The 56,643-nt window shown below is 60.8% G+C and carries 55 protein-coding genes (1 of these 55 only partly in view); 19 read left to right on the top strand and 36 right to left on the bottom strand.

Annotated elements, in window-relative coordinates; genetic code table 11:
* Positions 1-265: the 5' portion of a hypothetical protein gene (locus BMZ91_RS10115; protein WP_092838019.1), read on the bottom strand. The gene continues 1,232 nt to the left of window position 1, outside the view; only the first 265 of its 1,497 coding nucleotides appear in the window; the start codon lies at positions 263-265; its stop codon lies beyond the left edge, outside the window.
* An 81-nt stretch (positions 266-346) separates the two neighbouring features.
* Positions 347-1,444, bottom strand: coding sequence for a redox-regulated ATPase YchF (gene ychF / locus BMZ91_RS10110; protein ID WP_092838016.1), 1,098 nt, complete (start codon positions 1,442-1,444; stop codon positions 347-349).
* 650 nt (positions 1,445-2,094) lie between these two features.
* Between ychF and trpA the strand changes: the two genes are divergently transcribed.
* The 3 genes from trpA (at position 2,095) to BMZ91_RS10095 (ending at position 4,939) form a co-directional block, all read left to right on the top strand.
* On the top strand, positions 2,095-2,886 hold the full coding sequence (gene trpA / locus BMZ91_RS10105) for a tryptophan synthase subunit alpha (protein WP_092838013.1): 792 nt from the start codon (positions 2,095-2,097) through the stop codon (positions 2,884-2,886).
* A 107-nt stretch (positions 2,887-2,993) separates the two neighbouring features.
* Positions 2,994-4,157 (top strand): alpha-hydroxy acid oxidase, encoded by a 1,164-nt coding sequence (locus tag BMZ91_RS10100; protein WP_092838011.1) that lies wholly within the window; start codon positions 2,994-2,996, stop codon positions 4,155-4,157.
* Between the two features lie 128 nt (positions 4,158-4,285).
* Complete coding sequence (locus tag BMZ91_RS10095; RefSeq protein WP_092838008.1) at positions 4,286-4,939, top strand: 50S ribosomal protein L25/general stress protein Ctc; 654 nt, start codon at positions 4,286-4,288, stop codon at positions 4,937-4,939.
* Between the two features lie 72 nt (positions 4,940-5,011).
* Here BMZ91_RS10095 and BMZ91_RS10090 read toward each other — a convergent pair whose 3' ends face one another.
* Positions 5,012-5,692 (bottom strand): FkbM family methyltransferase, encoded by a 681-nt coding sequence (locus BMZ91_RS10090; RefSeq protein WP_092838005.1) that lies wholly within the window; start codon positions 5,690-5,692, stop codon positions 5,012-5,014.
* Between the two features lie 75 nt (positions 5,693-5,767).
* Here BMZ91_RS10090 and pth point away from each other — a divergent pair, with 75 nt between their 5' ends.
* The 3 genes from pth (at position 5,768) to BMZ91_RS10075 (ending at position 8,135) form a co-directional block, all read left to right on the top strand.
* Entirely contained in the window at positions 5,768-6,457 is a 690-nt protein-coding gene (gene pth / locus BMZ91_RS10085; RefSeq protein ID WP_092838002.1) for an aminoacyl-tRNA hydrolase, read from the top strand.
* Positions 6,458-6,533: 76 nt separating this feature from the next.
* Positions 6,534-7,697, top strand: a complete 1,164-nt coding sequence (locus BMZ91_RS10080; RefSeq protein ID WP_092837999.1) for a serine hydrolase domain-containing protein — start codon at positions 6,534-6,536, stop codon at positions 7,695-7,697.
* 60 nt (positions 7,698-7,757) lie between these two features.
* A complete protein-coding gene (locus tag BMZ91_RS10075) occupies positions 7,758-8,135 on the top strand; it encodes a DUF2237 family protein (RefSeq protein WP_092837997.1) in 378 nt (125 codons plus the stop codon).
* Positions 8,136-8,186: 51 nt separating this feature from the next.
* Here the strand turns inward: BMZ91_RS10075 and trpB are convergent, their stop codons facing one another.
* The 6 genes from trpB to ihfB all read right to left on the bottom strand — a co-directional run bounded on the left by trpB (position 8,187) and on the right by ihfB (position 11,960).
* Positions 8,187-9,413, bottom strand: coding sequence for a tryptophan synthase subunit beta (gene trpB, locus BMZ91_RS10070; protein WP_092837993.1), 1,227 nt, complete (start codon positions 9,411-9,413; stop codon positions 8,187-8,189).
* Between the two features lie 118 nt (positions 9,414-9,531).
* On the bottom strand, positions 9,532-10,161 hold the full coding sequence (locus BMZ91_RS10065; protein ID WP_092837990.1) for a class I SAM-dependent DNA methyltransferase: 630 nt from the start codon (positions 10,159-10,161) through the stop codon (positions 9,532-9,534).
* Positions 10,162-10,225: 64 nt separating this feature from the next.
* Positions 10,226-10,678, bottom strand: coding sequence for a GNAT family N-acetyltransferase (locus BMZ91_RS10060; RefSeq protein ID WP_092837987.1), 453 nt, complete (start codon positions 10,676-10,678; stop codon positions 10,226-10,228).
* The gene (locus tag BMZ91_RS10055) at positions 10,669-11,316 is read right to left on the bottom strand and encodes a phosphoribosylanthranilate isomerase (RefSeq protein WP_092837984.1); all 648 of its coding nucleotides are present in this window, start codon (positions 11,314-11,316) and stop codon (positions 10,669-10,671) included. Before BMZ91_RS10055 ends, BMZ91_RS10060 begins: the two co-directional genes overlap by 10 nt.
* A gap of 8 nt (positions 11,317-11,324) precedes the next feature.
* Positions 11,325-11,675, bottom strand: coding sequence for a LapA family protein (locus BMZ91_RS10050; RefSeq protein ID WP_092837981.1), 351 nt, complete (start codon positions 11,673-11,675; stop codon positions 11,325-11,327).
* A 3-nt stretch (positions 11,676-11,678) separates the two neighbouring features.
* Entirely contained in the window at positions 11,679-11,960 is a 282-nt protein-coding gene (gene ihfB, locus BMZ91_RS10045; protein WP_092837978.1) for an integration host factor subunit beta, read from the bottom strand.
* 319 nt (positions 11,961-12,279) lie between these two features.
* On the opposite strand from ihfB, the gene BMZ91_RS10040 reads away from it, so the two are divergent.
* Genes BMZ91_RS10040 through BMZ91_RS10030 form a run of 3 tightly spaced genes read left to right on the top strand, consistent with a single transcriptional unit; the run spans position 12,280 to position 15,117 of the window.
* The gene (locus BMZ91_RS10040; RefSeq protein WP_092837975.1) at positions 12,280-13,221 is read left to right on the top strand and encodes a nucleoside hydrolase; all 942 of its coding nucleotides are present in this window, start codon (positions 12,280-12,282) and stop codon (positions 13,219-13,221) included.
* A complete protein-coding gene (locus tag BMZ91_RS10035) occupies positions 13,218-13,664 on the top strand; it encodes a GNAT family N-acetyltransferase (protein WP_092837971.1) in 447 nt (148 codons plus the stop codon). Before BMZ91_RS10040 ends, BMZ91_RS10035 begins: the two co-directional genes overlap by 4 nt.
* A 31-nt stretch (positions 13,665-13,695) precedes the next feature.
* Positions 13,696-15,117, top strand: a complete 1,422-nt coding sequence (locus BMZ91_RS10030) for a protein adenylyltransferase SelO (RefSeq protein WP_092837968.1) — start codon at positions 13,696-13,698, stop codon at positions 15,115-15,117.
* 51 nt (positions 15,118-15,168) lie between these two features.
* Here BMZ91_RS10030 and BMZ91_RS10025 read toward each other — a convergent pair whose 3' ends face one another.
* The 5 genes from BMZ91_RS10025 to BMZ91_RS10005 form a co-directional block, all read right to left on the bottom strand.
* The gene (locus BMZ91_RS10025) at positions 15,169-16,446 is read right to left on the bottom strand and encodes a DEAD/DEAH box helicase (RefSeq protein ID WP_092838251.1); all 1,278 of its coding nucleotides are present in this window, start codon (positions 16,444-16,446) and stop codon (positions 15,169-15,171) included.
* Between the two features lie 303 nt (positions 16,447-16,749).
* On the bottom strand, positions 16,750-17,715 hold the full coding sequence (locus tag BMZ91_RS10020; protein WP_092838248.1) for a DUF3179 domain-containing protein: 966 nt from the start codon (positions 17,713-17,715) through the stop codon (positions 16,750-16,752).
* Positions 17,716-17,806: 91 nt separating this feature from the next.
* Positions 17,807-18,613, bottom strand: a complete 807-nt coding sequence (locus BMZ91_RS10015) for a DUF4336 domain-containing protein (RefSeq protein ID WP_092837965.1) — start codon at positions 18,611-18,613, stop codon at positions 17,807-17,809.
* A gap of 4 nt (positions 18,614-18,617) precedes the next feature.
* A complete protein-coding gene (locus tag BMZ91_RS10010; protein WP_092837961.1) occupies positions 18,618-19,163 on the bottom strand; it encodes a peptidylprolyl isomerase in 546 nt (181 codons plus the stop codon).
* Positions 19,156-19,662 (bottom strand): peptidylprolyl isomerase, encoded by a 507-nt coding sequence (locus BMZ91_RS10005; RefSeq protein ID WP_092837958.1) that lies wholly within the window; start codon positions 19,660-19,662, stop codon positions 19,156-19,158. Before BMZ91_RS10005 ends, BMZ91_RS10010 begins: the two co-directional genes overlap by 8 nt.
* A 128-nt stretch (positions 19,663-19,790) precedes the next feature.
* Between BMZ91_RS10005 and BMZ91_RS10000 the strand changes: the two genes are divergently transcribed.
* Positions 19,791-20,975: a phosphoglycerate kinase gene (locus tag BMZ91_RS10000; RefSeq protein WP_092837955.1), complete on the top strand. Its 1,185-nt coding sequence runs from the start codon at positions 19,791-19,793 to the stop codon at positions 20,973-20,975.
* 95 nt (positions 20,976-21,070) lie between these two features.
* A complete protein-coding gene (locus BMZ91_RS09995; protein WP_092837952.1) occupies positions 21,071-21,964 on the top strand; it encodes a fructose bisphosphate aldolase in 894 nt (297 codons plus the stop codon).
* 186 nt (positions 21,965-22,150) lie between these two features.
* Here the strand turns inward: BMZ91_RS09995 and BMZ91_RS09990 are convergent, their stop codons facing one another.
* The 13 genes from BMZ91_RS09990 to pyrH form a co-directional block, all read right to left on the bottom strand.
* Positions 22,151-22,990, bottom strand: a complete 840-nt coding sequence (locus tag BMZ91_RS09990; protein ID WP_092837949.1) for an ATP-binding protein — start codon at positions 22,988-22,990, stop codon at positions 22,151-22,153.
* Entirely contained in the window at positions 22,991-23,908 is a 918-nt protein-coding gene (gene tatC / locus BMZ91_RS09985; protein ID WP_092837946.1) for a twin-arginine translocase subunit TatC, read from the bottom strand.
* Complete coding sequence (tatB, locus tag BMZ91_RS21955; protein ID WP_092837943.1) at positions 23,905-24,435, bottom strand: Sec-independent protein translocase protein TatB; 531 nt, start codon at positions 24,433-24,435, stop codon at positions 23,905-23,907. Before tatB ends, tatC begins: the two co-directional genes overlap by 4 nt.
* A 7-nt stretch (positions 24,436-24,442) precedes the next feature.
* On the bottom strand, positions 24,443-24,667 hold the full coding sequence (locus BMZ91_RS09975) for a twin-arginine translocase TatA/TatE family subunit (protein WP_092837940.1): 225 nt from the start codon (positions 24,665-24,667) through the stop codon (positions 24,443-24,445).
* Between the two features lie 243 nt (positions 24,668-24,910).
* The gene (prfB, locus tag BMZ91_RS09970) at positions 24,911-26,038 is read right to left on the bottom strand and encodes a peptide chain release factor 2 (RefSeq protein ID WP_092837937.1); all 1,128 of its coding nucleotides are present in this window, start codon (positions 26,036-26,038) and stop codon (positions 24,911-24,913) included.
* Positions 26,039-26,135: 97 nt separating this feature from the next.
* Entirely contained in the window at positions 26,136-28,658 is a 2,523-nt protein-coding gene (locus BMZ91_RS09965; RefSeq protein WP_092838245.1) for a penicillin-binding protein 1A, read from the bottom strand.
* A 97-nt stretch (positions 28,659-28,755) separates the two neighbouring features.
* Positions 28,756-29,982, bottom strand: a complete 1,227-nt coding sequence (locus tag BMZ91_RS09960; RefSeq protein WP_092837934.1) for an N-acetylmuramoyl-L-alanine amidase — start codon at positions 29,980-29,982, stop codon at positions 28,756-28,758.
* A gap of 129 nt (positions 29,983-30,111) precedes the next feature.
* Entirely contained in the window at positions 30,112-31,455 is a 1,344-nt protein-coding gene (gene rseP, locus BMZ91_RS09955) for an RIP metalloprotease RseP (protein WP_092837931.1), read from the bottom strand.
* Between the two features lie 9 nt (positions 31,456-31,464).
* Complete coding sequence (gene dxr / locus BMZ91_RS09950) at positions 31,465-32,637, bottom strand: 1-deoxy-D-xylulose-5-phosphate reductoisomerase (RefSeq protein ID WP_092837928.1); 1,173 nt, start codon at positions 32,635-32,637, stop codon at positions 31,465-31,467.
* Positions 32,634-33,413 (bottom strand): phosphatidate cytidylyltransferase, encoded by a 780-nt coding sequence (locus tag BMZ91_RS09945; protein ID WP_092837926.1) that lies wholly within the window; start codon positions 33,411-33,413, stop codon positions 32,634-32,636. The genes dxr and BMZ91_RS09945 overlap by 4 nt, the downstream gene beginning before the upstream one ends.
* On the bottom strand, positions 33,410-34,153 hold the full coding sequence (locus tag BMZ91_RS09940) for an undecaprenyl pyrophosphate synthase (RefSeq protein WP_425441562.1): 744 nt from the start codon (positions 34,151-34,153) through the stop codon (positions 33,410-33,412). Before BMZ91_RS09940 ends, BMZ91_RS09945 begins: the two co-directional genes overlap by 4 nt.
* Positions 34,154-34,717, bottom strand: a complete 564-nt coding sequence (gene frr / locus BMZ91_RS09935) for a ribosome recycling factor (RefSeq protein WP_092837924.1) — start codon at positions 34,715-34,717, stop codon at positions 34,154-34,156.
* Positions 34,718-34,768: 51 nt separating this feature from the next.
* The gene (gene pyrH, locus BMZ91_RS09930; RefSeq protein WP_092837921.1) at positions 34,769-35,500 is read right to left on the bottom strand and encodes a UMP kinase; all 732 of its coding nucleotides are present in this window, start codon (positions 35,498-35,500) and stop codon (positions 34,769-34,771) included.
* Positions 35,501-35,640: 140 nt separating this feature from the next.
* Here pyrH and miaA point away from each other — a divergent pair, with 140 nt between their 5' ends.
* From miaA to BMZ91_RS09915, 3 genes are all read left to right on the top strand, one after another.
* Positions 35,641-36,522: a tRNA (adenosine(37)-N6)-dimethylallyltransferase MiaA gene (gene miaA / locus BMZ91_RS09925; protein WP_092837918.1), complete on the top strand. Its 882-nt coding sequence runs from the start codon at positions 35,641-35,643 to the stop codon at positions 36,520-36,522.
* A gap of 104 nt (positions 36,523-36,626) precedes the next feature.
* Positions 36,627-37,433, top strand: coding sequence for a helix-turn-helix domain-containing protein (locus tag BMZ91_RS09920; protein WP_092837916.1), 807 nt, complete (start codon positions 36,627-36,629; stop codon positions 37,431-37,433).
* 201 nt (positions 37,434-37,634) lie between these two features.
* A complete protein-coding gene (locus BMZ91_RS09915; RefSeq protein ID WP_092837913.1) occupies positions 37,635-39,227 on the top strand; it encodes an ABC transporter substrate-binding protein in 1,593 nt (530 codons plus the stop codon).
* 12 nt (positions 39,228-39,239) lie between these two features.
* Here the strand turns inward: BMZ91_RS09915 and BMZ91_RS09910 are convergent, their stop codons facing one another.
* Complete coding sequence (locus BMZ91_RS09910) at positions 39,240-39,833, bottom strand: lytic transglycosylase domain-containing protein (protein ID WP_092837910.1); 594 nt, start codon at positions 39,831-39,833, stop codon at positions 39,240-39,242.
* A gap of 188 nt (positions 39,834-40,021) precedes the next feature.
* Here BMZ91_RS09910 and BMZ91_RS09905 point away from each other — a divergent pair, with 188 nt between their 5' ends.
* The 3 genes from BMZ91_RS09905 to typA all read left to right on the top strand — a co-directional run bounded on the left by BMZ91_RS09905 (position 40,022) and on the right by typA (position 43,475).
* The gene (locus BMZ91_RS09905) at positions 40,022-40,531 is read left to right on the top strand and encodes a single-stranded DNA-binding protein (protein ID WP_092837907.1); all 510 of its coding nucleotides are present in this window, start codon (positions 40,022-40,024) and stop codon (positions 40,529-40,531) included.
* A gap of 121 nt (positions 40,532-40,652) precedes the next feature.
* Positions 40,653-41,570 (top strand): GNAT family N-acetyltransferase, encoded by a 918-nt coding sequence (locus BMZ91_RS09900; RefSeq protein ID WP_177193834.1) that lies wholly within the window; start codon positions 40,653-40,655, stop codon positions 41,568-41,570.
* An 84-nt stretch (positions 41,571-41,654) separates the two neighbouring features.
* Complete coding sequence (typA, locus tag BMZ91_RS09895; RefSeq protein WP_092837901.1) at positions 41,655-43,475, top strand: translational GTPase TypA; 1,821 nt, start codon at positions 41,655-41,657, stop codon at positions 43,473-43,475.
* A 68-nt stretch (positions 43,476-43,543) separates the two neighbouring features.
* On the opposite strand, the gene BMZ91_RS09890 is transcribed toward typA, so the two are convergent.
* The 4 genes from BMZ91_RS09890 to recA all read right to left on the bottom strand — a co-directional run bounded on the left by BMZ91_RS09890 (position 43,544) and on the right by recA (position 48,016).
* Positions 43,544-43,831, bottom strand: a complete 288-nt coding sequence (locus BMZ91_RS09890) for a DUF1330 domain-containing protein (RefSeq protein ID WP_092837898.1) — start codon at positions 43,829-43,831, stop codon at positions 43,544-43,546.
* A gap of 18 nt (positions 43,832-43,849) precedes the next feature.
* On the bottom strand, positions 43,850-44,134 hold the full coding sequence (locus BMZ91_RS09885) for a DUF1330 domain-containing protein (RefSeq protein ID WP_092837895.1): 285 nt from the start codon (positions 44,132-44,134) through the stop codon (positions 43,850-43,852).
* 9 nt (positions 44,135-44,143) lie between these two features.
* A complete protein-coding gene (gene alaS, locus BMZ91_RS09880) occupies positions 44,144-46,807 on the bottom strand; it encodes an alanine--tRNA ligase (protein ID WP_092838239.1) in 2,664 nt (887 codons plus the stop codon).
* A 126-nt stretch (positions 46,808-46,933) separates the two neighbouring features.
* Positions 46,934-48,016, bottom strand: coding sequence for a recombinase RecA (gene recA / locus BMZ91_RS09875; protein ID WP_092837892.1), 1,083 nt, complete (start codon positions 48,014-48,016; stop codon positions 46,934-46,936).
* A gap of 193 nt (positions 48,017-48,209) precedes the next feature.
* Here recA and BMZ91_RS09870 point away from each other — a divergent pair, with 193 nt between their 5' ends.
* A complete protein-coding gene (locus BMZ91_RS09870) occupies positions 48,210-48,857 on the top strand; it encodes a gamma-glutamyl kinase (protein ID WP_092837889.1) in 648 nt (215 codons plus the stop codon).
* Here BMZ91_RS09870 and BMZ91_RS09865 read toward each other — a convergent pair.
* The 4 genes from BMZ91_RS09865 to BMZ91_RS09850 form a co-directional block, all read right to left on the bottom strand.
* Positions 48,854-51,160: an ATP-binding protein gene (locus BMZ91_RS09865; RefSeq protein WP_092837886.1), complete on the bottom strand. Its 2,307-nt coding sequence runs from the start codon at positions 51,158-51,160 to the stop codon at positions 48,854-48,856. The two genes, BMZ91_RS09870 and BMZ91_RS09865, sit on opposite strands and share 4 nt — an antisense overlap.
* 109 nt (positions 51,161-51,269) lie before the next feature.
* Entirely contained in the window at positions 51,270-52,436 is a 1,167-nt protein-coding gene (locus tag BMZ91_RS09860) for an RsmB/NOP family class I SAM-dependent RNA methyltransferase (protein WP_092837883.1), read from the bottom strand.
* Positions 52,437-53,273: 837 nt separating this feature from the next.
* A complete protein-coding gene (locus tag BMZ91_RS09855; protein ID WP_092837880.1) occupies positions 53,274-54,497 on the bottom strand; it encodes a GNAT family N-acetyltransferase in 1,224 nt (407 codons plus the stop codon).
* 5 nt (positions 54,498-54,502) lie between these two features.
* Entirely contained in the window at positions 54,503-55,507 is a 1,005-nt protein-coding gene (locus BMZ91_RS09850) for a hypothetical protein (protein WP_245736300.1), read from the bottom strand.
* A 429-nt stretch (positions 55,508-55,936) separates the two neighbouring features.
* Here BMZ91_RS09850 and BMZ91_RS21085 point away from each other — a divergent pair.
* Positions 55,937-56,643 (top strand): hypothetical protein (locus BMZ91_RS21085; protein WP_143076326.1); only part of this gene is annotated, 707 nt, incomplete at its 3' end.

Here is a 56,643-nt window from a genome sequence, read left to right as displayed (position 1 = left end):
GCTGATCGCGCGGGCGATCCTGAAACACGCCATGCGCCAGCCAGTTGAAGATATGCGCGCCCTCGGGGGCCGCGTTCAACGCTTTGGTTTCAAAGGGTTTACCGGAATTTTCAACATCGACCATGGTCGGGATGTGGCTTGCCCTTGGCACCACTGGCCCGTTCGAGCCACAGATCGCGTCGCCCTCGTCGTGGCTTGCCAACCCCGGGGTCGAGGCCAAGAGGCTGGCGATAAGGGCAAAGGTGAAACGCCTGCTGCGCGACATGAAAAATCCCCTCGGCTGATCAAATCAAGATCAGCCTATGCGGGAAACGGACAGCCTGTCAAAATTTTGTCCCGACGGGTCTCAGGTGTTGAACAGGAAATGCAGCACATCGCCATCCTTGACGACATATTGCTTGCCCTCGGCGCGCATCTTGCCGGCATCCTTGGCCTTTTGCTCGCCTCCCAGCCCGACAAAATCGTCATAGGCGATGGTTTCGGCGCGGATAAAGCCTTTTTCAAAATCACCGTGAATGACGCCTGCCGCCTTGGGCGCAGGCGTGCCTTGCGGGATGGTCCAGGCGCGGGCCTCTTTCGGGCCGACGGTGAAATAGGTTTCCAGATGCAAAAGCTCGTACCCGGCACGGATAAGGCGATCAAGCCCGGCCTCGTCCAGCCCCATTTCGCTCAGGAACATTTCGGCCTCTTCGGGGTCAAGCTGGCTTATTTCCTCTTCGATCTGCGCCGAGATCACAACCGTCGCGGCGCCCTGTTCGGCGGCCATTTCTTCGACGCGGGCCGAGAATTCATTGCCCGTGCCCGCGCTGCCCTCATCGACGTTGCAGACATAGAGGATCGGCTTGCTGGTCAGCAGTTGCAGCATTTTCCAGGCTTTGACATCCTCGGCATCGACCTCGACGGTGCGTGCGGGCCTGCCGTCTTCAAGCGCGGCCTGAGCGGCAGCCAAAAGTCGATCCTGCGTAGCCGCCTCCTTGTCGCCGCCCTTAAGCTTGCGCACCAGACCGGCGCGGCGCTTTTCGATCGATTCCAGATCCGCCAGCATCAACTCGGTCTCAATCGTGTCGGCATCTGCCACCGGATCAACCCGGTCCTCGACATGGGTCACGTCGTCGTCTTCAAAACAGCGCAGCACATGGGCGATGGCATCGACCTCGCGGATATTGGCCAGAAACTGGTTGCCCAGCCCCTCGCCCTTGCTCGCGCCTTTCACAAGGCCGGCGATATCGACGAAGGTCATGCGCGTCGGGATGATCTGTTTGGAGCCCGCAGTGGCCGCCAGCTTGTCAAGCCGCGCATCGGGCACGGCGACCTCGCCGACGTTGGGCTCGATGGTGCAGAACGGAAAATTCGCGGCCTGCGCGGCGGCCGTCTTGGTCAGCGCATTAAAAAGCGTCGACTTGCCCACATTGGGCAGCCCCACGATCCCCATTTTAAAGCCCATGACGCCTCTCCTTATTCATGCAGCGCCGCTTCTATTGGCAGTCCGCCCCAGACGCAAGCGCGCCGTTGGGAAAACGGTGGTGGTCTGGGGGCTGGAGCTTAAACTGACTGAAAAAGTCAGATGTCCGCGTTGAGCCCAACTCTGACATTCGCTCGTTGCACCAAGCCGGTTAACAGCCGCGTAGCGGCCCGGCCATCGTCAGCCCCTCCCTTGGGCTGGCGATTTGGCTGATGCAGGCGCAACAATTGTTCTGGGAATGTATTTTGCCAGCATAAAGCGCTCTGCAATCTACGTCGGCTCACCATCCCAGGGGCTGACGTTGTCCTGACGTGGCCAATATTCGCATTGTCCTGCCCAACAGACCTTCACCGCGAGCCGGTTTTATGGGGCCTGACCCGATGTCAGGGTGTGTGTGTGGTGTTGAAATCGTCAACCGAAAGCCCTTACCGTCCAGGGTAAAAGACGCAAGCTTTTGCCTCACTGCCTCGCTGGTGGCCCCAACATGGCGCCCCGCCCTGCATCACGTAAATTGACCTTTTTCAGGAAATCCCGGTCCAAATCACAGCGCTCCAATGCGAAAACCTTTCACTTGCCATTGATTTCCGCCGCGTGCTGCCCCAAACGGTAGGCAACAACAGAGGGTAGTAAAGATGACTCGGATCGACGCCAAATTCGCCGAATTGCAAGCTGCGGGCAAGAAAGCCTTTGTGTCCTATATCATGGCCGGAGATCCCGATTATGACACCGCCCTCAAGATCATGCAGGGGCTGCCCGAGGCCGGCGTTGACATCATCGAACTGGGCGTGCCCTTTACCGATCCGATGGCCGATGGCCCCACCATTCAGCTTGCCGGGCAGCGCGCCCTCGCCGCGGGCATGACCCTGAGCCGCACGCTTGAGATGGCAACCGAGTTTCGCAAGGCCGACGACACAACGCCGATTGTCCTGATGGGCTATTACAACCCGATCTACAATCGCGGCGTTGACAAGTTTCTGACCGATGCCAAGGCCGCCGGGATTGACGGGCTTATCGTGGTCGACCTGCCCCCCGAAGAAGATGACGAGCTTTGCATTCCGGCGCAAAAGGCCGGGCTCAACTTTATCCGTCTGGCGACGCCCACGACCGATGACAAACGCCTGCCCAAGGTTCTCACCAACACCAGTGGATTTGTCTATTACGTCTCGATCACCGGGATCACCGGTGCGGCGGCGGCCGAGGCCACCGATGTCGGCCCCGAAGTGGCCCGCATCAAGGCACAGACCGACCTGCCGGTGATCGTCGGCTTTGGCATCCGCACGCCCGAAACCGCGCAAACCATCGCCAGCGTCGCCGATGGCGCGGTTGTCGGCTCGGCGATTGTCGGCAAGATCGCCGATGGCGAGACTGTGACCGACGTGCTTGAATTTGTGCGCGGTCTGGCGGCAGGCGCGCATCGCGCCTGAGGTGCACAGACAGGCCACCCTGACCTACCCTGCGACCACAGGAATGATTGCGCGCTCGCCTTGGCGTTGGTAAAGGGTCTTTACCAATTTCCAAAGGGGAACGCCCGATGCCCGTGATCACCAATATCAACGACCTCAAAAAGATCTACGCGCGCCGCGCGCCCAAGATGTTCTACGATTACGCAGAATCCGGAAGCTGGACCGAACAGACCTTTCGCGAAAACACCAGCGATTTCGATCAGATATATCTGCGCCAGCGGGTCGCCATCGACATGACCGGGCGCACCACCGCGACCAAGATGATCGGACAGGATGTGTCGATGCCGGTCGGCCTTGCCCCGGTTGGGTTGACCGGCATGCAATGCGCCGATGGCGAGATCAAGGCCGCCCGCGCCGCCGAGAAATTCGGCGTGCCTTTCACCCTTTCAACGATGTCGATCTGTAGCATCGAGGATGTGGCCGAAAACACCACCAAGCCGTTCTGGATGCAGGTTTACACCCTCAAGGACGATGACTTCATGCAACGCCTGTTTGATCGCGCCAAAGACGCCAAATGCTCGGCAGCGATGATCACGGTTGATCTGCAACTCCAGGGTCAGCGCCATAAAGACCTTAAAAACGGCCTCTCGGCCCCGCCCAAATTGACCGTGAAATCGGTCACCAACATGATGACCAAGGTGCAATGGGGCCTTGGCATGCTTGGCACCAAGCGGCGCTTCTTCGGCAATATCGTCGGCCATGCCAAAGGCGTCAGCGACCCCTCATCCCTTAGCAGCTGGACATCGGAAGCGTTTGATCAGGCGCTCAACTGGGACCGCATCCGCGAGTTTCGCAAGATGTGGGACGGCCCGCTGATCATCAAGGGCATCATGGACCCGCGCGATGCGCGCGAGGCGCTAAATGTGGGGGCGGATGCAATTATCGTGTCAAACCACGGCGGCCGACAACTTGACGGTGCGATTTCGGCCATTCGCGCCCTGCCCGCGATCATGGATGCGGTCGGCGACAAGATCGAGGTGCATCTCGACAGCGGTATCCGCTCGGGTCAGGACGTGCTCAAGGCGATGGCGATGGGCGCCAGCGGCACCTATATCGGGCGCGCCTTTGTCTATGGCCTGGGTGCCATGGGCGAAGCGGGCGTGACCCGCGCGCTTGAGGTCATCCACAAGGAACTTGACAGCAGCATGGGCCTCTCTGGGCGCACCGATGTGGGCAAACTTGACCGCGATATCCTGATGATTCCCAAAGGCTTTGCCGGGGATTGGGAATAACGCCCGGCCGCCATGTCAGGGCCACGAGATTTGCCCTTTCCAAAGCGCGCCTCGTGGTCTATAGGCACAGGCCTTACCGCGGGGCTACAGCCTTGGAGGAGCCCCGCCCTTATTGATGGAGAATTATCATGGCTGGAGAAATTCCTGATCTTCAGGCCCAGGAACGCACGGGGACAGGCAAGGGCGCCGCTCGTCAGGCGCGTCGCGCCGGTATGGTTCCGGGTATCGTTTTTGGTGGCGACGTCGATCCGCTTCCGATCAACATCCCGTTCAACGTCCTGTTGAAGCGCCTGAAAAAAGGCCGCTTCAAGTCGACCCTGTTCAACCTTCAGGTTGAAGGGCACGACGACGTTCGGGTGATCTGCCGCGACGTTCAGCGCGATGTGGTCAAAGACCTTCCGACGCATGTCGATTTCATGCGCCTGCGCCGCACCACCAAGATCAACCTGTTCATCCCGGTTGAGTTCATCAACCTCGAAGACTGCCCCGCGATCCGTAAGGGCGGTGTCATGACCGTTGTGCGCAACGAGGTCGAAATGCTTGTGACCGCGGGCGATATTCCCGATCACCTGACCGTCGATATGGCCAAGGTTGAAAACGTTGGCGACACTGTCACCATCTCTGACGTAGAGCTTCCGGAAGGCAGCAAGCTGGTCATCAGCGACCGCGACTTTGTGATCTGTAACGTTTCGGCGCCCTCGGCTCTGAAATCGAGTGGCGATGACGAAGACGAAGATGATGCAGTCGAGGCCACCGAAGTGGCCGAAGACGAAGAGGCGTAAGACCGCCCTGCCCTTTGGCACTGTTATCGAGAAACGCGGCCCCGCAACGGGCCGCGTTTTTTCGTGGCGCCGTTATCTGTCGCGCACCCGGCGAAACCCGAGGATGCGGCCACGCGACGGCCCCGGATCATAGGTCAGCCCCGATTCTGACATGCAATCGACGATCCGCTTGATCACAACGTCCGAATAGCGCCCCGGGTGCAATTCCATCATCACCGAGCGCACGAATCCCGGCCAGGGAGCATCGAAAAGATGCTCTTCGGCGCCCTCGATATCCATAATCACCACATGCGGCCGACAGGTCACGAGCAGATCGCCCAACCCCAGATGCGGCACGCTGACGACAGCGTCAGGCGCGGTATCCACATCCGCGATCCGCGCGGCCCAGAATGTCTTTTTATTATCAAATTCAATCGGATCGGCGCCACTCTTCATGCCACCAACCGCGCCATGCAACACCGTCACGGCGCCAAACCCGTTGCGCTCCAGATTGCTCTTGATGACGGGCAACATGCTCGGGTTGCCCTCGACCGTGGTCACATTTTCCGGGCCGGTGATGCTCGCGCAGACCGAGGCGATATAGCCAATCCCCGAGCCAAGCTCTAGCACCCGCTGCCCCTCGCGCAGGCGCATCCTTGCGGCATGGGCCTCATGGGCCTCATAGCCGCCCGTCGAAAGCTTCCCGGACAGCTTCGGGTTCAGCATTTCATCGGGCACCGAAAGATGAATGCCCTCTATTTCGAACTCTGCCATCGGCCCACCCTCTGCCCGTTGATTCCCCGCGCATCGCGGCGTAGACCAACATCACCAAATAAGAGGGCATCGGCAATGCAGCTGTTCGTGGGTCTGGGCAATCCCGGCGCAAAATACGAGAAAAACCGCCATAATATCGGTTTCATGGCGCTGGATCGGATCGCAGAGGAACACGGCTTTGGCCCCTGGCGCGCCAGGTTTCAGGGCCATGTCTCGGAAGGCACGCTTGGCGGCACCAAGGTGATCTTGCTGAAACCCGGCACCTTCATGAACCTGAGCGGGCAATCGGTCGGCGAAGCGATCCGGTTTTACAAACTGACGCCCGGCGATGTGACGGTCTTTCACGACGAGCTTGACCTTGCCCCCGGCAAACTGAAGGTGAAACAGGGCGGCGGGCACGCGGGCCACAACGGGTTGCGCTCGATCCATCAGCATATCGGCGAGGCTTACCGCCGGGTCCGGCTTGGCATCGGCCATCCCGGTCACAAGGATCGCGTGGCCCAGTTCGTGCTACAGGATTTCGCCAAGGCGGATGCCGATTGGCTTGATGATCTCATGCGCGGGATATCGGAGGGCGCGCCCTGGCTGGCCGAAGATAAAGCCGACCGGTTTCTGAACACCGTCGCACAGCGCCTGACGCCGCCGCGCGCCGCAAAGCCCAAACCCGCGCCGCAAAGCAAGGCGAGGCCGCCTGGAAAGGCGGAAGAGCCGCCCACGCCCGACGAGCGAAGTGCGATGCAAAAGCTGATGGACAAGTTTCGCTAACGGATTGCGCCGCTGCGTCACGCTTGCAAAGCTGTCATCTGACTGGTTTCCTGTGCCCAAAACAGGGGGGGTGGCTATGCGAGTATTTTTGAAATGGACGGCGCGAATCCTGCTTGTGCTGGCGCTTGCCGCCGCAGTGGTCGGCATCTGGAAACGCGATGAGATCGCCCGGCTTCTGGCGGTCAACAGCCTGTTTTCCGAAGACAAGATCGTCCACAACTTCTCGCATATGGATCGCGCCTTTCTGCATCGTCCGGTTTCGCGTGGCGATGGCCCGGTGTCACCTCTGCCCGATGGCGCCCCGGCCACCCTGCCGCCGGAGGTTGCCGATTGGATTGCCGGGCGCCATGTCACCTCGCTTTTGGCCATCAAGGCCGGTGAAATCGTCCATGAAAGCTATTACCTCGGCACTGCGCGGATGGATCGCCGGATAAGCTGGTCGATGGCCAAAAGCTTTCTTTCGGCGCTCTTCGGGGTGATCGTGTCCGAGGGCAAGATCGCCTCGCTGGATGATCAGGTCACCGCCTACGCGCCGCTGCTGAAAGGAAGCGCCTATGACGGCGCCACGATCCGCAATGTGTTGCAGATGACCAGCGGCGTGACCTTTGACGAGGATTATCTCGACTATAACTCCGATATCAACCGGATGGGCCGGGTGATTGCGCTTGGCGGCACGATGGATGGCTTTGCCGCCGGGCTGACCGCGCGTGACACCGACCCTGGCACGCGCTGGAAATATGTCTCGATCGACACCCATGTGCTTGCCATGGTGCTGCGCGGCGCAACGGGTCGCGGCCTTGCCGATCTCTTGTCGGAAAAGATCATCGCGCCGCTCGGGCTTGAGGCAGAGCCCTATTATCTGACCGATGGCGAAGGCGTGGCCTTTGCTCTTGGCGGGCTGAACCTCACCACCCGCGATTACGCCCGCTTTGGCCTTATGGTGGAACAGATGGGCCAGTGGCAGGGCCAGCAGGTGGTGCCCGGCGATTGGCTGCGCGCCTCGACCCGCGCCAGCGCGCCAACCCTGCCAGGCAAGATTGGCTATGGCTATCAGTGGTGGGTTCCCAAGGGCGCACCCGACGGCCAATTCATCGCGCGCGGGATCTATGGCCAGTATATTTTCATCGACCAGAACAGCGATGTGGTGATCGTCGTCACCGCCGCCGACCGCAATTTTCGCGAGCCTGGCGCGCATGACGCCAATATTGCCATGCTGCGCGCGATCAGCGCCGCGCTATAGGCGGGCATTGACGGGGCCGTATTCCACGCTAGGCTCGACCCCGAAAGAGAGGCGCGCGCGATGATTGAAAAAGACCCCGCCATCAATGTCATGGGCACGGATCTTGAGCCCTGCTCAAACGCGCCCGTCACCGGGTTCTTCCGTGACGGGCATTGCAACACCTGCGCCCAGGATCAGGGAAGCCACACGGTCTGTGCGTTGATGACCGCCGAATTTCTGGCCTATTCAAAATATGTCGGCAACGACCTGAGCACCCCCAAACCCGAGTTTGGCTTTGCCGGTCTCAAGCCGGGCGATCAATGGTGCCTGTGTGCCGCGCGCTTTTTGCAGGCCCATGACGAGGGCTGCGCGCCCAAGGTGCGGCTTTCGGCCACCCACATGCGTGCGCTTGATATTGTGCCCTTGGCCGTGCTTGAGGCGAACGCCAAGACGCAATGACCCCGGCGAAAGGCCCGGCCGGCGCCATGCACCAGCCGGACCACGGCGCGTTCAGGCGCCACTCATGTCAAAGCCGAGATGTTTGGCGACGGTGAAGATATCCTTGTCGCCGCGTCCGCACATATTCATCACCAGAAGGTGATCTTTCGGCAGGTTTGGCGCGATTTTCATCACATGGGCAAGCGCATGGCTCGGCTCAAGCGCCGGGATGATGCCCTCTTTCTCACAGCTGAGCTGAAACGCCTCAAGCGCCTCCTTGTCGGTGATCGAGACATATTGCGCGCGCTTGGTTTCATGCAGCCAGCTATGTTCGGGGCCGATGCCGGGATAATCAAGCCCTGCGGAAATCGAATGTCCCTCAAGGATCTGGCCATCGTCATCCTGCAAAAGATAGGTGCGGTTGCCATGCAAGACTCCCGGCCGACCGCCGGTCAGCGAGGCGCAATGCTCCATCTTGGCATTCACGCCCTTGCCGCCGGCCTCGACCCCGATGATATTGACCTCCTTGTCGTCAAGGAACGGATAGAACAGGCCCATGGCGTTTGACCCGCCCCCAATCGCCGCAATAAGCGTGTCGGGAAGGCGGCCTTCGGCGGCCTGCATCTGTTCGCGCACTTCCTTGCCGATGATCGACTGAAAATCACGCACCATTGCCGGATAAGGGTGCGGGCCGGCAACCGTGCCGATGCAATAGAAGGTATCGCGCACATTGGTGACCCAATCGCGCAGCGCATCGTTCATCGCGTCCTTGAGCGTGCCTCGCCCGGAGGTGACCGGCACCACCTCGGCCCCCAGAAGCCGCATGCGAAACACGTTCGGCGCCTGACGCTCGACATCATGCGCGCCCATATAGACCACGCATTTCAGGCCGAATTTGGCACAGACCGTCGCCGTGGCGACGCCGTGCTGCCCGGCGCCGGTTTCGGCGATGATGCGTTTCTTGCCCATGCGCCGCGCCAGGATGATCTGCCCCAGCACGTTGTTGATCTTATGCGCGCCGGTATGATTGAGCTCGTCGCGCTTGAGATAGATCTTGGCCCCGCCAAAATGCCGGGTCAGGCGGTCGGCATAATAAAGCGGGCTGGGACGGCCAACATAATGCGTCCAGAGGTCGTGCATTTCGGCCCAGAATTCATCATCCGTCTTGGCGCGTTCATATTGCTCTTCAAGCTCCAGAATAAGCGGCATCAGGGTTTCCGACACGAACCGCCCGCCAAATTCGCCAAAGCGGCCCTTTTCATCGGGGCCGGTCATGAAGCTGTTGAAAAGATCGTTCATTGCAAGGGCCTTCTCATCCTGGATGTATTGAGGATGAATATGGGAGGCCGTCAGGATTTTCCAGCGAAAAGCGGCTGTGCCGCAGCCGCGATTTTTCTGCGAAAAATCTATGTCGCGCTTAGCTGCGGCGGATCACATAGAGCCGCGACCACAGATCGGGTTCGGCCAGCAGGAACGGCAGGAAGGATGCCGAGCGCTGGATAATCTGAACCTGACCGCTATCGACCAGCGATTCCAGTACCGATTGAAACCCCTGCTCTATCCAGCTGGCATCCAGAAGGTTGAACACTCCGATTCCGCCAGGGCGAATGACCCGGCTCAGGTGGATAAGGCTTTCGGGCGGCGCATGACCGGGGCCAAAGGCGCCAAGGCAGGTAAAGCCTGCGAATGTGTCATCCTCAAACGCCAGCCCCGCGCCCATATCGGCCAGGACCAGATCGTGGTAAGCCCCGGTCTTTTGCGCCGCCGCCAGCATGCCGGGCGACAAATCACAGCCGGTGATCGGCCCATAGCCCAGAACCGCAAGGCTTTCCCCGACAAGGCCGGTGCCGCAGGCCGCATCAAGCACCGGCCCGTCAGCGCGCCCCATATGGCGCGCAAACATTGCCGCGCCAAGCGCGGGCAAGCGAAAGCCGCGTGCCAGATTGTCGGCATCATAACTTTGCGCCCAATCATTATAAAGCGCGCGCGACTGATCCGGCGTTTTGGCGCCGTAGACATCGCTCAGATCATCGGGATTGCGGGTCATTCTGGCCTCCGGTCGGTTTCGGGCAAAGCATCCGACCTGCGCGCGGGCCTGTCAACCGGGCCGCTCAATCGAGGGCGCGTTTGAACCCGAAATGAGAGGCGGTGAAGCCAAGGCTTTCGTAGAATCGGCGGCTGTCGGTGCGGGTCTGATTCATCGTGAGCTGGATAAGAGCGCAGCCCGCAGCGCGTGCACGGGCCTCGACATCCGAAAACATCTGATGACCAAGTCCCTGACCGCGCATAGAACTGGCGATACGCACCGATTCAACCTGGGCGCGGCGTGCCGCCGCGAGCGACAGCCCGCTGATAAAGGTGAGCTGATAGGTTGCCAGCACGGTTTCGGCCTCGTCGACCCCGACGATGAGATGGTTGTTGCCCTCGGCCTGCATCGCGTCAAACGCCGCAAGATAGATCGCAGAATCGTCGCGTTCCCGCCCCTGCCCCAATTGGTCATCGGCCAGCAAGGCGACCACAGCCGCCACATCCTCGCGGCGCGCAGGACGAAAGATCAGCTGCATTTTGCGGCCTCCATGAAAGCACGGATAAGGGCCGGATCCTTGACGCCCGGCGCACTCTCGACCCCCGACGACACATCCACCTGCCGCGCGCCGGTCAGGGTGATCGCCTCGGCCACGTTGTCCGGGCCAAGCCCGCCCGCCAAAAGCCAGGGCACGGTCCAGCGGCGCCCCGCGATCAGCGACCAGTCAAAGGCAAGCGCATTGCCGCCCGGCCGGGCGGCGCCCTTGGGTGGCTTGGCATCAATCAAAAGCTGATCCGCGACGCGGGCGTAAACGTCGATCTGGGGCAAGTCATCGGCCCCCGCCACGCCAATTGCCTTGATCACCGGCAGGCCATAGCGTGCCTTGATATGTTGCACCCGCTCGGGGGTCTCGTGACCGTGAAGCTGAAGGAAATCGAGCGGCACGGCGGCACTCAGCGCATCAAGTGCGGCATCATCCGCATCCACCGTCAGCGCTACCTTGGCCACGCCGGGGGGGGTGGCAAGCGCAAGCGCCGCGGCCTGCGCCAGCCCCAGATGGCGCGGGGATTTTTCAAAAAACACGAACCCGACGTAAGACGCCCCCGCCGCAACAGCGGCAGAGACATCGGGCGCGGCGGTCAGGCCACAGATTTTCACACGGATCGCTTTGGACATGCGGCCTTTTAGCTGGCTTCGTCCAAAAGCGCCAGAACCTCATCCTTGCCGCGATGCTTTTCGCCTTTGAGGCGCTTGACCTCGGCGCGCAGGCTGGCAAGTTCGCGCATCTGGCGGGCGGCGGCGGCGCGTTCGCCCGCCTCGCGAATCCATTCCCAGATGAACCCGACGATCAGACCGGCCAGAATGCCGATGAAGATCACCAGAAACAGCGGCAGATCATAAGTGGGGTTCAGCGCCGCCAATCCCGCCATTTCATCCGGCAGCACCCGAAGCGTCACCGGCGCGCGGTTGGCAAGCGCGATCAGAACAAGGGCAATGGCGAAAATCGCAATCGAGGCATAGCGGATATAGCGCATGGATTACTTCCCGTTCAGCCGGTCACGCAAAAGCTTGCCGGTCTTGAAGAACGGCACGTGCTTTTCCTCGACATGCACGCTTTCACCGGTGCGCGGGTTGCGCCCGACGCGCGCATCGCGCCGTTTCACCGAAAAGGCGCCAAAACCACGCAGCTCAACCCGGTTACCGCCGGCCATTGCGTCGGTGATTTCGTTGAAAATGGTGTTTACGATACGCTCGACGTCACGCTGATAGAGATGCGGGTTTTCATCGGCAAGTTTCTGAATCAGTTCCGATCGGATCATCGGTGGTTTCTCCCCCGGCCATTTTGTTTTTTAGGTTGCGGCAGTTGGCATGACTATACGCACAATGGCGCAAAACCCAAACAGAAAGCCGGACCCAAGGGGCGGAAATATATGAAATATTTGACCTTCGGGTCATGATTTGGCTGACAAACGCCCTCTCATGCCGCCATTCGCGGCGGCGTTTTGGGAATTCTGCGGCGCGGCATCAATTTGATTCGCGCTCTGCGGGTAATCAGCGAAGCAACGCGCAGCCCCGCCCCAGACCGGTGGACATTTGCGCGCGCCCGCCGCATGGTCCGAGCAATCAAACGAGGGCGCAATGACCGCAGGCCAGATCATCATCGACACAGACCCCGGCCAGGACGATGCCGTGGCGATTTTGCTGGCTCTGGCCTGTCCCGATGCGCTTGAGGTGCTGGGCATCACCTGTGTCGCGGGCAATGTACCGCTTGAGCTTACCACGATAAATGCGCGCATTATCTGCGAGTTGGCGGACAAAGGTGATGTGCCTGTCTTTGCCGGATGTGATCGCCCCCTTGGCCGCGACCTTGTGACGGCGGAGCATGTGCATGGCCGCTCCGGGCTTGACGGGCCAACCCTGCCCGCACCCACCATGCCGCTTCAGGACAAACATGCGGTCGATTTCATCATCGACACCCTGCGCGAGCGCCCCGCCAAGAGCGTGACACTTGTGCCGATCGGGCCGCTGACCAATATCGCGACCGCCTTCAAGAACGCCCCGGATATCATTGAAAAGGTAAAGGAAATCGTTCTTATGGGTGGCGCGCATTTTGCCCAAGGCAATGTCACACCGGTGGCCGAGTTCAATATCCACGTTGATCCGCACGCCGCAGAGATCGTCTTTGGCGCGGGCGTGCCGCTTGTGATGATGCCGCTTGATGTGACCCATAAGGCGCTCGTGACCCGCGCACGCAACGCCGCCATCCGCGCCATCGGCACCCCGGTTGGCCGCGCCGTGGCCGAGTTGACCGGCTTTTTCGAACGCTACAACCCCGACCGCTATGGTGAGGACGGCGCGCCGCTGCATGATCCCTGCACAATTGCCTGGCTGCTCAAGCCTGACCTGTTTAAGGGCCGCCGGGTGAATGTTGTGATTGAAACCCAATCAGAGTTGACCATGGGCATGACCGTCACCGACTGGTGGGGGTGCACCGACCGCCCGCCCAATGCGACCTTTATCCATGATATTGATGCAAATGGTTTTTTTGACCTTCTGATAGAAAGGCTGGCCCGGCTATGACGGCGCTTAATCTGGCAAAACCCGAGGATTTCGACCGCCTCGCCGCGCTTGTACGCGCCTTTCACCAAGAGGCCGACATTACCCAGGACGAGGCCAAGCGCCACGCCGCGCTGATGCCGCTTCTGGAAGGAAGCCCGCATGGTGCGATCTATCTTATCGGGCCCGGGCGCGCGCCGATCGGCTATATCGTCATCAGCTTTGGCTGGTCGGTGGAATTCGCCGGTCTCGACGGCTTTGTCGATGAGCTTTATATCCGCCCCGGTGTGCGCGGGCGCGGCATTGGCAGCGAGGTGATGAGCGCCCTGCCCAAGGCGCTTGCCGGGGCGGGATTGAAGGCGCTGCACCTCGAAGTGCGGCGCGATAACACAAGGGCGCGCAAACTTTATGAAAAACTGCGGTTCTTGCCACGAGATGATTACAGTTTACTGACCCGTGAGATGTAGCAATTTTCAGCGAATGGTTTACCTTAGGTCAATGACCATGAATATCCCCTTTCAGAACACCTATGCGCGCTTGCCTGCGCGTTTCTTTACCCACCAGACCGCCGTGCCCGTGAAGGCCCCGCATCTGATCCGGTTCAACGACGCTTTGGCGCGGGATCTGGGCATTGTGCCGGGCGGTGCAGACGAGATCGCAGCGGTGCTGGCCGGCAATCTTGTCGCCCCAGGCTCCGAGCCGCTGGCGCAGGTTTACGCCGGGCATCAGTTTGGCGGCTTTTCCCCACAGCTTGGCGATGGTCGCGCGCTTTTGCTTGGCGAGGTGGTTGATCGCGCCGGTGAGCGCCGCGATATTCAGCTCAAGGGCTCTGGCCCCACCCCCTATAGCCGGATGGGCGACGGGCGGGCCTGGCTTGGGCCGGTGCTGCGCGAATATGTGGTGTCCGAGGCGATGCATGCGCTTGGCCTGCCAACGACACGCGCCCTTGCCGCCGTCGCCACCGGCGAGGCGGTTTACCGCGAGGCAGGCGGTCTGCCCGGTGCGATCCTGACGCGGGTTGCGGCCAGCCATCTGCGCGTCGGCACGTTTCAGTATTTCGCCGCGCGCCGCGATCTGGACGGGCTGCGCGCGCTTTATGACTATACGGTCGCGCGGCATTTTCCGCAGGTCGAAGGCCCGGCGCATTTGCTGGCCGAGGTGATCCGCCGTCAGGCAAAACTTGTCGCGGGCTGGATGTCAGTGGGCTTTATTCACGGCGTGATGAACACCGACAATACCGCGATCTCGGGCGAGACCATAGATTACGGCCCCTGTGCCTTCATGGATGTGTTCCACCCTCAGACGGTGTTCAGCTCAATCGACGTTCAGGGGCGCTACTCTTACGACAATCAGGCGCATGTCATCGTCTGGAACATGGCACAGCTTGCCACGGCGCTTGTACCGCTGATGCCCGATCAGGATGAGGCGATCGAGGACTTCACCGCGCTGGTCCACGCCATGCCCGATCAGATCGAAACCGAATGGCGCCGTGCCTTTGGCCGCAAGATCGGGATTGCCAAGGCCGGTGCGGCCGATGCCCCGCTGATCGGTGATCTTCTGGCGCGGATGGCCGATAACCGCGCCGATTTTACCAATACGTTCCGTGCCCTTCTCACGGGGCACGCGCGCGATCAGTTTCTTGATCCGGCGGCATTTGACAACTGGGAGGCGCAATGGCGCGCGCGTTTGAAAGCCGAAGCTGACCCAGAGGCCGTGATGGCCATGGCCAACCCCGCCTTTATCCCGCGCAATCACCGGATTGAACAGATGATCGAGGCCGCCGTTTCAGGCGATTTTGCCCCGTTCGAGCGGCTTTTGAAGGTGCTGGAAAATCCCTATCAGGATCAGCCGGAGGCCAGCGATCTTGCCCGCCCGCCAGAGCCCGCCGAAGTGGTGCAAAACACCTTTTGCGGCACCTGATACCGGATCGAAAAAACGGCGCCGAGGGTTTTCCCGGCGCCGTTTGAGTGTTCAGGCCGCGTTGGCGCGCGGGCCACCGCCGGGCTTGCCGCGACGGCGATTGCCGCCGGGTTTTCCCTGCCCCATACCGGGCTTGCCGCCACCACCGCCGCCACTGCGACGACGCGGGCCACCCCGGCCAGAGGGTTGTTTCTTGGCCTTGGGATCCGGCAGGCCCTCCCACGGGCGACCAGAGGCAACCGGGATCGAGATCCCCATAACCTTTTGAATATCCTTCAATTCGCCCATTTCATCGGGGGCGCAAAAGGCAATCGCACAGCCATCGCGACCGGCACGTGCCGTCCGCCCGATGCGGTGGATATAGTTATCCGGCACATTCGGAAGCTCGAAGTTATAGACGTGCTTGACGTCCGGGATATCAAGCCCGCGCGCCGCCACATCGGTGGCGACAAGCACTTTGACCTGACCATCGCGGAACGCTTTCAACGCCCGATCCCGCTGGCCCTGGCTTTTGTTGCCATGGATCGCGGCAACCTTGAATCCGGCCTGTTCAAGCTTGCGCGCAAGCTTGTCCGAGCCATGCTTGGTGCGCCCGAACACAAGCGCCAGCTCGTCCTTGTGCTTGCCCAGCATTTCGATCAGCAGATCGGGCTTGGCGGCTTTGGCAACAAAGTGAATCTCTTGCGTGATCTTGTCGGCGGCCTTGCCCGGCGGGCTGACCTGAACCCGCTTGGGGTGGGTGAGGTAGGTGCCGGCGATCTCTTCCATCTGCTTGGGCATGGTGGCCGAAAACAGCATGGTCTGACGCTCTGCCGGGATCAGGCTGGCGATCCGGCGCAGCGCGTGGATAAAGCCGAGATCAAGCATCTGATCGGCCTCGTCGAGCACCAGAAAGCGGGTCTCGTCAAGCCGCAGCGCGCGGCGATCCAACAGGTCAAGCAGACGACCGGGTGTGGCCACAAGAATATCGGTGCCGCGATCAAGCCGCTTGATCTGGGCGTTGATCGAAGTGCCGCCAACCACGACACCGATCTTGATCGGCGTGTCCTTGACCAGCGGGAAAAGCGAATCGCGGATTTGACCGGCCAATTCACGGGTCGGCGCAAGGATCAGGCTGCGCACGGATTTAGGCGCGGGTTTTCCGGGCATTTCAATAAGCTGCGCCAGCAACGGCAGACCAAAGGCGGCGGTTTTGCCGGTGCCTGTCTGGGCCAGCCCCATCACGTCAAAGCCATTGAGGGCATGCGGGATGGCGTGGGTCTGGATCGGTGTCGGCTCGGTGATGCCCATGGCGCCAAGTTTGCGCACAAGCTCGGTCGGCAGACCCATTTCCTGAAAAAGGTTCAATTCATATCCTTTCGGGCCCGGGCAAATGCCGCAGACCGTGACGGACAGGCCCCATGGCCGCCCGCTATCGTGGTTGCGCCTGCACCAAAGCCCAAGGCCGATTGCCCCGCTGCCCAGCAGACGTTTGACCCCACGCGTGATTTTGGGATTAATCCGCGACATTTCATTACTAGGCGGCCAATTTTTGGCGGCACTGCTCACGCGGCAGGAAATGTCGGTTGACTGGCATATGAGGGTGCGGCGCCTCAAAGTCAAGCTTAGCGTTCAAATAGGGTGGTCAGGAGATCAGCGGATCATCCAGCGGCCCTTGGGCCAAAAGGCGTGAAAGGCAAAGGCGAACATCACGTCATGCGCCAGATCGCGCCCCTGCCCGTCGCGCACCCGCACCGTGCCCACATCGCGCCCCTTGGCGATGGTCGCGTGATCAAGCGCCGAGGCCTGGCCCTTTTCCCAGGTGATGTTAACCCCCGCCTCGCGCACACCGCCCTCGGCGCGAATACGCGTCAGCGGCCAGGCCCGGTCACCGACCCGCACCACCCGTTCAAGCGGCGGGATGCCATGTGGCGGGTTTCCCCCGGTATAGAGAAACGGCCGCGACGAGCTGTCATACCCGGCATAGGGATTGCGCCCATAGCTTCGATTATAATCGGGCTCGTCCATCACAAGGCCCTGCGGATTGCGCGATTTGAACTGGGCAAAACTTTCCATCCAGCTTGGCAACGCCTTGAGCCTGGTACCGGTCAGATCGCCGACAATCGCCTCGCCGATCGCCTGCTGCCACCAGCTCTGGGTTTCGCGGTCAAACATCACCATGTCCGAATTGCGCAGCTTGCCCGAAACCCCGAAGGTCAGCGTACCACGCGCAATGCGCCGGTCAAAGGTGATGCCGGAATTGCACAGCGGGCAAAAGGTGACCGCAATCGGAATGCCGCCGATGCTGTCGTTGACGATCTCGTGCCATGTCAGATAGCGCAGCGGATAGGCGCGCGGGGTGGCACCGTTGATCTCGACCGTGATCACCGGCTCCGTGCCGGAAATCCGCCGCTCGGATTTGACCTTGCGGAATTCCGGTTTGCTCAGCGCCGGGATGCCATCCTTGGGCGGTCCACCGGACATGATTTCGTCCCAGTTGTTGACGCTGGTCTTGTTGAAATTCGTATCAGGCCATTCATTGCGCCAGAAACCGGGGTCGGCATGGGCCAGCCCGGCGATCAGGAAAAGCGTGCTCAGCAGCGACAGTAAACGGGTCATCGGCATCCTCCCTTGAATGCACAGATGATGCCGAGGATCGCCTGACCTGCCTAGCCCCACCCACGCGAATGTGACGCAGAGCGATCAGGGATTAGCCGCGCCCGGCCTCATCACGCGCCTTGCGCTTTTTGGCGTCGCCAAGAATGCGATCCCACTTGCGCACCCGCAAAAGCTTGCGAAAGGCGCGCTCAAGCTCGCCCACGCCGTCGCGCATATAGCACCGCCCATGCGCCAGCACGATCCGCTCGGGCGCCCAGCCGATCATCGCCTCGACGCTATCGGCCATCGCCTCTTTGTCGCGAAAGCTCCAGCGCAGGAAGGGCGGCGTTTTGCCATCGGTATCATCAATCCCGTTCAGCCAGGCAAAGGGGCGAAACCGGGCGGGTAATTTGGCGGTCTCGATATTCACGATCAGGTCGGTCAGGATAAGCGTCCGGCTCGCCTTGTGGAAAAACACGGCCTCGCGGTGGGTCTTGCTGCCCGCCACGATCAATTGCTCAAGCTGGCCTTTCCACGGCGCCTCGGCACGATCCGGCTTTAGCCGCCGTTCGATTCGAAGCGTGACACCCTTTTTCGCCGCCCGCTCCACCACACCGGGCGCGGCCCAGGTTCTGGCGCGCGGATAGACCGCCTGCCAGTCGGTGAGATGTGTGTAATGCGCAGCGTTCGGCGCAATCAGATGCGCGACCCGGCCAAGCGCATCCAGCTCTGCGCGCAACTCCTCGGTCATCTGCGTCGGGGAATGCACCAACAGATCGCCGTTTTCCAGCCGCACAATCGTGGCGCGGGTGGAAAACGGAAACCCGTAGACCTTGATCGCAGGCCCATCAACAATCCAGACCCCCTCGGCCAAAGGCTTGAGGGTATTGAGTGGCTCGTATCCGGTCGCCTGCGTCACGCGATCATTCGATCACGGTGACCTTTTTCATCACGTCGGGGCGCCCGATAACGGCCCCGTTGGGACCATTGCCGCGCTTGATCGCATCAACCACATCCATCCCGTCGGTGACCTCACCGACGATGGTGTACTGACCGTTCAGAAACTCGCCCGGCGCGAACATGATGAAAAACTGGCTGTTGGCACTGTCGGGGTTCTGTGCCCGCGCCATGCCGACCACGCCGCGCAGGAACCGCTCTTTCGAGAATTCGGCCTTGAGGTCGGGCCGGTCGCTGGCACCGGTGCCCGCGCGGGACATATCGCCGCCGATCTTGCCAAATTGCACGTCGCCGGTCTGGGCCATGAAACCCTCGATCACGCGGTGAAACACCACCCCGTCATAGGCGCCATCGGCCGCCAGTGCGGTGATTTGTTCGACATGGCCGGGGGCCAGATCCTCGCGCAGGTCGACGGTAATGGTGCCGTTGGCCTCGCCTTCGACCTCAATCTGCAAGCCGGACGCAAACGCAGGCCCGGCCAGCAGCGACAGAATGAACGCCAGCTTACGCATCAGAGGCCACCTTTACGCTGATCATCCGGTCCGGGTTCGCAGGCGGCTCGCCGCGCGCGATCTTATCCACATGCTCCATCCCCGAAAGCACCCGGCCATAGACCGTATACTGCCCGTTCAGGAAACTGTTGTCCTTGAAATTGATGAAAAACTGCGAATTGGCGCTATCGGGGTTCTGGCTGCGCGCCGCGCCAATGGTGCCGCGATCATGCGGGATGCGGCCAAATTCAGCCTTGAGATTGGGCAGGTCGCTTGCGCCGGTGCCGGCCATGCGCGGGTTATAGTCTTTTTCCATATTGGCATGCTGCACATCGCCGGTCTGGGCCATGAAGCCGTCAATCACCCGGTGAAAGGCGACATTGTCATAGTGGCCACCACGCGCCAGCTCTTTCATCCGCTCGCAATGACCGGGGGCGATATCGGTCAAAAGCTCGATCGCGACGGTGCCATCCTTGAGTTCGATCAGAATGGTGTTCTCGGGGTCTTTAATCTCGGCCATCGGGCCCTCCTTGCAGATAACTTTCCCCGAATACCTAGGCGCTTCCGGCGCGATTGCCAAGCGCAGAGGTTGACGCCTGCGGGCCTGCGCGCCAATAGAGACCCAAAGAAACGAAGGAGCCTCGTGCCATGAGCTGGAAAACCCTTGATGACATGGATCTGAGCGGCAAACGCGTGCTGGTGCGGGTCGATATCAACGTGCCGGTGGAAAACGGCCATGTGAGCGATGCAACCCGGATCGAGCGGATCGTGCCCACCGTCAAGGATATCCTCGCCAAGGGCGGCAAACCGATCCTGCTGGCGCATTTCGGTCGCCCCAAGGGCAAGGTGGTACTCGATATGTCGCTGCGCGTCACCCTGCCCGCGCTTGAGGCCGCTTTGGGGCGCAAGGTACGCCTGATCGAAACCCTTGAAGGCGCCGAGAACCTCACCGACGAAGCCCTCGCCTCCGAGGTGCTCTTGCTGGAAAACATCCGCTTTCATCCCGGCGAAGAAACCAATGATCCCGACTTTGCCACCCGCCTGGCGCAGCTCGGCGATGTTTATTGCAACGATGCGTTTTCCGCCGCCCACCGCGCCCATGCCTCGACCACCGGGATTGCGCGCCACCTGCCGTCTTGTGCCGGGCGGTTGATGCAGGCCGAATTACAGGCGCTTGACGCCGCCCTTGGCACCCCAAAGCGCCCGGTCATGGCCGTGGTCGGCGGCGCCAAGGTCTCGACCAAACTCGACCTGCTCGGCAATCTGGTAAGCAAGGTCGATTGCCTCGTGATCGGCGGCGGCATGGCCAATACCTTCCTGGCGGCCATCGGGCTGAATGTCGGCAAGTCGCTTTGCGAACACGACATGGCCGACACCGCCCGCGAGATCATGATCAAGGCCGGCGCGGCGGGCTGTGAAATCCTCTTGCCTGCCGATGTGGTGGTGGCACGCGACTTTGCCGCCGGTGCGCCGCATGAGGTGGTCGGCGCCCATGCCTGCCCGCAAGGTGCCATGATCCTTGACGCGGGCCCGCAAGCCGTGGCGCGCATCATCACCGCGCTCGACAATGCCAAGACGCTGATCTGGAACGGCCCCCTCGGCGCCTTTGAGATCGAGCCGTTCGATGCCGCCACCAACGCCGCCGCGCGCCACGCCGCAAGCCTGAGCCGCGAGGGCAAACTGATCTCGGTCGCAGGCGGCGGCGATACGGTTGCGGCCCTCAACAAGGCCGGTGCAGCGGATGATTTCACCTATATCTCGACCGCCGGTGGCGCCTTCCTGGAATGGATGGAAGGCAAGGACCTGCCCGGCGTCGCCGCCCTCAAGGCCTGAGCCGCGCCTTCTGTTAGCGCGACCATCATTGCACCCCAGCCACCACTCACCTAGAAACGCCAGCAAATGTGACATCATCAAGCGGGACCCCGGACATGACGAAAACCAGCCAGACAGACAAGATTCGCAGCGGTCAGGGCTTTATCGCGGCCCTTGACCAATCGGGCGGCTCGACCCCCAAGGCGCTTGCCCTCTACGGGATCGAGGAAAGCGAATACGGCTCTGAGGCCGAGATGTTCGATCTGGTTCACGCCATGCGCGCGCGCATCGCCCAGGCCCCGGCATTCAACGGCGACAAGGTGCTTGGGGCGATCCTTTTCGAGATGACCATGGACCGCGAAATCGGCGGCAAACCCTCGGCGCAATTCCTCTGGCAAGAGCGCGGCGTCGTGCCCTTTCTCAAAGTCGACAAAGGGCTGGCCGAGGCGGAGGACGGCGTCAAGCTGATGAAACCGATGCCCGAGCTTGATGCCCTCCTGATACGGGCAAGCACCGCCGGAATCTTTGGCACCAAGATGCGCTCGGTGATTGATGCCGCCTCGCCTTCGGGGATCGAGGCCGTCGTCGCCCAGCAATTCGAGGTCGCCAAACAAATCCTCGGGCATGGCCTGATGCCGATCATCGAACCCGAGGTGACGATCTCGATCAAAGACAAGGCAGAGGCCGAAGCCCTGCTGCTGCGCGCATTGCTGACACATCTCGATGCCCTGCCCGATGATCAACAGGTGATGCTGAAACTTACCCTGCCCGAGAGCGCCAACTTCTACGCGCCTCTGGTCAAGCACCCGCGCGTTCTAAGCGTCGTGGCGCTGTCCGGCGGTTATAGCCGCGACGAGGCAAACACGCGCCTGGCGCAAAACACCGGCATCATCGCAAGCTTCAGCCGCGCGCTTACCGAAGGCCTCTCGGCCAAACAAAGCGATGCCGAGTTCAACGCCGCCCTCGCCGCAGCTATCGACGACATCCACCAGGCCTCGATCAGCGGCTAGGTCCTGCGCAACCCCAAAAGGGCGCCCCATCCGGCACCCTTTTTTCAGGCCAAGCGACCTGCATATTCTTCTGGCTCAAAATATCCTGGGGGTTTGGGGGCAACGCCCCCAAGGCCTGCGTGGCCCGAACGCAAAACGACCTGCGCGGCCCGAGGGCCGCCCTGTTTGTTTAAGCCGCAGAGGCCTCTAAACGGCAATGCCGCGCCGTCCGGCCAGATCGGTGAAATACTGCCAGGCCACCCGCCCCGAGCGCGCGCCGCGTGTTGCCTGCCACTCGATTGCCTCGGCGCGCAGGCTGGCGTCGTCGATCTCAACCCCATGCGCATCGCAATAGCCCCGGATCATCGCCAGATACTGGTCCTGATCACAGGCATGAAACCCAAGCCAAAGCCCGAAGCGATCCGACAGCGACACCTTTTCCTCGACCGCCTCGGAGGGGTTGATGCCAGACGAGCGCTCATTTTCGATCATGTCACGCGGCATAAGGTGGCGCCGGTTCGAGGTGGCGTAAAACACCACATTCTCCGGCCGCCCCTCGATCCCGCCGTCCAGCACCGCCTTGAGGGATTTGTAATGCTGGTCGTCATGGCTGAACGACAGGTCATCGCAAAACAGCACAAAGCGCTGATCGCTCTCGCGCAGAAGCGTCAGAAGACGGTTGACCGATGGAAGATCCTCGCGCTGCAACTCGACGATCTTAAGGTCAAGCCCCGCGTCCAGCACGGCCGCATGCACCGCCTTCACCAGGCTTGATTTGCCCATCCCGCGCGCGCCCCACAGCAGCGCGTTATTGGCCGGCAGGCCACGGGCGAACTGAAGCGTGTTCTCAAGCAATGTGTCGCGCGCACGATCCACCCCGACCAGAAGCTGCATCTCGACCCGGTTGACCCGTGGCACCGCCACAAGACGATCAGGGCTGACATGCCAGACAAAGGCGTCGGCGCGCGCAAAATCGGGGGCCTCCATCGGCGCCGGGCTGATACGTTCCAGCGCGGCGGCAATACGTTCCATCGGGTCGGTGGTCATTCAGCTTTTACCTTTGTCGTCCTCATCCCCGGCGATCACATCGGCCAGCGGATCATCAAGGTCAAAATCGTCATCCTCGTCCTCATCGTCGTCCACCCAGAGGCCCTGCGCGCGCAACTCGGCTTCGCGCTTGCGTTCGACACGTCCAACAAGCTGGATCGAGATCTCGTAAAGACCGTAGACAACAACAAACAGGATCACCTGGGTCACAACATCCGGCGGGGTCACAAGCGCGGCGAGCACCAGGATCGCAATCACAGCATATTTGCGCACGCTGCGCAGCCCGCCGGCACTGACCAGCCCGGCCTTGCCCATCAGCGTCAGCAGAACGGGAAGCTGAAAGCACATGCCAAAGGCAACGATGAATTTGATCGTCAGGTTAAGATATTCCTGGGCCGAGCCCTGAAACACAACCGAAAGAGGCGCGGCGCCCTTGACGCCTTCGACCGCCTCGCCCTCGCCGCCAAATTGTTGGAAGCCAAGGAAAAAGTCATAGGCCAGCGGTGTGACCACATAAAACGCAAAAGCCGCCCCAAGAAAGAACATGAAGGGCGAGGCCACCAGAAACGGCAAAAACGCGCCTTTCTCGGATTTATAAAGCCCCGGCGCCACGAACCGCCACATCTGGTTGGCGATATAGGGAAACGCCAGAATAAACCCGCCCAGAAGCGAAACCTTGATGGCAACAAAAAAACCCTCTTGCGGGCTGATGAAGATCAGGTCGCAGTCCTGTCCGCGCTCGGCCAGAACCGAACAGAGCGGCGCGGTCAGGAAATTGAAGATCGGCGTCGCCACGGTAAAGCAGATCACCATGCCGATGATGAAGGCCACGACCGAATGGATCAGTCGCGTGCGCAACTCCGCCAGATGTTCAATCAGCGGGGCCGAACTCTCTTCGATATCATTGCTGGCGCTCATGCCTTATCCCCGGCATTCTGTTTCTGGCTCGCTTTGGCTTTCGGCGCGGGTTTGGCCTTGGGTGCGGCCTTTGGCTTGGGCTTTGTTTTGGGCGCGGGTTTGGCTTTCGGCTTTGGCTTGGCGGCCTCGGGCTTTGCGGTTTCCGCTTCTGCCTCGGCGGCCTGGCGGCTGCTGGCCATCTCGGCGGCTTTGTCGCGGATTTTGTCGGCCTGCGACTGACGCTCTTCGCTCAGCACCGGTTTGGCGCTGTCTTTCAGATCGCGGGTCACGCTGTCGGTGGTCTTTTTCACCTCATCCATCGCGCTTTTCATCGGATTGGCCGCCTTGCGCAGCGTTTCCTTGATGTCATCCACCCCAGAGCCTTCGGCGGCATCATTCATGGCAGAGCTGAATTCGCGGGCCATGCCCTTGGCCTTGCCGATGAACTTCCCGACAGCACGAAACATGCCCGGCAGGTCTTTCGGGCCCACGACGATCAACGCCACGATGCCTATCAGCAGCAGCTCGGTCCAGCCCAGGTCGAACATATGGGGTTCAGACCTTGTCTTTTTTGTCGGCCGGCGTCACGTCGCGCGCGGTTTCGACCGAATCTTTGTCGTCGTCTTCAAGCTCTTTGGTGCCCTCGGAGACGCCCTTTTTGAACGAGGTGATGCCCTTGCCCACTTCGCCCATCAGCGACGAAATCTTGCCGCGCCCGAAAAGCACCAGCACCACAACGGCGATCAAAAGAAGGCCGGGAAGGCCAATATTGTTCAGCATGTCTATCTCTCCCTGTCGCGGGGGCAGGTTGACGCCCCCGGCAATATCACTGGTTTTATCTAGTCGTTCAACGCGCCGGTTGGAAGCACCAAAGCGCCAAAACCCATGGAATTTTCATATCTATGCCCACAGCCAGACCATAGCCACGCGCCACGTGCAACCGCGTGATTTGGCGAGGGGGCAAAAGAATGCGTCCGGCGCCGGTGCCTTGACGCATCACGACACACCCTTTGCGGGAAAACCCTAGCCCTCGCCCTGCGCCTCGGCACGCGATTTGCCGCTGACATCCATCGCAAGCGTTGCGGCCATGAACTGATCGAGATCGCCATCCAGCACGCCCTTGGTGTCAGAGGTTTCGACGTTGGTGCGCAGATCCTTGACCATCTGGTAGGGCTGAAGCACGTAAGACCGGATCTGGCTGCCCCAACCGGCATCGCCCTTGGCGTCATGGGCGGCGTTGATGGCGGCATTGCGACGGTCAAGCTCCATCTGATAAAGCCGCGATTTCAGGGCTTTCATCGCGATATCGCGGTTCTGGTGCTGGGATTTTTCCGAACTGGTCACCACGATGCCGGTGGGATGGTGGGTGATCCGCACCGCCGAGTCGGTGGTGTTCACGTGCTGACCGCCCGCGCCCGAACTGCGATAGGTGTCAATCCGGATATCGGCCGGGTTCACCTCGATCTCGATATTGTCGTCAACCACCGGATAAACCCAGACCGAGCAGAATGACGTATGCCGCTTGGCCGCCGAATCAAACGGCGAAATCCGCACGAGGCGATGCACGCCCGATTCCGATTTCAGCCAGCCATAGGCATTATGCCCGCTGATCTTGTAGGCGGCCGATTTGATGCCCGCCTCGTCGCCGGCACTTTCGGATTGAAGCTCGACCGTATAGCCGCGCTTTTCGGCCCACCGCACATACATCCGCGCCAGCATCGAGGCCCAGTCACACGACTCGGTGCCCCCGGCCCCGGCGTTGATCTCAAGAAAGGTGTCATTGGCATCCGCCTCGCCATCAAGCAGCGCCTCAAGCTCTTTGGCGGCGGCGCGCCTGGCCAGTACCTTGAGCGCCGATTCGGCCTCGCTGATGACTTCGGCGTCATCTTCCATCTCGCCAAGTTCGATCAACCCGGTGTTATCGGCCAGTTCCTGGCTTATCTCGTCATGGGTCGCCAGAGCATCGACAAGCGCCTGACGCTCGCGCATCAGCTTTTGCGCCTTGGCCGGATCATCCCAAAGCGTCGGGTCCTCGACCCGCGCATTGAATTCCTCAAGCCGGTGCTGGACGGTTTCCCAGCCCATCCGCTGGCGCAACAGCTCCAGCGACTTTTCGATCTCGGACACAATGTTCTGGGTTTCCGCGCGCATTTGGGCTTCCTTGGCTGATCAGATGCGGGTGATAGCGCAGCACGCAGCGCCGGGCAAGATCAGCCGCCCCTTTGCGCGTCGCAATCAACCGGTCGCGTCAATAAAGCCCGCCCGAACTCATCGAGCCGAAGCTGGCCTTGCCACCGACCTTGGCCTTTTCCCCGGTCGAGGTCGTGACCTCTTGCACGGCTTCCCCCGATCCCGAGGTGAACAGATCAAGATCATTGCCCATGGCAAAGCCGCCATCGAACATCATGCCAAAGACCGGCTCTTCGCCATCGCGGAAATATTCCGCCACCACATAAGCGCCCGAGGCATCGTCCGACAGGCGCGCGCCGGTAAAGCGGTCGATCTTGAGGAAATGCCCGCCAGGGGGCACCTGAAACGGCCCGCCGCCGTATTTCTTGACCGCTTCGGCCATGAACTCCTGAAACACCGGACCACAAAGCGATGCGCCATAAGCCCCCCGGCCTAGGCCGCGCGGCTGATCATGGCCGATATAACAGCCGGCCGCGATATTGCTGGTGAAGCCCACGAACCAGACGTCGCGCGCGTCATTGGTGGTCCCGGTCTTGCCCGCCACTGGCACCGGCAGGTTGATCGCGCCAGACGCCGTGCCGCGATCGACAACGCCCTTCATCATCGAGGTAAGCTGATAGGCGGTGATCGCATCCATCACCCGCTCACGGTCCGACAGGATGCGCGGGCCGCGATTGTCGGGCAGCGTCGGATCATCGCAATCGACACAGTCGCGTTCGTCATGGCGATAGATCGTCTTGCCATAGCGATCCTGAACCCGGTCCACCAGAGTCGGGCGTACCCTCTCGCCGCCATTGGCAAACATCGAATAGGCCGCCACCATATTGTAAAGGGTGGTTTCTTCCGAGCCCAGAGAGTTGGCCAGAAACTGGCCCATATCGTCATAAACACCAAAGCGTTCGGCATAATCCGCAACCACGTCCATGCCCACCTCTTGCGCCAAGCGGATGGTCATCAGGTTGCGCGATTGCTCGATCCCGGTGCGCAACGGGGTGGGCCCATAAAACTTGTTGGATGAGTTGCGCGGCCGCCAGAGCCCTTGCGGCGTGTCAATCTCGATCGGGGCGTCGATCACGATCGTCGCCGGGCTATAGCCACTGTCGAGAGCGGCGGCATAAACAAAGGGCTTGAAGCTTGATCCCGGCTGGCGCATCGCCTGCGTGGCGCGGTTGAACACCGAAGTCTGATAGGAAAACCCGCCCTGCATCGCCAGAACGCGGCCGGTATTCACATCCATCGCCATAAAGCCGCCCTGTACCTCGGACACCTGTCGTAGGGTCCAGCGGATAAAGGCGCCGGTGTCGTCGTCGGTCATCCGGCGCACATGCACCACATCGCCGCGCTTGAAGGTCGTTTTGAAATCCCCCGGAAGCCAGGCAATATCCTTGCGCGGCACGATCTGCGGTTCGGCCTCGGTCTCGGGCACGCCCTCGATGCCGATCCGCATCTGCTGATCGCCGGTTTCAAGAACCACCGCCGGATACCATTGGCCACCCTGATCAATGTCACGCGCCACCGCGAGTGACCCAAGCGCCTCGCGCCACTTGGCCTCACTCTCAAGCGCCTCTTCCGGCAGGCTAAGGCCGGTGCCACGCCACCTGCCCCGCCCGCGATCATAGCTCTCAAGTTGGCGCCGCAGCGCCTGCGCCGCGCGCAGCTGCATTTCAGGGTCGATCGTGGCGCGCACGCTCAGTCCGCCGGTGAAAAACTCGCCTTCGCCAAAGTCCTGGCTGAGCTGGCGGCGGATTTCGTCGGTGAAGTAATCGCGCGGCGGCAAGTCGCCCGAGAAGGGTTCAAAATCGCCGTTCTGCACAGTGCGCAGGGGCGCGGCCACCTCGGTCTTGTAAACCTCATCCGAGATATAGCCGTTTTCGGCCATCTCGCGCAGAACGAAATTGCGCCGCTGCAACAGCCGCTCTTTCTCGCGCACCGGGTGGTAATCGCTCGGGGCCTTGGGCATAGAGGCAATCGTCGCCGCCTCATGCGGGGAGAGTTCACCAAGCGTCTTGTTGAAATAGGTCTGCGCCGCCGCCGCCACGCCATAGCTGTTCTGGCCAAGGAAAATCTCGTTGAGATAAAGCTCAAGGATCTTCTCCTTGCTCAGGGTTTCCTCGATCCGGGTGGCAAGGATGATTTCCTTGATCTTGCGCTCAAGTCGACGATCGCCTGACAAAAGAAAGTTCTTCATAACCTGTTGGGTGATGGTCGACGCGCCGCGCACCGTGCGCCCGCGCGTGCGCACCGCCTCGACCATTGCCGCCGCGATCCCGCGCGCATCATAGCCGCCATGGGTGTAGAAATTCTTGTCCTCGGCGCTGATGAAGGCCTGTTTGATCAGATCAGGAATATCCTCGGCCGGGGTGAACAGGCGACGCTCGTGGGCAAACTCGTCAATGATGCGCCCCTCGCCCGAATAAATCCGGCTGATCGTTGGCGGAGTGTAATTGGCCAGCGATTCATGGCTCGGCAGATCATTGCCATAGATGTGGAAAATCGCGCCGATGCTAAGAGCCACGACCATGACCGCAAGCGTCAGCAGGCTGAAAATCGTTCCGAAAAGGCTTAGAATCGCACGCAGCACCGCGGCCCCCGCATATTGGTTGCGCTCCATATAGGCACCCTGTGCGCGCGGGTCAAAAGGGAATACTCCCGCCGTTGCGCCAATTTTCGCTTGGTGCTCACTGCCGCACCAGCCCGGCACGTGCGCCGTCTTCACGCCGCCAGACCAGCATCGCATCGCGCAGCGCCCCCGCCATCCGCGCCCGCCAGGCCGGATCGCGCAGGTTTTCAAGATCGCGCGCACTGGATAAAAACCCAAGCTCCAACAGCACCGACGGAATATCCGGCGCCTTGAGCACCGAGAACCCCGCATGCCGCAGGGGCCGCGACAATAGCGGCAGATCCTGCGCCTTGAGTGTGGTCAGCACCGTCTTTGCAAGGCGTTCGGCACGCGGTTGGGTTTCCTGTCGCGCAAGGTCAATCAGGATATCGGCCACCACATCATCCTTGCCACTCAGATCGACACCGGCAAGGATATCGGCACGGTTGTGACGCTCGGCCAGGGCCGCGCTTGCCTCATCCGATGCGCTCTCCGACAGCGTATAGACCGACGCCCCGCGTGCGCGTGCGCCTGACAAGGCATCGGCATGCAGCGATAAAAACACATCCGCCCGCCCCTGATGCGCAAGCGCGACGCGCCGCTCAAGCGGCACGAATTCATCCGCGTCGCGGGTCAGAACCACGTCAAACCGCCCATCCCGCAACAAAACCTCTTTCAGTTCCAGCGCGAATTGAAGCATCAGGTCTTTTTCCGTGACCCCGCCAAACTGCGCGCCGGGGTCAATCCCGCCGTGCCCCGGATCAAGCACCACGAACAGCGGCCCCTCGCCGGGCACACGCCGCTCAGGCGCCACAAGCGCGCCCTCGGGGTTGGGCAAATCCCAGCCCGGCAAATCCGGCGTCCCGGCACGGGCGGCAAAGGCCTCGGCATCGGGCGCGCCAAGAACCACCCGCAAGTTGCCCGCGCCGGTCACCCGGTCCACCTCAAGCCCCGCCGATCCAAGAACATGCGGCCCCGCCAGATCAACCACCATGCGCGACCAGCCGGGCCTGATCTGGCCAAGCCGCACCGCGGTGGCCCGCTCGGCGCGCGCAAACGCCGCGCCACTCACCCCCTGCCAGTCGATTTCGCGAAAATCCAGCACCAGCCGGGCTGGCTCGTCCAGCGTGAACACCCGGTAAGGCACACCCTGACTGAGGGTCAGACGCAATTCCAGGCCCCGGCGCGTATCGGTAAGCGTGCTTGCCTCGGGATCAATCCGCGCCAGGGCGCTAAACCCCTGCTGCTGCGCGTGCACTCCCGGCGCCATGCACAGCATCACCACGATCACAAACCATTTTGCCATTGCTCTGCCCATTCGCCGGTCCCGGTCTTTTATTGCCCCCGGTATACCAGAGCCGAGGCCTCAAAACAGCCCCGCTCTTTCATCTTTCCCTAAATACTCACTGCGCCGCGCCTGCCCCGCGCGATGCCGTCAGGGGCAAAAGATATCGTTGAACAGCGCAAATAGCATCAACCCAAGCACAAGCGTCAGACCGATGGTCATGAACACCCGCAGCGCCTTGTCACTGGGCGGGCGCCCCGAGACGGCCTCGTAGGCATAAAACACCAGATGCCCGCCATCGAGCACCGGCACCGGAAACAGGTTCAACAGACCGACAGCGGTTGAAAGCACCGCGATGAACCAGATAAAGCTTTCGGGGCCCTGGCTTGCCATCGCGCCCGAAACCTGAGCAATGCCGATGGGGCCGGACATGTTACAGCTGCTGATCGCGCCGGTGATCATGTGATAAAGCCCCGAGACCGAGCTTTGGATGATCCCGCCGGTCTGAGCCACCGCATTGCCCACCGCCTCGACCGGGCCAAGGGTTTCCTTGGCCGGCTCGAACGCCAGGCCACCGGCGATGCCGATCCGCCATTCGGTCCTGAAGCCGCCCTCGGGCTGCGGCTCATCCACGCGGCGCGGGGTTATGGCCACGTCGAACACCTCACCATCCGGACGCCAGAGTTGCAGGTCAAGCTCGGCTCCGTTCGAGCTTTCGACAACCTCTTTCAACTCGCCAAAGGCCACCACGGGCGTGCCGTTGATCGCGGTGATCACATCGCCCGGCAACATCTCCGAGGCATAGGCCGAGGATTGCGGCGCCAGGCCGCTGATCAATGGCGGCATAAGATGCGGGCCCTGCGCGGTCATGCGGCGGCCCTCGCGCTCGACCTCATAGTCAAGCAGGGCGCGCGTCGGCAATGCGTCGATAAGATCGTCAAAGCCCTCGCCGACCTCGGGCATCGCAATCCCTTCAATCGACAGAATCCGGTCGCCCTCTTCAAGGGTGATACCGGCCACCGGAAGCGGCTTGAGCGCGCCCACGGCCAGCGGATCGGCGGTTTTGCCCTGTGTCATCATGATCGCGGAAAACACCAGGATTGACAGGATGAAATTGAAGATCGGCCCCGCCGCCACCGTCGCCGCGCGTGCCCAGAGCGGCGCCCCGTGCATGGTCTGGCGCAGACGTTCGGGGGCCACGTTCGCCATTGCCTCGGCATCCTTGCCGCTGGCGGCATCCGCATCGCCAAGGAATTTCACGAACCCGCCGAACGGCAGCGCCGCCAATTGCCAGCGGGTGCCGTGCCGGTCCATACGCGAAAACAGCACCGGCCCAAACCCGAGTGAAAACACCTCGGCCTTGATCCCCGACCAGCGGCCAACGATGTAGTGGCCATATTCATGCACCGCCACGATCACCGAAAGAGCCACAACAAAGGCGACCAGGGTCATGAAAGCATTCCCGAATTGCGGCAGGAGGGTCAGAATATCCACGTGTAATCCTTAACTGTTTCGCTCGGTGACAACCTGATCGGCGCACTGTCTTGCCAGATGGTCCATCCGGGACACGCAATCAAGGGTCAGGGTCGCATTCATTTCGGCCGGGTCGCGCGTCAGACGCGTCAGCACCTCTTCGACGACCACATTCATGTCGCAAAATCCGATATGCCCGGCGATAAAGCGATCAAGCGCGCGCTCCTTGGCGGCGTTGAACACCGCGCCGCTCAGCCCGCGCATCTCCATTACTTCGCGGGCAAGACGCAACGCCGGATAGCGCGCCATGTCGGGCGCGCGAAAGTTCAGCGTGCCGATGGCGGCCAGATCAAGCGCCTCGACCGGCAGGGTCTGACGCTGTGGCCAATGCAGGGCATAGCCGATGGCGTGGCGCATGTCGGGCGGGCCGACATGTGCCATAAGCCCGCCGTCGCAGAACCCGACCAGCGCATGCACCACCGATTCCGGGTGGATCAGCACTTCGATCTGCGCGGGGGTAAAGCCGAAAAACTCGCGCGCTTCGATCATTTCCAGCGCCTTGTTGAACATCGAGGCGCTGTCGATGGTGATCCGCTGGCCCATCGCCCAATTGGGGTGGTTTGACGCCTCGGCCACGGTCGCATATTCCAGATCGGCCAGCGGCCAGTCGCGAAAGGCGCCGCCGCTGGCGGTGATGATCACCCGCGACACGGCGGCGGAATCCTCGCCGACCATGGCCTGAAAAATCGCCGAATGCTCGCTATCGACCGGCAGGATGCGGGCATGATTGAGGCGCGCGGTGCGCATCAGCAAAGGCCCGGCGGTGACCAGCGATTCCTTGTTGGCAAGCGCCAGGGTCGCGCCCTGTTCAAGCGCCGCCAGACCTGGCGCCAGACCCGCCGCGCCGACAATCGCCGACATCACCCAATGGGCGGGTCGGCTTGCGGCCTCGCTCAGGGCTGCCGTCCCTGCGGCGGCCTCGACGGCGCTGCCTGCAAGGGCGGCGCGCAGGTCGGGCAAAAGATCGTCATGGGCCGTAACCGCCACATCGGCGCCAAGCGCCACGGCATCCGCCGCAAGCTGTGCGATATTGCGCCCGCCGGTGAGCGCCACCACATCAAAATAGTCGGGCGCACGCCGGATCAGGTCAATCGTGTTCTGTCCGATAGAGCCGGTTGCACCCAAAATCGAAACCCGCTTCATGCAAGCCCCGGCATCAGGTTGAGCGCCCAGAGGATAACCACGAGAACCGAGGCCCCGAGCATGGCATCAAACCGGTCCAGCACCCCGCCATGGCCGGGAATAAGGCCAGAGCTGTCCTTGATCCCGCGCAGGCGCTTGGCGGCGCTTTCGGCAATATCGCCCATCTGCCCGGCAAAGCCGACCAGTACCGACACCGGCACAAGCGCCAGCCCGGCCCCCGTCGGCACCATGAACAAAAGCCCGATCACCGCCGCCCCAAGCCAGCCGGCAATCGTACCCGACCAGGTTTTCTTGGGGCTGAAGCGCGGCCAGAACTTGGCCCCCCCCAGGGTTCGCCCGGCGAAATAGCCCGCCACATCCGAGATAACCACCACCGCAACAAGCCAGATCACCCAGATCAGCCCGGCACCCTCGCGCAGCATCGCCATGGCGAAACAGCCAAGCAAGCTCCAGAATGCGAGGGCGAAAAACGGCCCCTTTTCACGCTCGATGGACGTGGCGGCGACAACCACGGCAGACAACAGCAACGGCAATGCCAACAGCCCCGGCAGCCAGATCGCAAGCCCAACGGCAAGCGCGGCCAACACGCCGGAACGCCGCGCATCGGGCGCGTCGAACATGCGCGCGGCCTCCCACATCATAAGCCCGGCAAGCGCAGAGATCAGCGCAAAGAACACGAGCCCCCCGATCCAGATCACCGCGGCGCCAAGGCCCGCCATCAAGATGCCGGAAATCACCCGTGGCGCAAGGTCAGACCACTGTGCGCTGCCACTCATGCGGGCACCGCGCCAAAGCGGCGGTCGCGCGTGCCATAGTGCGCCAGCAGTTTGGCAAAGACATCGGGGGTAAAATCAGGCCAGAGCGTGTCGATGAATTCATACTCCGCATAGGCAGATTGCCAGAGCAGGAAATTCGAAATGCGGGCCTCGCCGCTGGTGCGGATCACCAGATCGGGGTCGGGCAACACACAGGTATCAAGGTATTTCGGCAGGGTTTCTTCATCCACATCCGCCGGATCAAGGCGGCCCTCGGCCACATCCATCGCCAGCCGCTTGGTGGCGCGCGACACCTCATCGCGACCGCCGTAATTGAGCGCGATGGTCAGATTGGTGCCGGTACACCCGGCGGTCATAGCCTCGGCCTCATCCATCAGGTTGCGCAATTTGCGATCAAGACGCGGGCGATCCCCGATAAAGCGAACCTGCACATTATCGGCAACGAATTCCTGCATTTCCTTCATGATATAGCGGCGAAACAGGCTCATGAGACCGGCGACTTCGGTTTGGGTCCGCTTCCAATTTTCGGTCGAAAAAGCAAATATTGTCAGATACTTGACCCCAAGAAACGGACAAGCCTTGACGATTTCGCGCACCCGGCGCGCACCGGCATGGTGGCCAAACAGGCGTGGGCGCCCACGCGCCTGTGCCCACCGGCCATTGCCATCCATGATGATGGCCACATGGCGCGGGCCGTCGCCATTGACGAGTTTATCTGGCATGGGCGCGCCCTTTGTCATTCAGACCTGCATGATTTCCGCTTGTTTGGTTTCCAGCGTCTCATCGACTGCCTTGATATAGCGGTCGGTCAGCTCCTGAACCTCGGATTCCCAGAATTTCTGGTCATCTTCGGACATGCTGTCGGCCTTGGCTTTCTTGATCTGATCCATCCCGTCGCGGCGGACGTTGCGCACGGCGACTCGGGCGTGTTCGGCATATTGCGAGGCGACCTTGGTCAGCTCCTTGCGGCGCTCCTCGTTCAACTCGGGGATCGGCAGCATGATGATGGTGCCGTTGAGTTGGGGATTGATGCCAAGGCCGCTTTCGCGGATCGCCTTTTCGACCTTGTTGACAAGGCCCTTGTCCCAGACGTTGATCGTCACCATCCGCGGCTCGGGCACATTGACCGTGCCGACCTGGTTGATCGGGGTTTTTTGACCGTAGGCATCCACCATCACCGGCTCCAGCATCGAGGCCGAGGCGCGGCCGGTGCGCAGCGATGCGAATTCGGTTCTCAGCGCCGCAATCGCGCCCTCCATGCGGCGGGTAAGATCGCCTGTGTCGATTTCGATGTCATCGGACATGTTTTCTGTCTTTCCTTCTTGCGGCAATCGCCCTGTTGCCCCTGTTTAACGTCAACCATGCACAGTTGTATAGGTGCCCTCGCCTGCCAGGATGCCTTTGAAGCCCCCCGGCTCGTCAAGGCTGAAGACGATGATCGGCAGGTTGTTGTCGCGCGCCAGGGCAATCGCGCTGGCATCCATCACCCCAAGATGCTGGGCCAGCACATCATCATAGCTTACCCGGTCATAGCGCTTGGCATCGGCGTGCTTGACCGGATCCTTGTCATAGACCCCATCCACCTTGGTGCCCTTCAGGATCGCCTCGCAGGCCATTTCATTGGCCCGCAGCGTGGCCGCCGTGTCGGTGGTGAAATAGGGGTTGCCGGTGCCGGCCGCGAAAATGCAGATTCGCTTTTTCTCAAGGTGGCGCACGGCGCGGCGGCGAATATAGGGTTCGGCGACCTCATCCATGCGAATGGCCGAAATCACCCGGCAATGCGCGCCAAGCCCTTCAAGCGCGCTTTGCATTGCAAGCGCGTTCATCACCGTGGCAAGCATACCCATGTAATCGGCGGTGGTGCGCTCCATGCCCTGCGCGCTGCCCTGAAGGCCGCGAAAGATATTGCCGCCGCCGATGACCATGCAAATCTCGACCCCGAGATCATGCACGATCTTGACCTCGCGCGCGATCCGCTCGACCGTGGGCGGATGAAGCCCATAACCAAGATCGCCCATCAACGCCTCGCCAGAGATCTTGAGCATGACGCGGCTGAACTTGGCATTGGCATCTTGGGGGGCGGACATTGGCGTTACTCCACTACGTCTATGTGATCGCGCGCAAAATGTCGTAATTGTCCGGAAGGTTCAATCGCAGAAACCTGCGGGTTCGTCGAAAAGACGTAAATCCGCCTCGTCAAGCCGCGTGATCTTGGGTAACGGGGGGCATGGGCATGCCATTTGACATTGATCCGACGCTTCCGGTGCTGATTGCCGGGCCAACCGCGAGCGGAAAATCCGCCCTGGCGCTTGCTATCGCGCGCGAACAGGGCGGCGTGATTGTCAATGCCGATGCCTTGCAGGTCTATGACAATTGGCGCATCCTTTCGGCGCGCCCCAGCCTCGCGGATGAATCGCAGGCGCGCCATGCGCTCTATGGCCATGTACCGGGAGCGGCGGAGTATTCCGCCGGTCACTGGCTGCGCGATGTGGCGCCGTTTTTGCAAGGGCCGGAGCGGGCGGTTATCGTCGGCGGCACCGGGCTTTATTTCGCCGCCCTGACCGACGGGCTGGCCGATATCCCGGCCACCCCGCCCGACCTGCGCCAGAGAGGCGATGAGATACGGGCCCGCGACGGGTTGCAGGCCCTGATCGACGCGCTTGACCCTGAGACGCTCGCCCGCATCGACACCCGCAACCCGATGCGCGTGCAACGCGCCTGGGAGGTATTGCACGCCACCGGTCGCGGGCTGGCGGCCTGGCAGGACGACACCCCGCCGCCGCTTTTGCCGCTTGACGCCTGTCAGCCGCTTCTGGTCGAGGCCGGCAAGGAGTGGCTTAACGCCCGGATCGCGCGGCGCTTTGATGCGATGCTTGAGAGCGGCGCACTTGACGAGGTCCGCGCCAACCTGCCCGATTGGGATGCGGCGCGCCCCTCCTCCAAGGCAATCGGCGCGCCTGAACTCGTGGCCTATCTGCGCGGTGAGCTTTCCCTTGAACAGGCCCGCGCGCTTGCCACCATCTCGACCCGCCAATTTGCCAAGCGTCAACGCAGCTGGTTTCGTGCAAAAATGCGCCGGTGGCAGCGGATTGCCGCCGAAACGCTTTAGAAATTTCGCTATTTTGCCCTGACATTGCGTCAATCCCTTGCGATTGATTGGTCTTATTGCGACTATTTAAGGGAATCCCCTGTTCACCCCGGAGACAGCAGATCATGCGGCATGCCGAAATCAAGACCCTGGTGCAATGGGCACGCGGCAGCGACTGGCGCAGCACCTTGCAACACAGCAGCGAGGCGCATGCGCTGATCTGGATCACCCGTGGCCAGGGCATCGCGGTGGTTGACGGGGTGCGGCGCGGCGTCGGGGTGCACAATGCCCTGGCAATCCCGGCGGGCACGATGTTTTCGCTCGATCTGGGCAAGACCGGCTTTGGCCTTGTCTGCCTTGTGCCCGCAGGCGGGCCGATCCTGATGCCCGACATGACCCAGCATCTGCGCATCCGCGACGTCACCAGCCAGAACGAGCTGACCGCGATCCTTGAGGCGATGCAGCGCGAACAAAGTGCCGCGCGCCCGTTCATGGATGAGGCGATGAATGCTCAGGCCAGCATTCTAACGGTCTGGCTTCGTCGCGCGATGATCGATTATGGCACCCCCGACAAGATCGGCGCCACAGAGCGCCTGATGCGGGGTTATTCGGCGCTGATCGAGCGGGATTACAAAAGCGGGCGCGCGATGGCGGTCTATGCCCGCGCGCTTGGGGTGACCCCCACCCACCTTACCCGCGTCAGCCGCCAGGCTTCGGGGCTGACGGCGGCGGATATGCTGACCGAACGCAGCCTGCATGCCGCGCGTGATCTGCTTGAAGACAGCGATATGCCAATCGGCCAGATCGCCGCCATGCTTGGCTTTGGCAGCGCCGCCTATTTCTCGCGTTTCGTGCTGCAACACACCGGGCTAAGCCCTTCGGCGCTTCGATCCAGGGCCGCAGAGCGCGCGCCGCGTGCAAATAGTGCCTGATTTTCGTTCAGGCCGCGGGAATGCGCGCGCGGCGGGTTGCACTTGAGGACCGCTCGTTATCTAATGCCTAAGATGACTTGATCGGTGCCCGGGATTCCTGCCTCTCAATCCCCTCAATGAAAGCGTTCCATGTCACGACACTCTTGCCCCCCACCCCATCCTGCCGCCCACCGCTACGTTGGTGATCTCAAGGCCGGGCGCATGGACAGGCGAGAGTTTCTGAGTCGCGCAACATCTCTTGGTCTGACGGCAGGCGCGGCCTGTGCGCTTGGCGGCCTGCCCGCCCCTGCCAGCGCCGAGCAACCCGTCATCGCCCCGGGCGGAACCCTGCGCATTCAGCAAAACGTCAAACCGCTGAAAGATCCGCGCAGCTATGACTGGAGCGAACTTGGCAACCAGACCCGCGGCTTTCTGGAATATCTGGTGGAATATGTCGGCGACGGAAGCTTTCGCGGCATGCTCCTTGAAAGCTGGAGCGTGAATGAGGATGCCACTCGCTATCTCTTGAACGTCCGCAAGGGCGTGACCTGGAACAATGGCGATGCCTTTGACGCCGACGATGTGGCGCGCAATATCGCACGGTGGTGCGATACCACCGCCCCGGGCAATTCCATGGCCGGGCGCTTTGCCGGAATGATCGACGCCGAGACCGGACAGGCGCGCAACGGCGCGATTACCGTGCTTGACGACAGCACTGTCGCGCTTGCCCTCTCGGCGCCCGATATATCGGTGATTGCCAATATGGCGGATTACCCGGCGGCGATCGTGCATGAAAGCTATGCGGGCGGCGATCCCTTTGTGCACGGTATCGGCACCGGCCCGTTCCGACCGGTGTTCATGGTACCCGGTGAAACCTGCATTCTGGAGCGTCACCCCGACCACATCTGGTGGGGGACGGATGTTTATGGCGGCCCCTATCTTGATCGCGTGGAATTCATTGATTACGGCACCAACCCGTCAAGCTGGCTTGCGGCGGCGATCGCCGATGAGGTTGACCTACTCTATGAAACCGTCGGTGATTTCGTCGATGCGATGGATGATATCGGCTGGATCAAAACCCGCGCGCAAACCGCTGCGACCACGGTGATCCGCGCCTCGCAGAGCGCCGCCGTGGTGGGCACCAACCCCTATACCAAGCGTCACGTCCGCCGCGCCCTTGCGCTTGCCGTCGATAACGCGATCTGTCTTGAGCTTGGCTATGGCGGGCGGGGCACCGTGGCCGCCAATCACCACGTCAGCCCGATCCACCCGGCCTATGCCGATATCGGCCCCGCCCCCTATGACCCTGCTCAGGCGCGCAAGGATATCGAGGCGGCCGGGCTTTTGGGCTATGTTCACGAGCTGGTCACCGTTGACGACGAATGGCAGCGCAACACCGGCGATGCGGTCGCCGTGCAATTGCGCGATGCGGGGCTAAGGGTAGAGCGCAGGATTCTGCCGGGCGATCAATTCTGGCCCAATTGGCGCGATTTTCCGTTTTCCTCAACCCAGTGGAACCACCGCCCGCTGGATGTCCAGGTTCTGTCGCTTGCCTATCGCTCGGGGGCGGCGTGGAATGAAACCGGCTTTGCCAACGCCGAATTCGACGCGCTTCTAGATCGCGCCAACACGCTTGCCGATGCCGAGACCCGCCGCGAGGTGATGGCGCAGCTTGAAACCCTGCTGCGCGATGAAGGCGTGATCATTCAGCCCTATTGGCGGGCGCTGTTCAATCATCACAACGGCAGATTGGTAAATGCGCAAAAGCACCCGGCAAACGAAATTCATCTCTATGAGATCGGCTTTGCCGCCTGAGCGCGCTCTGCCCTAGCTTCCCCAGATCACACGCACATAGTTGCGGGTCTCTTTATAGGGCGGCACGCCGCCGTATTTCTTGACCGCACCGGGACCGGCATTATAGGCCGCAAGCGCAAGCCGCCACGATCCGAATTCCTTGTACTGCGCGGCAAGGTAACGCGCGCCCCCCTCAAGGTTCTGACGCGGGTCATGCGGGTTGACGCCAAGACGGCGCGCGGTCTGTGGCATCAGCTGTGCCAGACCAATCGCCCCCTTGTGCGAGCGCGCCTTGACCTGCCAGCCGGATTCCTGCTGCACCAGACGCAGGAAGAGATCCACGGGCACACCGTGGCGCCGCGCCGCCTGTTTCGCCACATCAAGATAGGGCCCGCGATAGGCGCCCTTGAAGCGCGGCGACAGATCGTCCCCCCACATCGTCGGCGTATTGACGCGCTGCGGCTGAAGGCGAATCGAATTATTGTATTGCTGGCGTGCGCGATTGTCCAAAACGCTGGTCTGGGATTTGAACAATGTGCCCCGGCTTTTGGTTGACAGAACCTCGGCCCCGGCCGGCTGAATCAAACCAACGGCCAGAACCGCCCCTGCGATCGCTCGAATTCCCATTCTGCCCCCAGACTTAACGTTTGGCGCAATATACGGAAATTGCCCCGGATTTCGAGCCTTGTTTTCCGGATTCTGCCGCAGCACACCAATTTCCGCCTATTTGAGGGCAATTTTAAGCTTTCCTTCACCCCCTTCGAGTGGTGTAACCACCAGAACGCCAACCCGCAGCATGACAGAAGGAGGGCACGATGGCCGGCTCTGTAAACAAGGTAATTCTCATCGGCAACCTGGGCCGCGACCCCGAGGTGCGCACGTTTCAGAACGGCGGCAAGGTGTGCAACCTGCGCATAGCGACCTCTGAAACCTGGAAAGACCGCAACACCGGCGAGCGGCGCGAAAAGACCGAATGGCACTCGGTCGCGATCTTTTCCGAGGGCCTTGTGCGGGTGGCAGAGCAGTATTTGCGCAAAGGCTCCAAGGTCTATCTGGAGGGCAAGCTTCAGACCCGCAAATGGCAGGATCAGTCCGGGCAGGATAAGTACAGCACCGAAATCGTCCTTCAGGGCTTTGATGCAACCCTCGTGATGCTCGACGGTCGTGGCGAAGGCGGTGGCGGTGGCGGTGGTGGCGGCGGCTATGGCGGCAGTCAGGACAGCGGCGGTTATGGTGGCGGTTACGGCGAGTCCAGCGGCGGCGGCGGTGGTGGCTCTGCCCCCAGTCGGCCCTCGCGCGACATGGACGACGAAATCCCGTTCTGACACCGCGTTTGTCGATTTGAATTGGCCGCAGCCGTTCCGGGCTGCGGTTTTTTTTATGCGCGTGTTAAATGAATTTTAGCGGTTCTGGCGATTAAGTCGGGGGATGAAGATAGACCTCAGCATGCATGGTAGCCCCCCGCCCGGTCCCGCCGCCCTGCAACAAACGCCGCAGTATGCCCGCGCCCTGACGGCCATGGGCGCACAGGTGCAGGGCATTACCGGCCGGGTTGACGACGGCATCGCGGCGCAGGCGCTTGTGGTGCGTCGGCGCATGGGGCCGATCACGCTCAACTGGCTTCCGCGCGGCCCAATCTGGCGGCCGGAGCAATCATCGCAACAGCGCGATACCTTCCTGTCCTGCATGACCGGGGTCATGTCCGGTGGCGGGCTCTGGATCGGCAACGCCGACAGTGACAGCGCTGCGGCCGAGCTTGCGTCGCATGGCTTTCGCCCCCTGATCGCGCCGCAATCCGTGGCCCAGCTTGACCTGCGCGCGCCGATCAAAGAGCGGCAGGCCGCACAGCATGGTAAATGGCGCAACCGGCTGCGCCATGCCGAAGCCGCCGGGCTTGTGATATCCGAGCGCGAATTCGACCCGGCCCGCGACGCCGCCTTTTTGCGCCGCGAGGCCGCACAGCGCCGCACGCGTGGCTATCGCGCCCTGCCGCTTGGGTTTTGCCTGGCCTTCGCCCGCCAGAACCCCGGCGCCGCCCGCATCTGGAGTGCGCATAGGGCGAACGAACTGGCGGCACAGATGCTTATCCTGCATCACGGCACGACCGCCACCTATCACATCGGCTGGAGCGGGGCCTTGGGGCGCAAGACATCGGCGCATAATCTTCTGCTCTGGGAGGCGCAAAATTGGCTGTCCGCGCGTGGGGTGGTCCGGCTTGATCTTGGCCCGATCGAGGCCGCAAACGCGCCGGGCCTTGCGCGCTTCAAGCTGGGCAGCGGCGCCAAGCTTTGCGCGCTCGGGCCAACCACGATAAGGTTTTCCCGGCCTGCCCTGTTTCAAAAGCGACACAGCGCGGCAGCATGAAGACGCGCAGCACGCGCTTTGCCTCTGGCCTTTCCGCGCTGCGGCGTATAGGGCGCAGGCGAACAATATCAGGACACCGCCCCTATGGACATGCGCAATATCGCAATCATCGCCCACGTTGACCACGGCAAGACGACGCTGGTTGACGAACTGCTGAAACAATCCGGCGCGTTCCGGGCCAATCAGGCCGTCGACGAACGCGCCATGGACAGCAACGATCTGGAGCGTGAGCGCGGCATTACCATTTTTGCCAAGCCGACAAGCCTGGTCTGGAAAAATACCCGCATCAACATCGTCGACACCCCCGGTCACGCCGATTTCGGCGGTGAGGTAGAGCGTATCCTGAGCATGGTTGACGGCGTGGTCTTGCTTGTCGATGCCGCCGAAGGCCCGATGCCGCAAACCAAATTCGTGACCTCCAAGGCGCTGCGCCTCGGGTTGCGCCCGATTGTCGTTCTCAACAAGGTCGACAAGACCGACGCCGAGCCGGACCGCGCGCTGAACGAATGTTTTGATCTTTTTGCCAGCCTTGATGCCAATGACGATCAGCTTGATTTCCCGCATATGTATGCCTCCGGGCGCTCCGGCTGGGCCGATCACGAGCTGCACGGTCCGCGCAAAGACCTTACCGCCCTGTTCGAGCTTATCGTCAACCACGTCCCCGCGCCCAAGCAGGTCGCCCATCAGGACGAAGATTTTCGCATGCTGGCGACAACGCTTGGCGCTGATCCGTTTGTGGGTCGTTTGCTGACTGGTCGGGTTGAATCCGGCCGCCTCAAGGTCGGTGCAACCGTCCAGGCCCTAAGCCGCATCGGCCAGAAGATCGAACAGTTCCGCGTCACCCGTATTCAGGCGTTTCGCGGCCTCGCAAGCCAGGATATCGACGAGGCCCTTGCCGGCGACATCGTGAGCCTTGCCGGCATGTCAAAGGCCACCGTGGCCGATACGATCTGCGCCCTTGCTGTCGAAGAGCCGATCGAGGCCCAACCGATTGACCCGCCCACCATCACCGTGACCTTTGGCATCAATGACAGCCCCCTGGCGGGCCGCGATGGCAAGAAGGTCCAATCACGGGTGATCCGCGAGCGCTTGCTGAAAGAGGCCGAATCAAACGTTGCGATCCGCGTCACCGATACCCCTGGCGGCGACGCCTTCGAGGTGGCCGGTCGCGGCGAATTGCAGATGGGCGTGTTGATCGAAAACATGCGCCGCGAAGGCTTTGAACTCAGCATTTCGCGGCCGCAGGTTCTTATGCGCGACGGCGAGAACGGCGAGCGTCTTGAACCGCTTGAAGAGGTCACGATTGACGTCGATGACGAATATTCCGGCGCCGTGATCGAAAAGCTGACCGGCCCGCGCAAGGGCGATCTGACCGAGATGAAACCGGCGGGGGCGGGCAAGACCCGGATCATCGCGCTAGTGCCGTCGCGCGGTCTCATCGGCTATCACGGCGAATTTTTGACCGACACGCGCGGCACCGGTGTTCTGAACCGCGTTTTCCATAGTTGGACCCCGTATCGTGGCCCCATCCCCGGCCGCCGCTCGGGTGTTCTGATCTCAATGGAAACCGGCGAGTCCGTGGCCTATGCGCTCTGGAATCTGGAAGAGCGCGGCAAGATGTTCATCGGCCCGCAAACCAAGATTTATACCGGCATGATCATCGGCGAACACGCCCGTGAAAACGATCTTGAGGTGAACCCCCTCAAGGGCAAAAAGCTGACCAACGTACGGGCCTCTGGCACCGACGAGGCCGTGCGCCTGACCACACCGGTCACCATGAGCCTGGAACAGGCGATTGCCTATATCGACGATGACGAACTGGTCGAGGTCACCCCCAACGCCATCCGTCTGCGCAAGCGCTTTCTCGATCCGATCGAGCGCAAGCGGAACGCGAAAAAGGCCTAGCCCTTACGGCGCAATCATGCACTGCCCGCTAAGCGCCAAATCCATTGGCGAGCGGGCGGTGAACAATATTATTCAGTAATTTCGACGATAAGCAGTTCGCGCTCGGATGCACCACGCGCATGGTTCAGCGCCGCTTGATAGTCGTCGCTGTGATAACATGTCTCGGCCGCCTCGACCGAGGGAAAACGCGCCACAACATTGCGCGGGCGCTCCTTGCCCTCAAGTTGTACAAACCGCCCGCCGCGTGCGATGAACGCACCGCCATGCTTGGTAATGGCAGGGCCCGCAAGCTTGGCATATTTGCCATAGGCCTCGTCATCGGTCACGGTCACATGGGCAATCCAAAGGGCTGGCATGCTGGTCTCTCCTCGGGTTTAAAGGCCGTCTACGACGACAATGTCGCGGTCACTGCTGCTGATCGCGATCGGCAAAATACGGCGATAGGCGTCGGAATTATACCACTCAAGGGCGGTCTCGCGATCCGGGAATTCGATCAGCACATGCCGGTCGGGACCGTTGCCCTCCAACTGGGTCTGTGCGCCCCCCTTCACCAGATACTTTCCGCCAAATTTCTCTGCCAATGCAACCGTTTGGCCTGCATAGTTCTTGTAGTCTTCGGCGTCGGTCACATTGATCCGGGCAATTATATAGGCGCTCATCGTTCCTCCTCAGGCCGAAATGACCCCCTCTGCCGCCTTGATCGCGTCCTCTGACCCGGTGATGTCGCTGCCACCGCCCTGGGCCATATCGGGGCGACCGCCGCCGCCCTTTCCGCCCAGTTCGGCCACAGCGGCACGCACCAGATCCACCGCCGAGATCCGAGCGGTCATATCCCCGGTCACGCCTGCGGCAACGGCCACTTTGCCACCTGTATCGGCCATGAGCAAGACCGCCCCCGATCCAAGGCGCGCCTTATGCTCGTCAATCAGTGGCGGAAGATCCCTGCCCTGAACGCCGGACAGTACCTGTGCGATGAATTTCACGCCGTTGATTTCGCGCACCTCCGGGCCGCCACCCTCACCGGACCCACCGGCCATCGCCAATTCGCGGCGCAGCTGTGCGACCTCATTGGACAGCGCGCGGCGCTCGTCCATGAGCGATTTGACCCGCTCGACAACCTCTTCCGGGCGCGCCTTGAGGTCCTGTGCGACCAGGGACAGGCGCGCATTTTGCCCGCTGAGATACTCAAAAGCCGCCGCCCCGGTCAGCGCCTCGATCCGGCGCACGCCGGCACTTGACGCGCTATCGCCAAGCGCCACAAAGACGCCGATATCGCCGGTCTGGCGCACATGGGTGCCGCCGCAAAGTTCGATCGAATAGGTCCGCCCGTCCGGCCCGCGACCCGAGCCCTCCGCTTGCCCCATCGACACGACCCGCACCTCATCGCCGTATTTCTCGCCAAACAGCGCCTGTGCCCCAAGGCCGCGCGCATCATCCGGCGTCATGATCCGGGTTTCAACCGCGCTGTTCTGGCGGATATAGGCGTTTACGTCGGCCTCGACCTTTGCCATCTCATCATCGCTCAGCGGCTTGGTATGGCTAAAGTCAAAGCGCAGGCGATCCTCGGCATTAAGCGACCCGCGCTGTGCCACGTGGGGGCCAAGCACCTCGCGCAGCGCCTCATGAAGCAAATGCGTCGCCGAATGATTGGCGCGAATGGCGCTGCGGCGGGCGTGATCGACGTTTAGCTGTGCCGCCTGCCCGACTGTGATCTCGCCTTCGCACACCTCGGCAAAATGGATGAACACCCCGGCCACCTTTTTGGTATCGGTCACACGCCCGCTGCCGGTTTCGGTCTTGATCACGCCCTGATCGCCCACCTGACCACCGGATTCCGCATAAAACGGCGTCTGGTTCAGGACGATCTGAACAGTGTCGCCCGCTTTGGCCGCCGCAACCGGCACGCCATCGGCCACAAGCGCGGTGATCTGCCCCTCGGCCACTTCGGTGTCATAGCCAAGAAAATCGGTTGTGCCCTTGTCTTCGGCGATATCAAACCAGACGGCCGCATCCGCCGCCTCGCCCGAGCCCGACCATGCCGCGCGCGCCTTGGCCTTTTGCTCGGCCATGGCCGCGTCAAAGCCCTCGGCGTCAACCGAACGGCCCTTTTCGCGCAGCGCGTCCTGCGTCAGATCAAGCGGAAAGCCGAAGGTGTCATACAGCTTGAACGCCGTCGCCCCCGGCAGGGCCACGCCCTCGGGCAGATCACCAAGTTCGTCATCCAAAAGCCGCAACCCACGCTCAAGCGTTTGTTTAAAGCGGGTTTCTTCAAGCCGTAGCGTTTCCTCGATCATGGATTGGGCGCGGCCAAGTTCGGGATAGGCCTGACCCATTTGCGTCACAAGCGCCGGCACCAGACGGTGCATGACCGGGTCCTTGGCACCCAAAAGATGCGCATGACGCATGGCGCGACGCATGATCCGGCGCAGCACATAACCGCGCCCCTCATTGCTTGGCATCACCCCATCGGCCATCAGGAAAGAGGTCGAGCGCAGGTGATCGGCAATCACCCGGTGATGCACATTGCCGGGGCCATCGGGATCCTGGCTTGTGACATTGGCGCTTGCCTCGATCAGGTTGCGCATCAGGTCGGTGTCGTAATTGTCATGCTTGCCCTGCAACAGCGCGCCAATCCGTTCCAGCCCCATGCCGGTATCAATCGACTGCATGTCAAGGTCGCGCTGCGTGCCATCCTCGAACCGTTCATTCTGCATGAAAACAAGGTTCCATATCTCGATGAAACGATCGCCATCCTCTTCCGCACTGCCCGGAGGGCCGCCCCAGATATCCGGGCCATGGTCATAGAAAATCTCGGTGCAGGGGCCACAGGGGCCGGTCGCACCCATCGACCAGAAATTGTCATCGGTCGCGATCCGAATGATCCGGTCATCGCCAAGCCCGGCATATTTCTTCCAGATCGACGCCGCCTCGTCATCGGTATGATAGACCGTGACCAGAAGCTTTGACTTATCCAGCCCGAAATCCTTGGTCAGCAGATCCCAGGCATAGGGGATCGCCTGCTCCTTGAAATAATCCCCAAAGCTGAAATTGCCGAGCATCTCGAAAAACGTGTGATGGCGCGCGGTATAGCCGACATTGTCGAGATCGTTATGCTTGCCGCCGGCGCGCACGCATTTCTGGCTTGTGGTGGCGCGGGTGTAATCGCGATGCTCGACCCCGGTGAAACAGTTCTTGAACTGCACCATCCCGGAATTGGTAAACATCAACGTCGGGTCATTGCGCGGCACAAGCGGTGAGCTATCGACGATGCGGTGATCGTTGCGCTCGAAAAAGTTGAGAAAAGTCGAACGGATTTCATTCAGCGTTGGCATTGGCATCTCTTTCCGGGCGGTTATCTGGCCTGCATCCGGATGATTTAACGGGGCCGTCTTGCCATGTCCACCGCAAGAAAAGGCCCGGCGCATTGGCCGGGCCTCAATCCTGTCGGGGATATCGGGTTATCCCTCAACGATATCACCATCATCACTGTCGTCCGGGCGCTCGGACATATCAAAGTCCAACCCATGCGAGGCGCGAATTTTATCCTCGATCTCAAGCGCCATTCTGGGGTTTTCCCGCAAAAAGGTCTTGGCATTCTCACGCCCCTGCCCGATGCGTTCATCCCCGTAGCTGAACCAGCTTCCGGATTTTTCAACGACGCCGGCCTTGGAGCCAAGATCAAGAAGCTCGCCCATTTTGCTGATGCCTTCGCCATACATGATGTCGAATTCCACCTGTTTGAAGGGCGGTGCCACCTTGTTCTTGACGACCTTGACACGGGTGGCGTTGCCAACGATTTCGTCGCGATCCTTGAGCGCGCCGATACGGCGGATATCAAGCCGGACCGAGCTATAGAATTTCAACGCGTTGCCGCCGGTGGTGGTTTCCGGACTGCCGAACATGACGCCGATCTTCATGCGGATCTGGTTGATGAAAATCACCGTGCATTTGGTGCGGCTGATCGAGCCGGTCAGCTTGCGCATGGCCTTGCTCATCAGGCGGGCATGCACACCGACGCTGCTGTCGCCCATCTCGCCCTCAAGTTCCGACTTGGGGGTAAGGGCGGCCACCGAATCGACCACGATCATGCTGACCGCGCCAGAGCGTACCAGCGTGTCGACGATCTCAAGCGCCTGTTCGCCGGTGTCGGGCTGTGAAATCAACAGATCATCAAGGTTAACGCCAAGCTTGCGCGCATAGACCGGATCAAGGGCGTGTTCCGCATCGACAAAGGCGCAGATACCGCCCTTTTTCTGTTCTTCCGCCACACAATGCAGCGTCAGCGTCGTCTTGCCAGAGCTTTCGGGCCCATAAATCTCGATGATGCGCCCCTTGGGGATGCCGCCGATGCCAAGCGCGATATCAAGCCCAAGCGAACCGGTCGAGGTCGCCTCGACATCAGCGATCTGATTGGCGCCGCCCATCCGCATGATAGAGCCTTTGCCGAACTGCCGTTCGATCTGGGCAAGGGCGCTATCCAGCGCCTTTTGCTTGTCCGTGTCTTTCTTTTTGTCCATGGATAAAAGATCTGCCGTTGCCATTTGTTCGCTTCCTTATTCCACACCCGGTCACGGGCGGCAATCGCTGCCTTTGTTCGCCTCTTGTTCTCGCCGTTATGAGGACAAAAGCGGAACATTTCAAGAAGATTATTGGTAAATCCACTTTTGCCTGAAACGATTAACAAGTAGTTTACGGTGACCCAATGCGCAAAAATCTCTTGGAAAAGGCCGAAAGATGTTAGTTTTTTCAAAGGCAAAGCTGGTATTCCTGTCAGTCCCGAAAACCGGGAGCACGGCCTATCAGGCGAGCCTTTCCCCGCTCGCGGCAATCGCGGTGACCTCGCCGCCCGAACTGAAACATGCGCCGGTCTTTCGCTACAACCGGTTCTTTCGCCCGATGATCGAACGGTTCATTACGCCAGACGTTGATGTTCTGGCGGTGATGCGCGAGCCGATAAGCTGGCTTGGAAGCTGGTATCGCTATCGTCAAAGACCGGCGATGGCCGGAACCGCCAACAGCACGCAGGATCTGAGTTTTGACGATTTCGTCACCGCCTATTGCATGGGCGAGCAACCCGGTTTCGCGGCTGTCGGCGCGCAGTCAAAGTTTCTCGAACCACAGCGCAATGGCACCTGTGTCACCCATCTGTTTCGGTATGAAGATCAGCCGGGCCTTCTGCACTTTCTCGAACAGCGACTCGGAACGACGATCAAAACCGAAAACCTGAATGCATCCCCCGCGTGCGCTCTTGAATTGAGCGCAAAGACCGAGGCTCGGCTACGGCGCAAGTTTTCCAGTGATTTCGCCCTTTGGGAGGGCATTGGCGCCAATGGGCACCACACTCCCCTGCCTGCACGCCCCAAGCCCGCGCCAAAGGTTTAGCGCCCCGAAGTCCCCTGACCAATCTGGCGGTGAACCGTCTCGGTAAGCTCATTCAGAGAAAATGGTTTGGGAAGGAAAACCGAATTCGGAATTTTGGCCTGCGCATCGCCAAAGGTTTCTTCGGCGTAGCCTGACATGAACACGACCTTGACGTCGGGGCGCTTTTTCAAAGCGGTCTGCACCCAGCTTGGCCCGTCGATCCCCGGCATGACCACGTCGGTGACGAAAACATCCACTCTGAGCGCCTCATGCGTCAGAATCTCCAACGCGTCTTCGGCCGATTCGGCCTCCAGCACCGTGAATCCGCGCAACTGCAATGCACGGCTGGCAAAGGCCCGCACCGGCGCTTCGTCCTCGACAAGCAGGATGACGCCGCTCGCCGGGGCCTCGTTTCTGGCGGCGGCCCTGGGAATTGCCTCGACCTTGTCGTCGCCAAGGTAGGCCGGAAACATCAGCTGAAAACTCGCGCCCTTGCCCTGAGCGCTATCAACGAAGATGAAGCCGCCGGTCTGTTTCACGATGCCATAGGCCGTGGACAGGCCAAGCCCGGTGCCCTCGCCGGTCCGTTTGGTTGTGAAAAACGGCTCGAACACCTTCGGGAGTTTGTCCGGCGCAATCCCGGACCCTTCGTCGATCACCTGAACCGACACATAGCGCCCCGGCGCAACCACGGCACGGTCGCGGCGCAGAGGCTCTGTCAGCGTCAGGTTTTCGGTCACGATCCGAATGTCGCCGCCCTCGGGCATCGCATCGCGAGCATTGACCACCAAATTCATCAACACCTGCTCCAACTGTCGCTTGTCGGCACGAATGGCAGACAGCGTCGGGTCATGGCTCAGGGAAAGCGTGACCTTCTCACCGACCAGCCGGTTCAAAAGATGTGTCAGGTCCGACAGAGTATCGCGCAAGTCGACAACCTGTGGCCGTAGCGTCTGCTTGCGGGAGTAGGCCAAAAGCTGGCTGACCAGGGCCGCCGCGCGATTGGCATTCTGGTTGATCTGCATCAGATCGCTATAATCGATATCCCCCTGATCATGACGCAGCAAAAGCAGGTCGCAATGGCCCGAAATCGCCGTCAGAAGGTTGTTGAAATCATGCGCCACCCCGCCGGCCAACTGGCCAATCGCCTGCATCTTCTGGCTTTGAACGAACTGCGCCTCCAGCGATTTAAGCTCGGTCGCATCGCTCAGCACGGCAATGAGCACCACCTCACCTTCTTCCATCGCCCGGTTTAGCGTGACCTGCACAAAAACCTCGCGATCTTTGCGGCACACGCGCAAGAATTCAGAATGCACCGTCCCGCGCCCGGCCGCGGCATCATCAAGCCAATCTGCAATCGAACGGCCCAGCCCCTCCATCATATCGCTCAGAAGCGCATCCTTGCAACTTGCCACGCCCAGAAGGTCACGCGCCGGACGGTTTGAAAGCTGGATAGCTCCATTCCGCGCAACCTTTAGCAAAGGCACAGGCAGGTCATCAAAGAACGCCCAGCCGTCGGGCTGTCGTTCGGCACCGGCGACCCCCGGCAAAAGGAAAATCTCGCGCCGCCCGGCGGTGCCCTCCAGTTCGACCACCAGACAGGAGACCTCGCCGTCGGGCGTGTTGATCTCGTTCATCTCCCCCGAGCGCAGCGGCAGTTTCGAGCTGATCCGATCCAGCGTACGGGCACGCTCGCCGACAAGATTGCGGGCCGCGCCATTCATGAACAGAACCGCCTCATTGCGGCCCACGGTCAACATCGGCAGGGATACCGGATCGGCGTCCCGTTGCGGGCGATCCGCAGATTTTTCGATACGCCAGAGAAAATGATCCAGTCCGGCGCGGTGAACACTCAGCCGCATGTGCCCGACGCGCGTTACCACGTCTTCGACTGCGGCGCCTTTGGCCATGGCGCGGCTTTCCATCCGAAAGAGAATAACACCGGGATTGGCCAGTAACGGACGCAAGGCCCCCGCCAGGGTCACGGCCGCCCCGGCGTCAAAAGCGTCGACCGCCGCGGGGTTGGAGTAGACTATTCTTCCCTCCGGCCCTGTCAGGATCGACGGCGCCAGATCATCGCCAACCAACTCTCGTGCGCGAGTCTGCAAATCCCGCGCGGAGCGCGCCATAGAACGTTTGATGACAACAACCCAGATCGCAACCAGCGCCAAGGTTGCCCCCACCAGAGCCAGAGCAAGCTGCGCCATGCCGGCAGGCACAAGGTAGGCCGCCGCCCAGAACAGGAGTGCGGCCAGAAGAACGACGCCGGCCCGCGGTCCGATGCGCAATGCGGCCTGACGGATTGGCCCGCCGGAAAGGGTCATGAAAGCCAATAGCCGCTCCCTTAAGTTCGCTGTTTCCCCTCCTGTCTGAGGCAAAACCCTTAAGTGAGGTTTAACGGCGCTCCAAAAAACACGTCAAGGTTGCGGTAGATCAACTCTTCTTACGAAGTTGCGAGATGTAGAAACCGTCGCCTGCCTCAGAAATCGCAAACCGGGTTTCATCGATTATTTCCCATTCCGGATTTTTATTTAAAAAGTGGGATATCGTCGCTTGGTTTTCATCGGCAAAAAGAGAGCATGTCGCATAAACCAAAACCCCACCCGGAGTGACCAGAGGGGCGGCGTCCTGCAATATCTGGCGCTGGATTGAGGTCAGCTCGTTCAAGCGTTCGGGCGTCAGCGCCCATTTTGCCTCGGGCGTGCGGCGCCATGTCCCACTTCCTGAACAGGGCGCATCACACAGCACCAGATCGAATGGCCCCTCATCACGGAGCCGCGCCGTCTCGACAATATCAACGCGAACGCCCGCACGCTCGGCGCGGACCGGCAGGTCCTTCATCCGCTGCGGCGCGGTATCATGGGCAAAAAACGCCCCCTCCACGCGCGCCGCGAGCGCCAGAACCTTGCCACCACCCCCGGCGCAATAATCCATGACGCGCGCGCCGGGCGCGATCTCAAGCCGGGCCATTGCCGCCTGACTACTGCCATCCTGAAGCTCGACCAAGCCATCGTTGTAACAGGCAGAGCCGGAAATTTTTCGTTCCCCTTCCGTGACATGCAGGGCAGTACTGGCAATATCATGCGGTTGCGCGACAATTCCCTCATTGGCCAGATGCGCAATCGCCTGCGCAGGGTCCCCTTGCCGCAAGTTGACCCGCAGCATCACCGGCGCGCGCGACCGCAGGGCGAGCGCCGCATCTTCGGCCGCATCGCCAAGCGAGGCCTCAAAAAGCGGCCAGAGCCAATCCGGAAGATCAAGCCGCGCCGCGCCTGTTGGCGCAGAGCCAGCGGCGCGTTCGGCCGCGCTCAACGGTTCGGGCGCATGACCCTCTCCGGTGAAAAACTCTTCCGGATCAGAGCCTTGCGCGCGCAACGCCCCGATCATCAAACCGCGCCCCGTGCCAGCACCGCCAAGCGCCGCATAAGAGCGCCAACAGCGCAGAACACCAAACACATGATCGCGCAAGGCCGCGCGATCCTTGGAGCCGGCAAAGCGCGAGCGCCTTGCCCATCCGCCTAGCGCTTTTTCCGCATGCGCGCCGTCAAGGATCGCATCCAGCACCTCGATTGCGGCGGAAATCCGGGCGGCCGGGGTCATGAAATCACCTTAAGATTAGATCGCAAGCCATTATATAGATTGCAAACTAAAACAAATATAGTTTTCGCGCTTGATCTGAACATCATGCACATGAATACCGTCCATTTGGCTTTAATACTTTAAATGTCATTTGCATCTGCTACCTCGCCAATTCGCACGCGGTGCCCCAATCATCTTCGACTATCGGATCGCTCAATCTGAGATTCAAGCCGAAGTGCATTTGTATCTGCGGCCACCACTCTTCGTCCAGCGCTTTTCAGATCACGTCAGAACATCTACTGTCTCCCCTTCGACGCGGTCGCGTCGCAACATCACCCCACACAGCCCGAAAAAACATGACGCTTGCGTGAACCAAAAAAGGAGGGGCAAAACGGGCTATATCAACGAAAAACTCAAACCCCATGAATTACTGGGGTTAAAAGAGCGGTAAATTTCTTCTGGACCGTGAGGTGATATCACGACTTTATGATTTTGACTCACCAAGGGTAGAGCACACCAGAGCGCCATGGGACAGGCCGTTATTCCTTCGGACGCAGGATCTGCTCAAGCGCCATCAACCATCGTGGCCGGTTCAATCCGTCCATGTCTAACGGTCGGAAAACAAGGCCCGCAGGTGACCGGAAAGTTGCAGCCACACTTCGGCACCATCCTGTTCTGGGACTGAGCAACAAGGCCATTTCCCGAAATGGGAGCAGGATTGGACAGGATTCGCACGATCCTGTCGAATGGGCGTGGAGTGGCTCTGTTTCTTGTCATTTGTAACGTCGCCGACTTCAAACACCCTTGTGAAATGGCCGTTGTCCGGACCACAAATTTGCATCAGCCATGATTGATGTTTCAGGAAAACAGCTTTGCAATCTGCGCACAGGCACGCGCGGCATGATCGATTTTACCGCTGCTCAGGAATGTCTCGACCCGCCGCATTGCGTCACCGATGCAGATAGAATCAAGCACCAGATCATCGCGCAGGTTCTTGCGGCGGACCTCAAAGTACAGGACATCATGGTCCTGCGCGCCGTAGTTATATTTATAGGCCTCGTTGCCGTGGCAGAAATCGTAGCAAATATAGCCCTGCGCAATCGCCCATTCGATGCTGTGGAAATGCATCGCCGACCCGATGAAGGTCTCTTTTGCTTCGAAATCCCGGCCAGCCACGATGAAATGCATCAAACCGTTCTTTACATCCAGCACATGCCCCAACGCGCCGAGCGGCGTGTTCCCCTTGCGCAGAACCGGCATGAACAATGTCCCGGTGCGCTGTGCCGCCGTCAGGACATCGCGGTAGTTGGCGGCCACACGCTCGGCCTGCTCTTCGCCTTTCTGCGCGCTCCATTTCTGTTTCCAGAACGTCAGCAGCGCCTCGAGATCGGACTCAAACGACGTATTATCGGCGCAGGTGATGTTGTAGTCGCCTGTGTCCAGACTTTTGCGTCTGAAGCGATTGAATTTCTGCCGGGTATTACTGCTGAGCTGGGTTTTCAGATAAGTGTCGAAATCTTCCGGCAGTTCAACCTGCGGACACAGCAGATTGTTGGTTTCCTTGTTGTTGATCAAGTAATCTCGGAACCTCACCGAAAAGCCCTGATCGGCCAGCGCCTCGGTGAAGATTGTGCAGCGGCGATGTTGCGCGACATAGCGCATCGACAGTTTGGTCCACGGCATCCGCGCCAGCTTGCCCGCAGCCGCTGTCAGCGCCTCAACCTCATGCGCCGGGTTGCACAGGAACCCGGTGTATTCACTCCACAGCAGTCGTCCGGCGGCTTCCAGCTCGGTTTGAAATTCCTTGCGGCTGGTGCTCCAATGCACACGATATTTCAGCGGCAGGATGCACAGCACATCACCGGCTCTGGCCGGATCGCGCACCACAAGGACGCTCCACCGAAATGGCCTGTCGCGGAATATCTGCGCCATCCAGTCCCATGTCAGAAACACGGTAGATTCCGGATCGCGACGTTCAAGCCCCTGCCATGCATCGCGCAATTTGACGAAATCCGCATAGCTGTCGATGATACTGACCTGCAACGCGGTGTCCGGGACGGGTTTGATTTGATTATGCTTCATGAGGGTCACGCCTTTGCCCGTTTCAGGCTATCCTTCAGGACGTTCAGAAATACGAGCTCGGCATCTTCAAAATCACGTGCCACAGGCCGTGTTTCATTGTTTCTCTCCGCGAAATAGCTCCCTACCCTGCAGATATGCGCGGCAAACTCCGGGTGTGCGCCAACATCATCGTATTTGCGCACCCGCGTTTTCGACAGCCAGCCGCGTTTATTGGCCTCATTCACGATCAGTTTGAACCGCTGAATACAATGAAAGGTCAGATAGAGAGCCATGTAGTCAAGATAGTCATCCCTTGCATGGCCAGTGCCGGTGTCAAAGCAGTCGGCAACAATTGTCTCCATCACCTCGGGGCTCAGGGGCCAGGCTTCATCCCCGATCAGCCAGGCAAAATCTTCGGCCCCGTGGCGGGCGCCTGAGTATTCACAGTCGAACCAGCGCAATTTATCATCCGGGCCAATGGCGGCATTCCCCGACCGACAGTCCCATTTGACGAATTGCGCCCCTGGATAGGCAATCATGTCGCATAGGGCGGGTCTGTCGAGGCTTGCAGAGCGTCCTTGGGAAAACTCTTCAAGTTCGCTAACGCCTCCCACGAAGTTTTCCAGCCATAGCTTGTTCTGCCCCAGGTGTGGCAGCGCTTCGTGCAGCCTGGCCTTGCGACCCGCGGCCTGAATGCGAAAGATCGACGCGACGGCGTCATGGGCCAGGTCAACCCGTTTTGACTTGTTGACCTTGGATATCTCAAGGTTGAGACGCTTGCCGCCGACGTCCGATTGAAACAGTATCTCGCCATCCACGCCCAGACATTCGGGCAAGTCAGTGCAGTTCGGCCAGAGCTTGCGAAGCGTGAAGGCTTCGATATGGGTTCGACGAAAGTTGGGGCGCAGGGTGGCAATCACGGTGCGATCGGCAAAGACAAGCCGATAGCTTGAGCGGCTTTCCCCCCCTGGCGAATCCACATCAAGAACGGGTTGGGAGAAGAGCCTTTCAGCACTTTCTACAATCCGCATTTTGCGTTTTTTCCTGCCGCTCATGCTTACCCCGAATACCGAAAATGGGTGCCTGTCCCCCGCAGAGCCGCAAAACGCGCGACCGGACCCGGAGTTCTTTACAAGGGCTATCGGCGAAAATCGGCGAATTTGAGGTCAGAGTAAGGAAATGATTCGCCAGCTGATTCGCCGACGCCCGGGCAGGATCGGCGAGGGGATTGACCTTGGGTCCTCTGGGAAAAAAGAATATCCGCGCGCACTGTTTCCAACTGGATGACAAAAATGGACCAATTTGTTCTAAATGCAGGGAAAATTTGGCAAAATTGCGGCGGTCGCATAGCGTTTAAGAATTGATTTTGGGCTGGTTCTCTGCGGCCTTCATTCGGCTTCGGACAACAAACCAACGCGCCTGCGCGCATGAATTTCCAATGGATTAGGGGAGATGAAAGTATGAGGGATTATAGAGACGGGGGCACCAATGGCTCCGGCCACGCATCGGCCAGTTCAACAGATGCCTATCATAATGGCGGCGTCGAAGGCGATGCTTTCTCCAGTTGGTACGACGAACACTTGGCCGCCGACTTTGGCGAGAGTCATGATTCCGGGGGCTCCGAGCAGGCGAGTGAAGGCGACGCTACTACTGACGATGGTGGTAAACTCACCGAGACGTTCAGCCTTGGCGATAGTCCACAGATAACAGTTTCGGTCTTGCAAACAGTCGAAGGAACTCTGTTCTTTGACCTGCAATCGACCTCACCCGATGGTGAAATCGGCGATATCGATGGGTTGTTCTTCAACATGGTCGATGATGCGGACGTGGGCGCGCTGCACTTCTTTCCCGATCCCAACAACCTGCCGGTGACCGGCCATGAAGCAAGCGCCAATGCGATCAACGCGTTGGCCAATGGCTTCACTGTCCCGGAAAACTATGATGCTGTTATTCAATTTGGCCAGATGCCGGATTCGACCGAGGGCGAGGTCGCCAATGTGCGCTTTACGCTATGGTCCGACAATGGCCCGATGACCCTTGACGATATTGATTTGTCAAACGTTACACTGGTGATCGACTCGGACAGCAGCAACCCGCAGATCCTGACCGGTGGTGTTACCGATGACGGCTCGGGTGGCACCAAGGGCTCCGGCGGCACCAAGGGCTC

The sequence above is a fragment of the Roseovarius lutimaris genome (assembly GCF_900115165.1).
Taxonomy (GTDB): domain Bacteria; phylum Pseudomonadota; class Alphaproteobacteria; order Rhodobacterales; family Rhodobacteraceae; genus Roseovarius; species Roseovarius lutimaris.
Note: the sequence above shows the minus strand (reverse complement) of the source record. Positions and strands in the feature narration are given on the sequence as shown.

What these genes read in the sequence shown, in the direction of transcription:
- ychF (WP_092838016.1), bottom strand. Translation starts at nt 1,444, where the DNA reads ATGGGCTTTAAAATGGGGATCGTGGGGCTGCCCAATGTGGGCAAGTCG.
- trpA (WP_092838013.1), top strand. Translation starts at nt 2,095, where the DNA reads ATGACTCGGATCGACGCCAAATTCGCCGAATTGCAAGCTGCGGGCAAG.
- BMZ91_RS10100 (WP_092838011.1), top strand. Translation starts at nt 2,994, where the DNA reads ATGCCCGTGATCACCAATATCAACGACCTCAAAAAGATCTACGCGCGC.
- BMZ91_RS10095 (WP_092838008.1), top strand. Translation starts at nt 4,286, where the DNA reads ATGGCTGGAGAAATTCCTGATCTTCAGGCCCAGGAACGCACGGGGACA.
- BMZ91_RS10090 (WP_092838005.1), bottom strand. Translation starts at nt 5,692, where the DNA reads ATGGCAGAGTTCGAAATAGAGGGCATTCATCTTTCGGTGCCCGATGAA.
- pth (WP_092838002.1), top strand. Translation starts at nt 5,768, where the DNA reads ATGCAGCTGTTCGTGGGTCTGGGCAATCCCGGCGCAAAATACGAGAAA.
- BMZ91_RS10080 (WP_092837999.1), top strand. Translation starts at nt 6,534, where the DNA reads ATGCGAGTATTTTTGAAATGGACGGCGCGAATCCTGCTTGTGCTGGCG.
- BMZ91_RS10075 (WP_092837997.1), top strand. Translation starts at nt 7,758, where the DNA reads ATGATTGAAAAAGACCCCGCCATCAATGTCATGGGCACGGATCTTGAG.
- trpB (WP_092837993.1), bottom strand. Translation starts at nt 9,413, where the DNA reads ATGAACGATCTTTTCAACAGCTTCATGACCGGCCCCGATGAAAAGGGC.
- BMZ91_RS10065 (WP_092837990.1), bottom strand. Translation starts at nt 10,161, where the DNA reads ATGACCCGCAATCCCGATGATCTGAGCGATGTCTACGGCGCCAAAACG.
- BMZ91_RS10060 (WP_092837987.1), bottom strand. Translation starts at nt 10,678, where the DNA reads ATGCAGCTGATCTTTCGTCCTGCGCGCCGCGAGGATGTGGCGGCTGTG.
- BMZ91_RS10055 (WP_092837984.1), bottom strand. Translation starts at nt 11,316, where the DNA reads ATGTCCAAAGCGATCCGTGTGAAAATCTGTGGCCTGACCGCCGCGCCC.
- BMZ91_RS10050 (WP_092837981.1), bottom strand. Translation starts at nt 11,675, where the DNA reads ATGCGCTATATCCGCTATGCCTCGATTGCGATTTTCGCCATTGCCCTT.
- ihfB (WP_092837978.1), bottom strand. Translation starts at nt 11,960, where the DNA reads ATGATCCGATCGGAACTGATTCAGAAACTTGCCGATGAAAACCCGCAT.
- BMZ91_RS10040 (WP_092837975.1), top strand. Translation starts at nt 12,280, where the DNA reads ATGACCGCAGGCCAGATCATCATCGACACAGACCCCGGCCAGGACGAT.
- BMZ91_RS10035 (WP_092837971.1), top strand. Translation starts at nt 13,218, where the DNA reads ATGACGGCGCTTAATCTGGCAAAACCCGAGGATTTCGACCGCCTCGCC.
- BMZ91_RS10030 (WP_092837968.1), top strand. Translation starts at nt 13,696, where the DNA reads ATGACCATGAATATCCCCTTTCAGAACACCTATGCGCGCTTGCCTGCG.
- BMZ91_RS10025 (WP_092838251.1), bottom strand. Translation starts at nt 16,446, where the DNA reads ATGGGTCTGCCGACCGAGCTTGTGCGCAAACTTGGCGCCATGGGCATC.
- BMZ91_RS10020 (WP_092838248.1), bottom strand. Translation starts at nt 17,715, where the DNA reads ATGACCCGTTTACTGTCGCTGCTGAGCACGCTTTTCCTGATCGCCGGG.
- BMZ91_RS10010 (WP_092837961.1), bottom strand. Translation starts at nt 19,163, where the DNA reads ATGCGTAAGCTGGCGTTCATTCTGTCGCTGCTGGCCGGGCCTGCGTTT.
- BMZ91_RS10005 (WP_092837958.1), bottom strand. Translation starts at nt 19,662, where the DNA reads ATGGCCGAGATTAAAGACCCCGAGAACACCATTCTGATCGAACTCAAG.
- BMZ91_RS10000 (WP_092837955.1), top strand. Translation starts at nt 19,791, where the DNA reads ATGAGCTGGAAAACCCTTGATGACATGGATCTGAGCGGCAAACGCGTG.
- BMZ91_RS09995 (WP_092837952.1), top strand. Translation starts at nt 21,071, where the DNA reads ATGACGAAAACCAGCCAGACAGACAAGATTCGCAGCGGTCAGGGCTTT.
- BMZ91_RS09990 (WP_092837949.1), bottom strand. Translation starts at nt 22,990, where the DNA reads ATGACCACCGACCCGATGGAACGTATTGCCGCCGCGCTGGAACGTATC.
- tatC (WP_092837946.1), bottom strand. Translation starts at nt 23,908, where the DNA reads ATGAGCGCCAGCAATGATATCGAAGAGAGTTCGGCCCCGCTGATTGAA.
- tatB (WP_092837943.1), bottom strand. Translation starts at nt 24,435, where the DNA reads ATGTTCGACCTGGGCTGGACCGAGCTGCTGCTGATAGGCATCGTGGCG.
- BMZ91_RS09975 (WP_092837940.1), bottom strand. Translation starts at nt 24,667, where the DNA reads ATGCTGAACAATATTGGCCTTCCCGGCCTTCTTTTGATCGCCGTTGTG.
- prfB (WP_092837937.1), bottom strand. Translation starts at nt 26,038, where the DNA reads ATGCGCGCGGAAACCCAGAACATTGTGTCCGAGATCGAAAAGTCGCTG.
- BMZ91_RS09960 (WP_092837934.1), bottom strand. Translation starts at nt 29,982, where the DNA reads ATGGCAAAATGGTTTGTGATCGTGGTGATGCTGTGCATGGCGCCGGGA.
- dxr (WP_092837928.1), bottom strand. Translation starts at nt 32,637, where the DNA reads ATGAAGCGGGTTTCGATTTTGGGTGCAACCGGCTCTATCGGACAGAAC.
- BMZ91_RS09945 (WP_092837926.1), bottom strand. Translation starts at nt 33,413, where the DNA reads ATGAGTGGCAGCGCACAGTGGTCTGACCTTGCGCCACGGGTGATTTCC.
- BMZ91_RS09940 (WP_425441562.1), bottom strand. Translation starts at nt 34,153, where the DNA reads ATGACAAAGGGCGCGCCCATGCCAGATAAACTCGTCAATGGCGACGGC.
- frr (WP_092837924.1), bottom strand. Translation starts at nt 34,717, where the DNA reads ATGTCCGATGACATCGAAATCGACACAGGCGATCTTACCCGCCGCATG.
- pyrH (WP_092837921.1), bottom strand. Translation starts at nt 35,500, where the DNA reads ATGTCCGCCCCCCAAGATGCCAATGCCAAGTTCAGCCGCGTCATGCTC.
- miaA (WP_092837918.1), top strand. Translation starts at nt 35,641, where the DNA reads ATGGGCATGCCATTTGACATTGATCCGACGCTTCCGGTGCTGATTGCC.
- BMZ91_RS09920 (WP_092837916.1), top strand. Translation starts at nt 36,627, where the DNA reads ATGCGGCATGCCGAAATCAAGACCCTGGTGCAATGGGCACGCGGCAGC.
- BMZ91_RS09915 (WP_092837913.1), top strand. Translation starts at nt 37,635, where the DNA reads ATGGACAGGCGAGAGTTTCTGAGTCGCGCAACATCTCTTGGTCTGACG.
- BMZ91_RS09910 (WP_092837910.1), bottom strand. Translation starts at nt 39,833, where the DNA reads ATGGGAATTCGAGCGATCGCAGGGGCGGTTCTGGCCGTTGGTTTGATT.
- BMZ91_RS09905 (WP_092837907.1), top strand. Translation starts at nt 40,022, where the DNA reads ATGGCCGGCTCTGTAAACAAGGTAATTCTCATCGGCAACCTGGGCCGC.
- BMZ91_RS09900 (WP_177193834.1), top strand. Translation starts at nt 40,653, where the DNA reads ATGCATGGTAGCCCCCCGCCCGGTCCCGCCGCCCTGCAACAAACGCCG.
- typA (WP_092837901.1), top strand. Translation starts at nt 41,655, where the DNA reads ATGGACATGCGCAATATCGCAATCATCGCCCACGTTGACCACGGCAAG.
- BMZ91_RS09890 (WP_092837898.1), bottom strand. Translation starts at nt 43,831, where the DNA reads ATGCCAGCCCTTTGGATTGCCCATGTGACCGTGACCGATGACGAGGCC.
- BMZ91_RS09885 (WP_092837895.1), bottom strand. Translation starts at nt 44,134, where the DNA reads ATGAGCGCCTATATAATTGCCCGGATCAATGTGACCGACGCCGAAGAC.
- alaS (WP_092838239.1), bottom strand. Translation starts at nt 46,807, where the DNA reads ATGCCAACGCTGAATGAAATCCGTTCGACTTTTCTCAACTTTTTCGAG.
- recA (WP_092837892.1), bottom strand. Translation starts at nt 48,016, where the DNA reads ATGGCAACGGCAGATCTTTTATCCATGGACAAAAAGAAAGACACGGAC.
- BMZ91_RS09870 (WP_092837889.1), top strand. Translation starts at nt 48,210, where the DNA reads ATGTTAGTTTTTTCAAAGGCAAAGCTGGTATTCCTGTCAGTCCCGAAA.
- BMZ91_RS09865 (WP_092837886.1), bottom strand. Translation starts at nt 51,160, where the DNA reads ATGACCCTTTCCGGCGGGCCAATCCGTCAGGCCGCATTGCGCATCGGA.
- BMZ91_RS09860 (WP_092837883.1), bottom strand. Translation starts at nt 52,436, where the DNA reads ATGACCCCGGCCGCCCGGATTTCCGCCGCAATCGAGGTGCTGGATGCG.
- BMZ91_RS09855 (WP_092837880.1), bottom strand. Translation starts at nt 54,497, where the DNA reads ATGAAGCATAATCAAATCAAACCCGTCCCGGACACCGCGTTGCAGGTC.
- BMZ91_RS09850 (WP_245736300.1), bottom strand. Translation starts at nt 55,507, where the DNA reads ATGCGGATTGTAGAAAGTGCTGAAAGGCTCTTCTCCCAACCCGTTCTT.